Below are 55,760 nucleotides of genomic sequence, written 5' to 3' on the forward strand. Positions count from 1 at the left end.
ATTCGCGCTGGGGCATGGGTGTTCACCCGCGACTCGTGCACACGCGTTTTGGCCTGCACATCATTGAAGTGCTGGGCCGCAAGAAGGGCCGTTTGCCTGAGTTTTCCGAGTTGCGCGAGCAAATCTCGTCGAGGCTGCAGTTGCAATCGCGCACGACTGCCCTGCGGCAGTACATGCTGTTGCTGGTGGGTGAATCCAAAGTCGAGGGCCTTGAGTTGGAAGGGACTGATTCGCCGCTGGTGCAATGACCCACCCCCGCCGCGCTGCGCGCGACCCCCTCAAGGGGGCGATGCTGGCGGCCCGGCAAAGCCGGTTCCGCGGCATCCTGGGTTGGGGTCGTCGCTGTCCTGACTTGCCTTGGACAGACCGGAGGATTTCGATATGAAGACACTTCCCGAACAAGACGATCTCTTGCTGCGCCTGCGGGATTTCCATTCGGACTATTTCCCGCGCAACCAGCAGCGCTTTCAGGATTTGGTGGCCCATGGGCAGCACCCCAAGACGCTGTTCATTGGCTGTTCCGATTCGCGGCTGGTGCCGCACTTGTTGACGGGTGCGGGGCCAGGGGAGTTGTTTCAGGTGCGCAATGTGGGGGCGTTTGTGCCGCCCTATGACGGCTCCTATGGCCTGCATGGCACCACGGCGGCGATCGAGTTTGCTGTGCTGAGCTTGAAGGTGGAGCGCATCATCATTTGTGGCCACAGCCATTGCGGCGCGATCAAAGCAGCGTACGAGGGGGCACCCGCCGAAGCGGTGGCGCTCACCGCGTGGCTCAAACTGGTAGATGACGCCTTGCTGCCGATGCAGCCCGGGGCGGAGGTGTTGCGCCGGACCGAGCAGCGTGCGGTGGTCTTGCAGCTGGAGCGGCTGATGGAATACCCCTTTGTGCGTCGCTCGGTCGAGGCCGGGCAACTCAGCCTGCACGGCTGGCACTGTGTGCTGGAAGACGGGGAGGTGCATGTTTTTGATGCAGAACAAGGCGCGTTCGTGCCGTCGTCGGTCGCCTCCCACAGCGGAACGGGCCCCTACCAGCCTTATGTAGAGCAAGAAGACCAATTGATTGAAGGGGTTTGAGCGGCCGGCGTATTTAACCCGGATAAAAAGTGTGGCAAAAGACCTTTTTTGTGACCCGATTGAACCCGACGATGGCGCTGTTTGGCCACTTCTTGCGTTAGGCTATTGGTCTCCGCCGGTCCATTTCGTTGCCGATTTCTGACCCGCGTACACCCCTCTATTGCCCCCTCAGGAAACTTCACCCGATGAAACGCGATTCCAGCCTGCGTCCGCAGGATTTGACCCAGACCCAGCCCATCAGCCAGGACGTCCTGGCCGAGAAATACCTGAAGCCCGGCGAGACCGGTGTGGAAGACCTCTACCGCCGTGTGGCGCGAGCGCTCGCTTCCGTTGAGAGCGAGGCGGACCGGGCCAAGTGGGAACAGGTGTTCCTGGACAACCTGCACGCCGGCGCCATTGGCGCGGGCCGCATCATGAGCGCTGCGGGCACCGATATCCAGGCCACGCTGATCAACTGCTTTGTGCAACCCGTGGGCGATTGCATCCAGGGCATGGACGACGAAGGCTTCCCGGGCATTTACGAAGCCCTGCGCGAAGCGGCCGAGACCATGCGACGGGGTGGCGGTGTGGGTTACGACTTTTCGCGCATCCGCCCCAAGGGCGCCGAGGTCAAGGGCACGCACTCCATGGCGTCGGGTCCGTGCAGCTATATCAATGTGTTTGACCAGTCTTGCTCCACGGTGGAGAGCGCAGGCGCACGTCGCGGCGCCCAGATGGGCGTGCTGCGCATCGACCACCCCGACGTGATGGAGTTCATCACCGCCAAGCGCACGCCTGGCCGCTGGAACAACTTCAACGTGTCCGTGGGCGTGAGCGATGCCTTCATGGAGGCGGTGGGCCAAGACCAGCCCTGGGAACTGGTGCACAAGGCCAAGCCCAGCGCCAAGCTGATCGAAAAGGGCGCTTACCAGCGCACCGACGGCCAGTGGGTCTACCAGACGCTGGCTGTGCGCGAGTTGTGGGACACCATCATGAAGTCGGCCTACGACTTCGCCGAGCCGGGCATCCTGTTCCTGGACCAGATCGGCACCGACAACAACCTGAATTATTGCGAAACGATCTCGGCCACCAACCCCTGCGGTGAGCAGCCGCTGCCGCCCTACGGTTGCTGCGACCTGGGCCCGGTCATCCTGACGCGTTTTGTGCGCAACCCCTTTGGTTTCGGCGGTGTGCCTTCGTTCGATTTTGAATCGTTTGAACAAGTGGTCGCCACGCAGGTGCGTGCGCTCGACAACGTGCTCGACGTGACCTTCTGGCCGCTGGAGCAGCAACGCGCCGAATCCGCCGCCAAGCGCCGCATTGGTGTGGGCTTCACCGGCATGGGCAATGCGCTGGCCATGCTGTGCCAGCGCTACGACCGTGACGAAGGCCGCGTGACCGCTGCCAAGATCGCCGAACGCATGCGCGACGCTGCCTACACCGCTTCGGTGGCGCTGGCCCAGGAAAAGGGCAAGTTTCCGATGTTCGACGCCAAGGGTTATCTGGCCAAAGGCACCTTTGCCAGCCGCCTGCCCGAGGCGATCAAGGCCCTGATCCGCAAGCACGGCATCCGCAACAGCCACCTGCTGTCCATCGCCCCCACCGGCACGGTGAGCCTGGCCTTTGCCGACAACGCTTCCAATGGCATCGAACCACCGTTCTCCTGGATGTACCGCCGCAAAAAGCGCGAGTCCGACGGCAGCACCAGCGAATACGCGGTGGAAGACCACGCCTGGCGCCTGTACCGCGAGCTGGGCGGTGATGTGAACAACCTGCCCGAGTATTTTGTGAACGCGCTGGGCATGACGGCCACCGAGCACATCGGCATGATGGAAGCTGTGCAACCCTTTGTGGACACGGCCATTTCCAAAACGGTCAACGTGGCGGCCGACTACCCGTTCGACGATTTCAAGAACCTTTACCAGCAAGCCTGGCGCGCCCACCTGAAGGGCATGGCCACCTACCGCCCCAACAGCATCCTGGGTTCGGTTCTGGACACCGGCAGCGCAGCCGCCGATGCGGCCGCTGCGGTGGCTGCCAGCGCGCCCGCAGCGTCGGCAATGCTCGCAGACCCGATGCGCACCGTGATCGAGAGCCGCCCCAAGGGTGCGCTGTCGGCCGTGGCCGACAAGATCGAGTACTGGACGCAAGAAGGCCACAACACGCTTTACATCGTGGTGTCTTTCCTGCCCGTGCCCACGGGCGAAGGCGACGACACGGTGGACCGCGCCATCGAGTTCTTCATGCCGGTGGGCCAAAACGGCGAGTCGCAGCAATGGATCACCTCCACCATGCGCATCTTGTCCTTGGCCGCGCGTGGGGGCTTCCTCGAGCGCGCACTGGGCGACATGCGCAAGGTCGCCTGGGACCGGGGCCCGGTGCGCCTGGGCACCTACGAAAAAGCCGACGGAACCCACATTCCCATGTGGCACGACTCCGAAGTGGCGGCCATTGCGTTTGCGCTGCAAAACATCATTTCGCGCCGCACCGACAAAGCCAAAGCACCCCAGGCTGAAGTGAGCCACGGCGCTGCCGCCCCAGAGTTGCCGGGCATTCCGTCGACCGTGATGGCCGGCAAAAAATGCCCTGAGTGCGGTGCACACGCCATGATCCGCAAGGACGGCTGCGACTACTGCACCCAGTGTGGCCACCTGGGCAGCTGTGGATGACCTCGCCGGGTGCCAAACCGTTGCCTCCGTTGCGCGCAACCGCGCAGCGAGCAGCGGGTCAGCGCCCGACTGACGTTGTGGCGGCGCCGGCTTCCTGGCGCCTGAACCACCTCTTGCTCGCGCCCCACCGGTTGGGCTTCTTTCTGGCCATGTGCCTGCTGCTGGCTTCGGGCGTGTGGTGGGCGCTGGTGCAGCTCGACCGCGCCACCGGTTGGCTGGGCTTGGGCTACGCCCTTTCGCCCACGCTCACCCACGCAGCGCTGATGAGCCTGGGCTTCATCCCCCTGTTTTTTGCGGGCTTTCTGTTCACCGCCGGCCCGAAGTGGCTGGGTGTGCCGGGCCCCGGGGCGCGCGATCTGCTGCCCAGCTCGCTTTTGCAAGCTCTGGGCTGGTTGCTCTGGCTGGCCGGGGGGCACACGCAGGGCGCGCTGGCTGTGGTGGGCGTATCGCTGGCTGCGTTGGGCCTGGGTTTGCAGACCTGGCGCTTTTGGGGGCTGGTGCGCGCGAGCACCCAGAGCGACCGCGTGCACGCGAAGGTGGTTGCGGTGGCCGCTGGGGTGGGCGTGCTCAGCGTGGCGGGCATCGCTGTCGCCACCGCGCTGGGGGCGGTGGACCTGGCGCTGGCCTGCGTGCTCAGTGGGTTGTGGGGCTTTGTGGTCCCGACCTACCTGGCCGTGGCCCACCGCATGATTCCGTTTTTTACCTCCAGCGCCGTGCCCATGGTCCATAGCTGGCGCCCGTTCTGGGTGTTGTGGGTGATGCTGGCTGCGGCGGTGCTGGAGTGGGTGTCGGTCTGGATGCTCACCTTGCCCGTACCGCTGCCGCGCGCCTGGATGTTGTTTCAAGGTCTGTCCGAGTTGGCGGCTGGCGGTGTGCTGATCTGGCTGGGGGTGGCCTGGGGCTTGGTGCAAAGCCTCAAGGTGCGCCTGCTGGCCATGTTGCACCTGGGTTTTGTCTGGCTGGGCTTGAGCTTTGTGCTCGCCGGTGCCTCTCAATTGCTGGGCTTGCAGGCCGGGGTGCCGGCCTTGGGCCTGGGGGCGTTGCACGCGCTCACCATGGGCTGCCTGGGTTCCCTGCTGCTGGCCATGGTCACGCGCGTGGCCTGTGGGCACAGCGGGCGACCGTTGGTGGCCGACAACCTGATGTGGGTGCTGTTCTGGGCCTTGCAGTTCGCCGTGTTGCTGCGCATCGCGGGCGCCTTGCCCCAGGCGCCCGCCGTTGTGCTGGTGGCGGCCGCCGCGTTGTGGGCCGGGGTGGTGGTGGTGTGGAGCCTGCGGCTCATGGGCTGGTTCGGTCGGCTTCGCGCCGATGGTCGGCCGGGATGAGCCTGTGTTGACCACCCCCATGACCGGCGACCCGTTCCCCACCGCTCCCGATGACGCCACCCTGACCGGGGCGTTGATCCATGCCCGCCGCACCGTCTTGCCCAAGCGCCTGGCAGCACCGGGGCCCGACGCCGATGAATTCGAAGCCATTCTGGGTGCCGCTGCGGCCGCGCCCGATCATGGCCAGCTGATGCCGTGGCGGTTTGTGCTGGTGCCCTTGGAGCAGCGCGCCACGCTGGCCGAGCTGTTTGCCCAGGCGCTGCTGGAACGAGATCCCGGCGCCTCCGATGAGCAGCAGGCGCAGGCGCGGGAGAAGGCTTTTCGCGCGCCCTTGCTGTTGCTGCTGATCGTGGATGTGGCGTGTGGCGATCCCGAGATCGACGCCAACGAACGCTTCATTTCCGCTGGCTGCGCGGTGCAGAATGTTTTGCTCATGGCCACAGCCTTGGGGTTTGGTTCGTCGCTCACCAGCGGCAAAGCCCTCAAGTCACAGGCCCTGCGCTCGCATTTGCGGCTGGATTCCAATGAACACGCCGTGTGCTTCATCAGCATGGGCCGTGCGGCTTCGTTGCGCGCTCCGCGACCCCGCCCTGCGGTGGCCGACTACCTGAGTGTGTTCGGAGCGGGCGCAACGGGTGAATCTGGTCTGGGTACCTGACCCACCCGTGGCGATGAATATTTAAGATACTTGAACAGGAAACCCCATGACCATCGCTACTTTTGACGATCTTTTGAATGCCGCGCGCGCGCAGCAGCAACCCCAACGCCTGCTGTTTGTTTTTGCTGCGGTTGAGTTGCCCGACGACGCCACCGCTGACCAGCGCGCCAGTTTTGAGCGCGGCCAAGGCGGGGCGCTTGTGCCGCAGATGTGTGTCGACAAGGCGCCCGATGAATTGGCCACTTTTGCCGATCTGGTCGCAGAAGCGGCGCTGTTTGGCAAACCTTGGGGTATGGTGTTTGCTGCGGCCATGTCGGGCGCGCCCGGCAAAGCACTGACCAGTGCCGATGCTGACCAACCTTTGGAACGCATGATTGAATCGATCAAACAAGGGCAGATCGCTGCCTTTATCCCGTTTGACCCACAAGGGCAGGCGGTTAACCTGGGTTGATCATGGCCACTTCCGTCTCTCTCATGCAAATTTCCCAGCCCGGTCAATCCGCGCCAGCCGTGGGATTTGAGGCCCCGTTTGAGATGCTGAGTGCCTGCCATGAGCGCGTGGAGCGCATGCTGCTGCTCATCTTGCGCCTGCAGGCGCGCTTGCAGGAACAGGGGCTGGACGACCCGGTTCGCCAGGCCGCGCGTGATGTGATGCGCTACTTTGATCTCGCGGCGCCCTTGCACCACGAAGACGAAGAGCGCCACGTATTTCCGCCGCTGATGTGCGGTGCGGATGCGGCGGTCAAGGCGCTGGTTCTGCGCCTGATCCAGGACCACCGCCAGATGGAAGTCGCCTGGCAAGGGGCTCGGGCCGTGCTCACCGCCTTGGCCGAACACGACGGAACGCAGCCGTTCGAGGACTTGTCCGTATGGCAAAAGGTGGCGCTCAACGATTTCGCCCGCCTGTACCGTCAACACCTGGACGACGAAGACAAGGTCGCCTATCCCGCAGCCCGGGAATTGCTCTCGCCGGGCGCGCTGGCGGACATGAGCCAGGACATGATGAAGCGCCGGGGCGTCAAGTAAGCCCCGTTGAACCGATACTTTGGACAGGCCTTCGAGGAGGCGGCAAGGAGAAGGCCGGTGGTTTTGCAAGTGTTTGTGTGGAGTCCGCATTTTGAAACGGGCGTGGAGCTGATCGACAGTCAGCACCGGGTGCTGGTGGAATTGACCAATGCTTTGGGCGACGCGGTGGTACACGACGAACGGGCGCAGTGCCTGCAGGTGCTGGAACAGCTCAAGGCCTACGCCGACTACCACTTCAAGGCCGAAGAGGCCTGGTCCATCGAGGCCGGACAACCGCCACAGGCCTTGGCAGCCCACCACAAGGGGCACGCTGGTTTTGTTCATCAACTGGCGCAATTCACCGAAGGCTGGTGCGGCGACGGGCAGAAAGCGCAGGCACTGCACCGCTTTTTGACGGCCTGGCTGATCACCCACATCCTGGGTGAAGACCGCAATATGGTCATGCGCCTGAGCCAGCAATCGGGCTCATTGATCGACACACCCGTGGCGTTGGGCGTGGGCGAGCAGGTGTTGCTGGAAGCCGCCCACAACCTGCATGCCGCCCTCAGCGGCAAGTCCCTGGAGCTGGAGCAGCGTGTGCAGGCGCGCACGGCCGAGCTGGCCGAATCGAACCAGCAGCTCAAAGCCAATTTGCTGACCGGCGTTCGAACCTTCACCAGTCTGATCGAGTTGCGGGGCGGCATGCTGGCCGGCCATTCGCGCCGGGTCGCCGACTTGGCGCGCCAGCTTGCAATGGGCCTGAAGCTTGACGCCGAGACTGTCCAGCAGGTGTTCCTGGGGGCCTTGCTGCACGACATCGGCAAGATCGGTCTGCCCGATGATTTGCTGGGCAAGCCGGTGGCTCGCATGACCGCCCAGGAGTTGAAAGGGTATCGCGCCCACCCCGTGAATGGCGAGGGCGCGCTGATCGCCATGGCCGAACTGCATGGGGCGTCGCAGGCCGTGCGCAGCCACCACGAGCGCTGGGATGGGCAGGGCTATCCCGATGGCCTGGCGGGCGAGGGCATCCCTTTGCCGGCCCGCATTGTGGCGGTGGCCAACGATTTCGATAACTTGCAGCACGGCATCACCACGGCCCGGCGGCTCTCCATGGACGAGGCACTGCGGATCATCCAGGCGAGCCGCAATGAGCGCTACGATCCGACGGTGGTGGATGCCCTGACGGTGATGCTGGGCCGCTCTGCCGATGCAGATGAACCCGAGGTGGCCACGTCCTGCACTGCGTTGCTGCCCGGCATGATGCTGACCCGCGACCTGGTGACACCCGAAGGGGTGCTGCTGCTGACGGCCCACACCGCTCTCGAGGCACAAACCGTTGCCCGTGTTCGCCATTTCATGGCGGCTGGCGGTTTGACCGCGTTTCCTGTGTACGTTCGATCGACTAAAGGCCATGAAGGCTGAATGAATGATCGGCCGGTTGGGGGGTCTCTCGCCGTTGATGCGCCTTGACACAATTTTCCGGTTGCCGAGGTGATACAAATGAAGGGTGCCTCTGTTGCTCACAGGGGCATCGAATGCGCCGCGGTGCCAGGGGGGGCGCGAAGGGCCTGCCCGGGTTGGCAGGCCAGGCGCCGGGAGAGCGGGAGAAATCATGCCGATGTTGTTGCAGTGTGTTTGTGGCGCGCCAGCGCCTTTGTGGCCGGCAGAGCTGTTGCCGGGGTTGCCGGTGCAGGCTTGTGAGACTTGCCATGGGAGTCTGGTGTCGCTGGACGATTACCGGCAGTGGCTAGAAGGGCGCCCCGAGTCCCCCCAGCCCGAGCCGAGCGATCGGCCGGTGACGACCCACAGCACCCCGGCCCGTGCCTGCCCCCGATGTACCCGATTGATGGAGCGGCTGCGTGTCAGCCACGAGCCCGATTTCCGCCTGGATCGCTGCGTGGGCTGCCAATGTGTCTGGCTGGACGCGGGCGAATGGCCGGCGTTGGTGGATGCTGGTTTGGCCTTGCGTCTGAATGAGGTGCTGGCGGACGGCTGGCAGCGCCGCGTGCGCGAGGAGGTGGTGCACCACCGGCGGGAGGACGAGCTGCGCGCGCGCCACGGCGATGCCTGTGTTGACGATCTGATCCGCATCCGGGCCTGGTTGCACAGCCAGCCGGCGGCGCAACGGGAAACCTTGTTGCTTTTGTTGCGCAGCGGCTGGTAGCCTGCCTCAGTCAGGTGGAGCCGTGTCGCCGGTGGGGCCCAGACCTCTGCAGGAACCACTGGGAGCATCACTTCGGCTTCCCCGCAAGACCCGCCAAAAGCAAGATTTCCCTTCCATGAAATCAGGGAAAACCCTTGTTTGCAGAGACAATGGCGGCTTGTCTAACCTTGGGGGCTCCGGTCCCACCCTGACCCGTGATCGTTCGCCCGAGGCCACACTGGATTCGCATGCTTTTCGTGCGGCGCGGCTCCATCGTCCACCGCATCGTTGGACAGCAGCTGTTCATTTTTGCCCTGTCTTGCGGCGTCGTGCTGGCGCATGGGCAATTGTTTGCCTGGAAGGTCACGCTCAATGCCGGCCCTTTCTCCTTGATGGGCGTGTCTTTTGCCATTTTCCTCGGCTTTCGCATCAATGCCAGCTACGACCGCTTTTGGGAAGCGCGCAAACACTGGGGCAGTCTCCTGGTCGAAGCGCGAAACCTCACGCGCCATGCCCTGAGCTTCATCGCTCCTGAACGCGATGTGCGCCCCTTTGTGCTGGGACTGATCGGATTCGCGGCCACCATGCGCAACGGGTTGCGAGGCCACTCGCCGACGCACGGGACGCAAGGGCTGCTGCCCGAAACACTGCAAGTCCAGCTCGCCTCCGCGCGTTCTGCACCCTCGCTGGTGTTGCTGTGGCTCGGGCAATGGCTGGGCACCCATCGCCGCGAACAGGGCCTCGATCCCATGCTGGCCTACAAGATGGAGGACTCACTGGACAAACTATCGCTCGCCCTCGGCAGCTGTGAACGCATCGCCAATACGCCATTGCCGTTCACCTATTCCGTCATCTTGCACCGCAGCGTTTACTTCTATTGCGCGTTGTTGCCCTTTGGTCTGGTGGACACCATTGGCTGGACGACCCCGCTGGTGGTGTCTTTTGTGTCGTACACCTTTTTCGCGCTCGAAGCCCTGAGCGACGAAATCGAAAACCCCTTTGGGACAGACACCAACGACCTGGCCCTCAACGCCATGGTCGCCGGCATCGACGCCAGTTTGCGTGAGATGCTCGGCGAAACGCCGCCCCCTGCGCCGAGGCCGGACGCGAACTTTGTGTTGAATTGAGGTAGCGGGGGCCGCGTTGGGGTTGTGCCGGTTGGGGCGCGCGGTTTCGCCGGCCTGCCGGGGCTACCGGTCCAGCGCTCGAAACCATGACGGGCATCTGCCCCGGATGGGTGTCAGGCAGGGACAACCTGGGCCCTGGTTGACGGCTTCAACCCCATCTCCTTTTTGCTCATTCGCCCGCGCCGATGGTCAGGGCCACGTCTGTCACGCCCGCCACGCGGCCGGTGATCCTGTCGCCCGCCACCACGGGCCCGACCCCTTCAGGGGTGCCGGTGTAGACCAGATCACCCGGTTGCAGGTGATAAAAAAGAGAGAGGTCGGCGATGATCTCGCGCACGTTCCAGATCAGTTTGTTCACATCCGAGGACTGCCGGGTGTCGCCGTTCACCTCGAGTGCGATCGCACCGCTGTCAAGGATTTGCCCCTCCATGGGCACGATGGCGCTGCACACCGAACCTTGTTCGATGTCTTTGCCCAGATCCCAGGGGCGGCCTTTGTCGCGCGCGACCAGCTGCAGATCGCGGCGCGTCATGTCCAGCCCGGCGGCGTAACCGTAGATCACGGTATGGGCGTCTTCAGCCTTCACGCGAAAGCCCGCCTTGCCGATGGCCACGACCATTTCCATTTCGAAATGGTAGTTGCGGGTTTCAGGCGGGTAGGGCACGGTCGAGCCGCTCAGCACCAGTGATTGGGGGGACTTGGTGAAGTAAAACGGCCGTTCCACCGACTTGTCTACCGGCTTGCCCATCTCCACCGCATGTGCATGGTAGTTGCGACCCACGCAGAAAATGCGGTTGATCGGGAACTGCTCGGTCTTTCCCTGGATGGGCAGGGACTGGATCGCGGGTGGGGCAAAAAGGTATTGGGCCATTGGCGCCTTTCATGGGGAAAAAAGTGGATCGAGGGATGGGTTGCATTTCTCCCAGAACACCGCGGAACTGCCCTTCGACAGGCTCAGGACAGGCCGCAGGTGTTGCGCCGTCAATGGGCGTGACGGAAGAAGCCCGGCGGGAGGTGGGCTATCTCACCTCGTACACACCCAGCTTCTGGTGCAGCGGCGTTTCATCCGCCATGAACAGAAACGCGGGTTGGGTGGCAGACGTGTTTTTGAGCGTGATCGCGGTGTAGCCGGGCGCGCAGCAGGTGTCGGCTTCGGCCAGCGTGAAGGCTTGCGCTTCGATGTGCACGCTGGCGCTGCCTTCGATCTGGTGCAGCACCGTGGCGGGTGAGCGAGCGGGCAGATTCAGCGTCTGGCCTGGGCGCAGCATGAGCGCATAAAAACCCAGAATGTTCTCGCAGTGGCCCCCGGTTTCGGGGTTGCTGTAAGTCACCTGAACGGCGTCCAGATCGGGCTGCTCGGTGGCGAGCGATTCCAGCGCGGCCCGTGCGTCGGCCCAGGGGTAGCGCAGCATCGGATACGGTTTCGCCGAGCGTTCAAACACCGGGCTGGGCACCACGCCACCGCGCGCATAGGTGCGCTCCCCATGCTCGGGTTTGATCGTTTGCCGGCCACCGTTGACGTGGTAGCTGGTCTCCATGTAGTACACCAGCGGCAGGTCCAGCACGTCGAGCCACACCACCGGTTCCGTGCCATCGTGGCCGTGTTCGTGCCAGAGCCCGGTGGGCGTGAGGATCAAATCGCCGCGCAGCATCTCGCACTTTTCTCCGTCCACGTTGGACCATGCGCCCGTGCCCTCCACCACCATGCGCACGGCGTTGGGCGTGTGCCGGTGTGCGGGCGCCCATTCACCGGGCAGCAGCAGTTGCATGCCCAGGTACATGGCCGCGCTGGCCTGCATCTTCTCCAGCCCGTGGCCCGGATTCGCCAGCACCAGCACCCGGCGCTCGGCCTTCTCGATGGGCGTCAACTCGCCGGCCTTGAGCAGCAGGGGCTTGAGGGTGGCGTAAGGCCAATGCGTGGCCCGCGTCTGCCGCGTCGGTACGCCGGGCGGCAACACACCGCGCAGGCTCGGCCACAGGGGCACCAGGTTGTGCGCGGTCAGCTCATCGCGGTAGTCCTGGGGCAAGTCTTCCAATCGACCGAGTTCGTTCATGATGAGTCTCCAAAGATGGTCGGGGCAGTTGGGGTGAAGTGACCGCCGCCCGGAACGTCGCGGCGGAGGTGGGTCAAGTGTTCAGGCAGTTTTCAACGTTCCACCCATACAACCACTCCATCGCATCGTAAAAACGTTCGGGTGTACGGCCTTTCCAGAGGTCGTTGCGCACCAGGCGCTCCACGCCATGGGCATGGTAAATCCGGCCCATTTCTCGGGAGCTCAACACCACGCGCGCGGTGCGTGCCACCCGGGATCGTTCGTAGTGCGCAAAGGCCAGGGGGATGTTGTTGTGGTGCACCCGCATGGCTTCGCCCAGTGTCACGCCGTCTTCCATGGCGGTGCAAGCGCCTTGCGCGAGGTATTGCAGCGTGGCGTGGGCGGCGTCGCCCAGCAAGGTGACGCGGCCAAAGGTCCATTGTGCGATCGGGTCGCGGTCAGCGGTGGCCCAGCGCTTCCAGTCTTTGGGCAATTCGATCAGCTGGCGCGCCTTGGGGCAGATGCCCTCGAAATAGCTCAGCACTTCTTCGCGGCTGCCTTCGGTGACGCTCCATTCTTCTTTGTCGCGGCTGTGGAAAGTCACCACCACGTTGTATTGCTCGCCGCCCCGCAGCGGGTAGTGCACCAGGTGGCAGTTGGGCCCGACCCAGATCGCCGCGGCATTCCATCGCAGGTCCTCGGGAAAGTCGGCTTTGTCGACCACCGCGCGGTACACCACATGGCCCGACACCCGGGCTTCGTCGCCCACCAACTGCTGGCGCACGGCCGATTTCACGCCGTCGGCCCCCACCAGCGCCATGCCCACGTGGCGCCCGCCTTGGGTGTCGATCGCGGTGACGCTCAGTGCGTCTTGTTCCAGGCGCGCCACCTTGGTGGAGGTCACGCATTCGATCAAGCCGCTGGCCATCGCACCCCGCAGCAGGGCGCCGTGCATGTCGGCCCGGTGGATCACGGCATAGGGGTTCTTGAAGCGGGCGCGAAACGCTTCACCCACCGGAATGCGGCCCACAAGCGTTTCGTCCAGCGCGTCGTGCATCACCATCTCGTCGGTGTACACCGCCAGGGCACGGGCCTGGTCGCCAATGCCCAACGCGTCAAAAGCAGCAAAGCCGTTGGGCCCCAGCTGGATACCGGCGCCGATCTCGCCCAGCTCGGTGGCCTGCTCCAGCACCTTGACGTGCAAGCCTTGCCGCGCCAGCGCCAGCGCCGCCGATAGGCCACCAATACCCCCGCCAGCGATCAGCACGGGCAGTTCGGTTGCGGTTGAGTGGGTGTTCATCGGGGTCTCCAGACAGGGCGATTGGCAGGGCGGGCATGCAATTGGTAAGCATACTGATGGTTAGTATAGGGTTCTTCGGCCCATTTGTGAAATGGGGAAAATGCATGGGTCCCTGTGCGGGCCGGTTCGCTTGCGTTTGGCCATGATGGGCCGACGCCCTTAGGATGGACCCCATGCACGTTGCGCGTTCCGACTCCTTGGGGATTCACCCCGTTCTTTACTCCTTCCGGCGCTGTCCTTATGCGATCCGCGCGCGCATGGCTGTGCTGGCGGCGGGCGTGGTGGTGGAACTGCGCGAAGTGGTGTTGCGGAACAAGCCACAGGCCTTGCTGGACGTGTCGCCCAAGGCGACCGTGCCGGTGTTGGTCAACACGCTGGGTGGGGCTGTTCAGGTGATCGAACAAAGTCTGGATGTGATGCGCTGGGCGCTAACCCAACAAGACCCCCAGGGGTGGCTCAATGGGGCCGATGCTGCGCCGCAGCAAGCCTGGATCGTTTTGAACGACGGCGCTTTCAAGGGCGCACTCGATGCCTACAAATACCCCGAGCGCCACCCGGAACGCAGCGTGGTCGAGCACCGGGCCGAAGGCGAGCGTCTGATGCTGGTGCCGATGAATCACACCCTGGCCAGTCAGCCGTTCCTCGCGGGCGAGCGGCCGGGGTTGAGCGATGTGGCGTTGTTCCCGTTTGTGCGCCAGTGGGCGGGGGTGGACCCGGTTGGCTTCGCAGGCAGACCATTGCCGCATCTGCAGCGCTGGTTGAACCATTGGTTGACCAGCGCGGCCTTCGAGCAGGTGATGGCCAGGTGGCCGGCCTGGGAGCCCGGTCAGGCGCCGGCTTTGTTTCCTGCGTTAAAGGGGCTTGGGCTCGAATGCGATGTGTAGGCCTGTGTCTGTGATGCGGATCTTGCCGGGCCGCAGACCCAGGGCGTCGAGCATGGTCAGGTCTCGCGCCTCCAGCTGGTGCAAGACCACTTCCTGCAACGCGGCTTCGGTCAGGGCTGGCCCGTACACTTGAATCAGCGCGCTGGCCTCGGGACGCAGCCCCGGAAACTGCAGGCTGTTGAAGCGCAGCTGGTGGGCGCGTACCGTGCGGTCGCTGGCCTCATAACGCAGGCCAAAGCCGACATTGAGCTGGCCTGTCTGCGGCCGGTTCAGCGCAGGGCCCTCGGCCACCACGTCCATGTCCGCATTCATGCGGTTGTCCTGGGACAGCAGATCGAGCCGGGGTTGTTGCACCCTCAGGGTGAGAAACCCGGCCACCTGGTAGCCCACCGGAAAATGGGGCTTGAGCATCTCCAGCAACTGCGGCTTGGACACCGCGCGGCCAGGCCCGTCGCCGTTGTCGTCAGCGGCATCGCTCGCCCAGCTGTTGGGCAGGCCAGCGCCCATCGCCAGCGCCCACCCACAGCGGCGCAACCAGTTTCGTCGTGTTGAGGTATCGGAGTCCATCGGCCCATTGTGCCCCGCGTTGCAGGCGGTCGGGCGCGCAGGGGTCATGTGCCTGAGCCCGGTGTCTCTGCCTGGGGCTTCGGCCCAGCGAAGGGATGCAGCGTGTCGCCCACCCTGATGCAGCCACCCCGCAGCAGCATCGCCGTGAGGCCGCCATGGCCCCGCATGGCGTTGTAGCCGCCAGGCCCCAGCAGCGCCTCCATGCGGGAACACGGGTCACAAGGCCCGGTGATCTGCAGCAACACCTCGTCGCCCAATTGCCAGACCAGCCTGGCATCGGGGAACGGTGAGCGAAGACCCAACAGGTTGATCCCGCTGATGACCAGGTTGCGGCGCAGCAGGCCGGCTTCCACTGTCTCCAGTCCCGTCCATTGCGCCACCAGCGGCAAGTGCTCTGCCTGGATCAGCGTGATCTCCCGGCTGCGTTGGGCCTGATCTTCCCGAAACCGGCTCGCCCGGTGGTCCCCCAGCAAACCCCGTCCGACCTCGGCCTGTGCCGTGTCCAGCCGTTGCATCTGGCCCCGCCGTTGCGTCCGCACCCAGATGGCCTCCAGCCGGCCCGGAAAGGGGAATTGCGCGGTCAAATCGCGCAGGCCTTGGGCGGGCTCGTTGGGCGGGGGAGAGGCGGACAGGGGCATGCGGTCGTGAACTTCGCCAGTGAAGGGCGTGGGTGAAAGGCGGTCTCAACACAGCGATCGTGTCACAGCAAGGCGAGCCGCGCCAGGCAACCGGTTGTCGCCCGCGACAACCCCACGGCCGACCCGGCCCCGCGTTTTGCGCGATCATGAGCGCTCTGTTCTTGCGTTTGAAAGCCACCATGTCTGTTTCCGCCGATCCCCGCCCAGCCAGCTTGCCGCGAGTGGATGCCGCTCAGCTCGGCATGGTGCTGGACAACAGCTACGCCAATGAGCTCACGGGCCTGCATGCGCCCTGGAACCCCAGCCCGGCACCGCAGCCCAGCTGGCTCGCTTTGAACACCGAACTCGCTCAGGCATTGGGGTTGAACGCCGATGCCATCGCTGGGGCAGACGGTCTGGCCGTTTTCTCGGGCCAGGCTTTGCCCACCGGAGCAAGCCCTGTCGCGCAGGCCTACGCGGGCCACCAGTTTGGCCATTTTTCGCCGCAGCTGGGCGACGGCCGCGCGCTGTTGCTGGGCGAGGTGGTCGACCCCCAGGGGCAGCGGCGCGACATCGCTTTCAAGGGCTCGGGCCGCACGCCGTTTTCGCGCGGCGGCGATGGCAAAGCCGCCGTGGGGCCGGTGCTTCGGGAGTACCTGATGGGCGAGGCCATGCAGGCGCTGGGCATTCCCACCACGCGAGCGCTCGCTGCCATTGCCACCGGTGAGCAGGTCGCTCGCGAGCGGCCGCTGCCGGGTGCCGTGTTGGTGCGCGTGGCAGCCAGCCACCTGCGTGTGGGTACCTTCCAGTTTTTTGCGGCCCGCGAAGACCAGGAAAAGCTCAAGCGCCTGGCCGACTACGCCATCAACCGCCACGACCCCGATCTGGCCGGTCAGCCCGATCAATACCTGGGCCTCTTGCGCCGCGTGGCCGAGCGGCAGGCCACGTTGATCGCCCAGTGGATGGGCGTGGGCTTCATCCACGGGGTGATGAACACCGACAACATGACGATCTCGGGCGAAACCATCGACTACGGCCCCTGCGCCTTCATGGAAGCGCATGCGCCCGACACGGTGTTCAGCTCCATCGACCGCGATGGCCGCTATGCCTACGCCAACCAGCCCCTGATCGCCCGCTGGAATCTGGCGCGGCTGGCCGAAGCCTTGTTGTCGCTGGTGCACGAAGACAGCGACCAGGCCATCGCCCTGGTGTCCGACGTGATCGATGCATTTCCGGCCTTGTACCAGGCGCAATGGCTGGCCGTGTTCCGCCGCAAGCTGGGTTTGGTGTCGAGTGGCAACGACGCAGAAGACACAGCACTGATCGAAGACTTTCTGGCATTGCTGCACACGCAAGGCATGGACCACACGCTCGCTTTTCGCCACCTCGCCGATGCCGTCGAAGCAACCGACGGCCAGGCGCCCGAGATGATGGCGCTGGCAGCGCCGCCTGGCCGTGAGCCGCTCCTGGCCTGGTTGCAGCGCTGGCAACAACGGCTGGTGAGCAGCGGGAAGTCGCCGCCGCAGCTGGCGGTCGCGTTGCGCGCGGCCAACCCGCTGTACATCCCCCGCAACCACCGGGTGGAAGAAGCGCTGCAGGCCGCCACCGAGCGCGGTGATCTTGTGCCTTTCGAACGCTTGCTGACGGTGCTGAAAGCGCCCTTCGACGTGCAACCGGGTTCCGAGGCCTATGCCCTGCCCGCATCGGTCGAGCAGCAGGCGGGTTACCAGACCTTCTGTGGCACTTGATGCGGTTGGCCTTGCCGCGCGACAGCACGGTCGGCGGCGCCCACCTTGTTCTGCGCTCGAAGGCAAAACCGCCGGAATCCCGGGCTCGATGGTGTGCCTGGCGCTGGGCGTAAAGGGTACAGTGGTGCCACGCAAAATCTCTTTGCCCAACCGCGCCTGAGAGCGCCCACCGAGCCGTGAAGCCCATCCCCGCATCGACCGACGTCGACATCAATCTCCAGCCCGGCCACGCCATCCGCCGCCTGCACCAGATCTCGGTCGGGATCTTTCTGCAAGAGGTGGGAGACCTGGGCGTGACGCCGGTGCAGTACGCCGCCTTGCAGCGCGTCCACAACCAGCCGGGCCTTGACCAGCGCACGCTGGCGCGCGGCATTGCCCTCGACACGTCCACCACCGGTGGCGTGGTGGACCGGCTGGAAGTCCGTGGCTGGATGGAGCGGCGCACATCGGCTGAAGACCGGCGCGCCCGGCAGCTCTTTTTGACCGCCGAAGGCGAAGCCACCTTGACGGCCACTCTGCCGGCCATGCTGCGCACCCAGGATCAGATCCTCGCGCCACTGGCACCCGAACAGCGCAAAACTTTCATGCGCCTGCTCAGCTTGCTGGTTGAAGAGAACAACACGCTGAGCCGCGCGCCCAGCCAGCCGGCCAAGCCCTGAGCGCCTGGCGTTGCCGGGGCCAAGTTCGGCCTGTGCCTCAGGCCAGTTCGATCAGGTGTTTCAAATCCCAGTCTTGGCGTGGGTCTGCCATGGCGCTGCGTTCGTCGTGTTCGTTGCGCTTGAGCGCCACATACAAGTCCATCAGCGCATCGCCCATCAGGGTGCGTGTGGCGCTGCTGCGCTCCAGAGCGTCCAGCGCTTCGGGCAGCGATCGCGGCAGCCGCAGCGCCTCGGGCTTGCCCGCCAGGGGCAAACGCGCTTCCTGCAACCCCGCCAGGCCCATGGCCATGGTCGCGGCCACGGCCAGGTAGGGGCTGGCGTCGCCGCCGGGCAAGCGGTTCTCCACCCGCACCGCGGCCGCCGAGTGGGCCGCCGGGATGCGGAAAGCCGCCAGTCGGTCATCAAAGCCCCAATCGGCATGGGTGGGCGATGAATCGCTGAGGGCGATGCGGTCAAACGACATGTCGTAGGGGGCAAACAGGGCCATGGCTGCTGGCGTGTAGGTCTGCAGACCGGCGATGAAGTGCATCAACTCGGGCGAAGCCTGGCCATCGGGCGCGGCGAACACATGGGGCCAGTCGGCGTCGGGGCGTTGCAGGCTGAAATGCCAGTGCATGCCGGTGCCGGGCTGGTCGAGAAACGGCTTGGCCGCAAAGCTGGCCAGAAAGCCCTGGCGGGCAGCGATCTCGCGCGCCAGCCGTTTGAAGCGGAACACCGCGTCGGCCTGTTCCAGTGCGGGGCCTGGGCGAAAGTTCACCTCGTACTGCGAACGGGCGGCCTCGTGCAAATGGCCCGACAGCGGGATGCCCAGCGTGTCGCAGCCGGCATACAGCGCATCAAAAAACGGTTCGAAGTGGGCCATGCGCTCCAGGGAGTACTGGTCGCAAGACCTTTCCTGCACCGGTGCATCGGGCCGGGCCCGCGCGCAGTCGACCCCATCACCTTCGCGGCGGAGCAAAAACAGCTCCAGCTCGGGCGCCACGGTGGCTTGCAGACCCAGCCCGGCGTATTGCGCCACCACCTTTTTGAGGAGCGCGCGCGGTGATAGCTCACTGGCGTCGAGCTCGCGCCCCAGCGACTGGGCCTGCCAGCGCCCCGACGGCTCGCACAAGACCGTGGCTTCGCCAGGCCGCCCGGGGCGGGCGCGCAGAGTGCTCAGATCGGGCACCAGCTGCATATCGCCATAGCCCTTGGGCATGAGGTCGCCAAACAGGTGCTCGGGCCAGCCGCCCGTGACCGTCATGCCAAACAACACATTGGGCAGGCGGCAGCCCGCCTGGCCGACCCATTCGTCCGTGGACAGCAATTTGCCCCGGGCCAATGAGCTGAAATCGGCCAGGGCGCATTCGATAAAGCGGGCGCCGAGGGCGTGGGCGGCGGTCTGGAAATCCTGGTTTGGGTTCATGGGTGGCAAGGCAAAGAATCAGAGGGCGCCGAACACGGCGCGGGGTGGACCGTTCGATGGTCTCATGCGCCGCGCCCACACGGGGCGGGCGTGCCCTACACCAACGGCGTGCGCCCTGCAGGGGTATGGGCAGGGGTGACGGCTTGAGTGCGGTTAATTGCCGGGGCGCTCAGCGCGCCAGGCCATCAAGCCATACGATGTACAGGTCCGCGGCCGCCACAGGGCGCCTTTCTGTTCCTGCTCTACTTCAGCCGCCAGGCTTGACACCATGACCGACAAAACCACCCCCTACACCCCGCCCAAAGTCTGGACCTGGGATCAGGCCAACGGCGGCCAGTTTGCCAACATCAACCGCCCCATCGCCGGCGCCACCAGCGAGAAGGCACTGCCCGTGGGCAAACACCCCTTGCAGCTGTACTCCATGGCCACGCCCAACGGGGTGAAGGTCACGGTCATGCTGGAAGAGCTGCTGGCCCTGGGCCACACCGGTGCCGAATACGACGCCTGGCTGATCAAAATTGGCGATGGCGACCAGTTCACCAGCGGCTTTGTGGACATCAACCCGAATTCCAAGATCCCCGCCTTGCTCGACCGCAGCACCGAAACGCCCACCCGCGTGTTCGAGTCGGGTTCGATCCTGCTCTACCTGGCCGACAAGTTTGACGCCTTCCTGCCCAAAGAGCCCGCCGCGCGCGCCGAAGTCATGAACTGGCTGTTTTGGCAAATGGGCTCAGCGCCCTACCTGGGTGGTGGTTTTGGCCACTTCTACGCTTATGCGCCCGAGAAGTTCGAATACCCGATCAACCGCTTTGCCATGGAAGTCAAGCGCCAGCTCGACGTGCTCGACCGCGCACTGGCTGAACGCGCCTACATCGCCGGCAGCGAATACACCATCGCCGACATCGCCATCTACGCCTGGTACGGTGCGTTGGTGGAAGGCCTGCTGTACAGCGCGGCCGAGTTCCTGTCGGTGCAGGAATACACCCACGTGCAGCGCTGGGCCGCATCGATCAAAGCCCGCCCTGCAGTCGCACGAGGCCGCAAGATCAACCGCGTGTGGGGCGATGAGGCCGATCAGGTGCCTGAGCGCCATTGATGGATGGCACACCTCTGGACGCGGACCCTCGGCCTGCCAATCGGCGCTGTTGAGTTCCGTCCGGACCGATGCCAGAATGGTTGACCCGCTTGAGCCTTCAAGCGGTATCCAAGGACCACCCCATGAAGTCAAAAACGATCGCGCTGTCTGCGTTTCTTGTGGTGTCGGGCATCGGCTCGGCTTTGGCAGCCCCCGGCCCTGAAGCCGCCTGCCAAGCGTTGTCAGAGCAGACCCGCGAAGCCGTCGCCTTGAAGAAGCAGGGCCTTGCGGTGGACAAGGCGGTTGCCCAGCTGTCGGCCCAGCCTGTGCCGGGCAACATCCCTTCCGCGCAACACGACTTCTACAAGACCAAACTGCCGGGTGCCACGCGTTTCGCCTACATGGGTCGCATGTCGGGGGATGGCATGGCGCAGTTCTACCTGAAGCAGTGTTTGCAGGGTTCCTGATTGAAAAGAACCTGCTTGAAGTGAACGGGTTGCCATGGTTCATGGCGCCGGCCCAATGGCAGCGTGCAAGTCGATCGGCATGGCGGGCGCCTCGCCGTTGGCCCGAATCCATTCCCAGCGGGTTCTGCTCAGCACTCAATGGGCCCGCGCACCGACCGACCGCGTAGGACAGCGGCTACGCCGCGTCACGACGATGTCCGACGGGCCAATGACGGCCCATCTTGCACACTCCCATGATTGCAAGAGTGCTGCCGTTCATTTTGAGCCTCAGTGTTGCCTGCTCCTCACCGGAGACTTTCATGAACAGAATCTCAAGAATGGCGTTCCTTGTGGCCGCGCTGGCGATGGCCGGCCACGCCGCAGCACAAGTCACTTTGTACGAACGCGATGGATTTCAAGGCCGTTCATTCACCACCAACGAGGACGTCAAGAATCTGGGCCGCGAGGGCTTCAACGACCGCTCCTCGTCGGTCGCTGTGCGGGGAGACCGGTCGGACCGCTGGGAGGTCTGTGAGGACAGGCGTTTTCGTGGCCGCTGCGTCGTCTTGCGACGGGGTGACTATCCGTCACTGACCGCCATGGGGCTGAACGATCGCGTCTCGTCGGTGCGGGCCGTCAGCCGAAATGCACGCGTCGACGACGATCGCTACGCGCCGATGCCCCCGCCGGTTGAAACGAGCCAGGCTGTGTTCTATGAAAAAGAGGGCTTCAAAGGCAAAAGCTTTACAGCCGATGAACCCCTGGGCGACCTGCGCCGCAGCGGATTCAATGACCGCGCCTCGTCGGTCGTGGTCACCGGCGAGCGCTGGGAGGTTTGCCAAGACACAAGGTTCAAAGGCCGCTGCGCCGTTTTGCGTCCGGGCCAGTATGCTTCGCTGGCCGCGATAGGCTTGGGCGACCGCATCTCGTCGGTTCGCTCCTTGAGCGATGCCGTGCGCATCGATGACGACCGTTACGCACCGATGCCGCGCCCGGCGCAGGTCAGCCAGATCGTCTTTTATGAGTTCGAGGGCTTCCAGGGCCGCAGCTTCACCACCGATGAACCGGTTGGCGACTTCCGCCGCAGCGGCTTCAACAACCGCGCCTCATCCGCGGTGGTTCGCGGCGAGCGTTGGGAAGTCTGCGACCAGGCGGGCTACTTCGGCCGCTGCGCCGTGTTGCGCCCGGGGCAATATGGGTCGCTGGCCGCCATGGGTCTGAATGACCGTGTTTCATCGGTGCGGACGGTGAACGGATCGGCACGCGTCAACGACGATCGCTATGCGCCTCCGCCGGTCGCAGTCACCGATTACGGCCGTCGCCCAAACGAGCGGGTCTTTGAGGGCACCATCACCTCGGTCCGCGCGGTGCTCGAAGACAGCGGTCAACGCTGCTGGGTCGAGCGTGAGCAGGTGGTGCAGGAGCGCAACGCGCCCAATGTCCCAGGCGCGTTGATTGGCGCCTTGATCGGTGGCGTGCTCGGCCACCAGGTCGGTGGCGGCAGAGGCAAGGATGTGGCCACAGGGGTCGGCGCCATCACCGGCGCTGTCATCGGGGCCCACGCCGGAGGCTCGACTGGCGACCCGCAAGCGTCCACGCAGAATGTGCAACGCTGCTCATCGTCGCCTGGCCAGGCTCGGCCCGCCTACTGGGATGTCACCTATGTGTTCCGTGGTATCGAGCATCGGGTACAGATGGCGACGCCTCCCGGCGCCTCGGTCCCTGTCAACGAGCAGGGTGAGCCGCGGGTTTGAGCAGAAGCGCAACGCGCTGTGTCTTGCGGCCCTTCGGGGCCGCCTTTCATGGCGTGGCGCAACTTCGGGAGCCCATGTCCAGGCGCAGCAGCGAGCCGTTCGAGCAGCCCATCTGGGGCATTAAAAAGGTGAACAAGCCAAGCGACCCATGGGCACCCGAACCCAACGCGAGGCTGTTCAAAAAAGGACACCACAGCGGGGTGCGTCCCTGAATCGCCAGCAACGGGTGCGCGCGGTCGCACTTCGGCGGGCGCTGAGTCCTTTGCCGATGGCCATCGCAATGGCCCCGATCAGGGCGCAGGCGATGCCCACTGCTGCCTCCCGTCCTACATCGATATAGGGCACGGCTGACAGACCATTCGCACGGGGCAGCACAGACTGGGGTTGCCCACTACTCAGAGCACCATCCAAAGCAGTGACCCCGAGTGTCGGGCCGTTTCCAACCCATGTCCCGGGTGCTTGACAGCGCCCACGGTCAGGGGCAATTCAACTTATCAGGAGTCCTGTTCATGAACCCTTCCATCGTACTGGCCGCCCTTCTGGCCACCTTGAGCCTTGCCGCTTGCGACCGCCCCGCCGTGATCGCTGTCCCTGTTGCCGTGCCTGGTCCGGCGGGTCCGCAAGGCGCCACAGGTGAAACAGGCAATACCGGCAACACGGGCTACACCGGCAGCAAGGGCAACACTGGCGAAACCGGCAGCACCGGGGCGACCGGGGATACCGGCAATACCGGCAATACGGGCGATACCGGCGCCACGGGTGAGACAGGCTACACCGGCAGCAAAGGCAACACGGGGGCAACAGGCGCAACAGGCGACGGCACGACCGTGATCGTGGTCGAGCCCGCTCCAGCGAAATGATTTTGACAACCCCAACTGCGAGGAGAACGCCATGAGCCTGGGAACGATTCTGTTGATTGTCCTGATCCTGATGTTGGTCGGTGTGATTCCGGCCTGGGGCCACAGCAAAAGCTGGGGCTATGGGCCGAGCGGTGGCCTCGGGCTGGTGCTCATCATCGTCATTGTGCTGCTGCTCACGGGACGAATTTGATCGGAGCAAGCCAGCTGCGCTGGCTGATCAAGGGGCTGAATGAAGCGCCGGTTCCCGGGTGTCCATCGGCAGGTGGCGTGCACCCAGGAATTCCAGCGCAGCGATGTGGCGCGAAAATTGTGACCCACACAGAGCCGATGTGCCAGGCGCTGCAGGCCACTGGTACCGTTACGTAGGCTATTAATCCATTGAGGCAATACCATGATGTTACGCAAACTCTCCATTCTCGGTTCCATTTCTGTGCTGGTGATGCTCACCGCCTGCTCGTCGAACCCGCCGCGCAACGAAGCGGGTTACTACACGCCGGCGGCCACCAGCCAAGGCGTGACGTTCGGTAACGTCAGCCGCATCGAGACCGTGTCGAAAGCCGCCTCAACTTCGGGTGGTGGTGCCATCCTGGGCGCCGTGATCGGCGGCGTGCTCGGCCACCAGGTCGGCGGTGGCAGTGGTCGCGATGCGGCCACGGCGGTCGGCGTTGTCGGCGGCGCCCTGATCGGCAACGAAGTCGAAAAACGCAACAAAAACGATGGTGAGATCTACCGCATCAGCGTGCGCCTGGACAACGGCGGCACGGTGCAGTTCGAATACCAGCGCATTGACGATCTGCGCGAGGGAGACCGCGTCAAGATCCAGGATGGCCAGCTGTACCGCATTTGAGGTTGGCCACTTGCCCATCCGCGCACCCCAGCCCTGGCTGTAGGGCCAGGCGGCAGCCCAAGGGCACTGACAGGGCGCTCGGGTGTGCCCGGGCATCTGGTCTTGGGGTCACAAAGGCAGCAGTCCTGCCGTGCAGCAGCAACGAGACCCTACCAAGGGGGGCCGCCGACCACGTGGGCGTCGGTGGGCCCCCTCCGCGCGAGGCACAAACGTTCGCTTGATGGCTTCAGACGCGCAACAGGGGCATCGGATGGCCCCATCGATCGAGGGCCGCTGCTCGCCGCACAACCAGGAGCCTGCGCGGCAAAAGGAACATCGGCTGCAAGTCACCCAGCAGAGCGCCCGCCACGGAGCATTGAACCGCATTGATCACCCACCCGGCAGGACAGCGGCGGTGACAGCCTGGACCAACATTGCGCGGTGGCGGCGCATGGTGATTTCTTGGGAGATCAAGCACCCCGGCAGGGACGGGGTGTCGGCATCGATGGGATTACTTTGAGTTGCCCCGGCCATCGTGCTTCTTGTACTTCTTCTTGTCCTTGTTCTTGTTCTTGTCCTTCTTTTGACCATTGCGGTTGTCGTGTTCGCGGTGGTACTCCTCCTGCACCCAGGCTTCACGCACGAAATACACCGGCTGCCCGCAGGCGCTGTAAGCGCTGCAATAGCGGCCCCAATTGGCCTGATGGCGTTGCGGCACATAGAGGTAGATCGGGCGCCGATGCACGGCGATCGGCGTGGGCGCAAAGATGATCGGCTGCTCGTACACAAGCACTGGCTGGGGGTAGTTGTTGATGTCGATGCGCCCGTATTGGCCAGGTGCATTGATGCCGATCGAAATGCCGATGTTGGTGCCGGCGTGGGCCGGCATCATGATCGCGCCGGTAAGGGTCAGCATGGCCAAAATTTTCATGGATTTCTCTCGCTTGTGTGGTGTGTCGCAGGGGTCGAAAACGGGGTGCCGCGCAGCCTCATATGAGAGCCATTGTGCCCCTCTGATCGGATCCTGGCCATCAGAGAGGGCAGCAAGAAAAAGTAGGACAACAGGCCGTCACCGGGGACCCGAGCCACCCCGAAACGTGCCGCCCGACTTGAATTGCAATCCGGGCAATCACTTGGTGCCTCAACGGTCATCTGCATTACGCTACCGCATGCCCGACACACCACCCATTGCGCCTGGAGATCCTGCCGCCGCGCTTGCAGCGCAGCTGCAGGCCGATCTCCCGATATCCGCTCCGACGCCAGAGGCGCTGCGCCGGCCACTGGACAATCGCGGTGTATGGCTGGCACTTCTGGGGGTGCTTGGCTCGGTCTTCATGCTGCACTGGGCCAGCGCGGTGTTCATCCCGCTGATGCTGAGCCTGCTCTTCAGCTATGCCTTGGCACCGGCGGTGACCCGGCTGCAGCGACTGCACATTCCGCGTGCCATTGCCGCTGCGCTGCTGATGATTGCGCTGGTCGGCGGCGCCGGATGGACCGCCTATGCCTTGAGCGATGACGCAACGCAGTTCGTTGAGTCGCTGCCCCGCGCCGCACAAAAGATCCGGCAGGCGGCACGCGCTGCCCGCGATCAACCCGCGACGGCGATCGACAAGGTGCAGATGGCGGCCACCCAGCTCGAAGCGGCTGCCAAGGAGGGCGCCGGGCCAACCCCGGCAGTGCGTGGCGTCACCCGGGTGCAAATCGAACGCGCGCAATTCAACTTGAAGGACTTCCTTTGGGCTCAGATGCCCGGCATGGCGGCGTCGATCGGGCAGGCCACGGTGGTGCTCTTTCTGACCTTCTTTCTGCTGGCATCTGGCGACATCTTTCGCCGCAAGCTGGTCAGACTCGCCGGCCCGACCCTGACGCGCAGGAAGATCACGGTACACGCGCTCGACCAGATTACCGGTCAGATTCGGCGCTACTTGATCGTGCAGGTCCTGATCAGCGCCATTGTGGGGGTGGCGACCTGGCTCGCCTATTGGGCCATCGGCGTCGAGCACGCGGCGGTCTGGGGCCTGTTGGCCTTCGTGCTCAATTTCGTTCCTTACATTGGGTCGCTGGTGGTGACGGGAGGATCCGCACTGGTCGGCTTCGTCCAGTTCGGCAGTGTCGAGATGGCACTGCTGGTGGCCGGCGTTTCTCTGCTGGTCCACACCATCTCGGGCAATTTGCTCACGCCCTGGTTGACGGGCCGTGCCAGCCGCATGAACGCCGTGGCGGTGTTCGTCGCCGTGCTCGCCTTTGGCTGGCTGTGGGGGGTTTGGGGCCTGGTGCTCGGCGTTCCCATCTTGCTCATGGTCAAGGCGGTGTGCGACCATGTCGATGACCTCAAGCCGCTGGGCGAAATCCTGGGGGCATGAGCGGCCAACGCCGCTGGTGACAGCTGCGCACTGCCCGCCAGCGGTCTGACAGGGTGGCGTCCAGGGCGCCCGCCCACACCCCGTTTGCATGGGGAAGAAGGTGCGAGCCGAGCCTATGAGGCTGCGCGGCAGAAGGATCGTCGGCTGCAAATCTGGCGAAAACTGCCCTCGCTGGGGCCACTTTTCGCTTCGACCCCTTCTGCCGCGCAGGCGCCTAGCTTCGCTTGCCGCCGAAAAGCAGCAGCGCGCCGCCGATCAGGATGGCGCCGACACCCGCCCAGGCTGGGATGTTGACGCTCTGCTGCTCCTTGACCGAGAGCGTGAGGGGCCCCAACTTGGTCTCATGGGTTTCTTTTGTGAAGCTGAAGCCGCCGTAAGCGAGGCCGAGCGCGCCGGCCACGACCAGTGCGATACCCGCCATTTTGATGGAGTTCATGTCCATTGTTCCTGTTGTCTGTGCATTGAAATTTGATCGCGCCGCAGAATGGCGCAGGGTGAGGTTACAGGCTTCGACCTTGAATGACGCGCAGCAGGATCACAATCACCGCGACAACCAGCAAGATGTGAATGAAGCCACCCATGGTGTAGGCGCTGACCATCCCCAGCAGCCAGAGCACGACGAGGACGATGGCAATGGTTTGCAGCATTTGATTTCTCCTGATGCAGTTGAATGGCGATACCCAGGGCTCCCAGCAAGACGGCCACCGGGTCGCGAGCTGAGCGGACGCTGCATGGGACATGCAATATCCGAGGGCTGCCCTGAGCTTGCGCCCAACCACGCAAGCTGAACAGCAGACGGCGCCGCGCGACGGAGTAGTCGAAGTCCTACGCCGTTGCTGCACGGCGCACCGTGCTCATCCCATGGCGCCGGCCGCAGGTAGGCGTTGTCCTACAGGATGCCGTGGCTTCGACCGACTGCCTGTGCGCCATGCGGGGGTTATGCTTGACCGGACATGTCCGCAGGCAACCAGGCAACGTTTGTACCGCTCGACATGGCTTCTTCCGCTGATTCAAACGTTCACCTTGGCACTGGCGGGGATTGCGCGCCGCAACGCAACCACGCCTTCAATCCACTTGCTTAACATCTACCTCGTCGAAGACAGCCCGGTGATCCGAGAAAATCTGATCGCCACGCTGGAAGAGCTGGTATCGGCCAAGGTCGTGGGCACCGCTGTGGACGAAGCGACGGCTGTGCGCTGGCTCAGCGATCTCGACCATCCCGTCGACCTGGTGATCGTCGACATTTTTCTTAAAAGCGGCTCCGGTTTGGGCGTGTTGAGGGCGGCACAGGCTCTGCCACAGCGCTACCGCCTGGTGGTACTGAGCAACTACGCAACACCCGTCATGCGCCGCAACTGCCTGGCGCTGGGCGCGGACCGGGTGTTTGACAAATCCAACGACATCGAGGTGCTGATCGAGTACTGCGCTGCGCTCGCTGCCGGTGCATCCCCTGATGGCAGCCCTGTCGCGCTGGCCTGATGGGCCTGCTCAAAGCTGGTTTGGGCGCGATCGTCAGGTGCCGCCCGTGCGGGCTGCGCGCTGCTCCGCCTTGGCGCGCGCTGGGGCAGCGCCGTCGACCATTGCGCGCAGGCGCTGGCTGTGGGACATTGCATCCCTTTCATCTTAGGGGCTGGGCATGAATCGGGTTTTGCTCCTCAAAAGCAGGCGGATTGTCTTGCCGCTGGCCGTGGCTGCGGCGGTGGCCATGGTGATCATCAGCGAAGGCGCGTACTGGCAGTCTGTGAAGGCGTTGAGCGATCTGGCCGCGATCGGCGATGCCCGCAGCGACGTTCAACAGCTCCAGCAAAGCGTCTTGGCCGCCGAGGCGGGGCAGCGCGGCTACCTGTTGACCGCCCGCAAGGAGTATCTGGCGCCCTATGAAGCGGCGCTCAAGGGTATTGACGAATCGTTCAAGCGGCTGGACCGGTACTACGCCGCAGACGCGAGCGAATTCGATGGGCTCAACGCCTTGCATACCTTGACCGATATCAAACTTGCAGAACTGGCGGCAGCGATCCGCCTGTACGACGAGGGCAAGAACGCCGCCAGCACCGACATCGTGTTGAGCGCACTCAACAAGAAGCAGATGGAGGCCATTCGCGCGCTCGGCACCGAATTGATGGATGCCCAGACGCTGAAAGCCGAAGCTGGCCGCGAAACGCTTTACGCCACCTTGTTGGGTCGGCGCCTTGGCATGGCGCTGCTGACCGCCATCAGCCTGCTGGCGCTGTACTTGTTTTTGCGGCGGACCGACGAGCTCAAGCGGCAGGAGCTGCGGTTGAAAGACGTCGTTCGGGCGGAACGCGATCGGCTGGAAATTGAAGTCGATCAGCGCACAGCGCAGCTCACCAAGCTGGCACGCTACCTGCAGACCGCCCGCGAGGACGAGCGCAACCGGCTGGCGCGCAACCTGCATGACGAACTCGGTTCGCTGCTGACGTCGGCCAAGCTGGACGCGGCGCGCATCAAATCCCGACTGGCTGGCAAGGCGCCCGAGGCGCTGGAGCGGTTGGAGCACCTGGTACACACACTGAACCAGAGCATTGCCCTGGGTCGCAGCATCATCGAAGACCTGCGTCCTTCGACGCTGGGCAATCTGGGGTTGGTGGCGACACTGGAAATTCTGGCGCGGGAATTCGCCGATCAGTCGGGCATCGCCGTCGACTGCGCGCTGTCTCCCGTCAAGCTGGACGCCAATGCCGAGCTGATGGTCTATCGCCTGGTGCAGGAAGCCATCACCAATATCAGCAAGTACGCGCGCGCGCGCCAGGTCTGGGTGAGCCTGGCCGCACGCGACGGTCAGGTGGAGGTCGCCGTGCGCGATGACGGTGTCGGTTTCGACTTGACCGTTTCGGCAAAGTCGGCAAAGTCGGCCTTCGGCCTGTTGGGCATGCGCTTTCGTGTCGAGGCCGAGGGCGGCAAGATGACCCTTTTCTCCACGCCCGGACACGGTACACGGGTGTTGGTGACCTTGCCGGAATCCAGCGGAACGTCGTCGGCATAGATCACCTGATCTGGCGGGCCAAGCCACCGACAGCGAGGCCTTGTCCTACGCGCAGAGGCGGCTTGCGCCGAGGTACGAAACGGATGGGTGTTCTTACAGTCGGTTCATCGGTGTGAAGGATCCGCTTGACGGAACTTCAGCTGAACCGGGGGCCGCACCACAAGGCGTTCGCCGGCTTCGCGCCACGGTGTGGGACACAAGACCCACCCGCAGCCACGGATCCCTTCTTTTCAACCTGACTGGAGCATCAACATGATCACCCGCAACACACTCGCCGCTATCGCCGCCACGGTCGCCCTGCTGTCCACCGCCGGCTGTGCCGTCACCCGCGACCAGGAGTCCGTCGGTGCTTACATAGACGACACCGCGATCACCACCGCAGTGAAGGCGCGTTTCGTCAAAGACAAAGAAGTTGACGCTTCGGCTATCAGTGTCGAGACGCTGAAAGGCACGGTCATGCTGTCGGGCTTCGCCAAGAGCGCAAGAGAGCAAGCCCTCGCCACGGAGCTGACCTGGAAGGTCAAGGGCGTGCAGGCGGTCAAGAACGAGACCGCCATTCGCCAATGATTTTGTGCCGCGTGAAGCGCTGCTGAGCTCGGGAAGACACACCTGTCCAGGGAGAAAACCATGAACTGGGATCGCATTCAAGGCAACTGGAAACAGGTCACTGGCCAAGCCCGGGAGCAGTGGGGCAAGCTGACCGACGATGACTTCGATGTCGTCGCGGGTCGGCGGGACCAGTTGGCTGGCAAGATCCAGGCGCGCTACGGCGTGGGCAAGGAAGACGCCGAAAAACAGATCGGTGAATGGGAACGCACGGCCACCGATTCGTGGTTCGACAAGAGGTAAGCGAGCACCAGGCGCCCGGATGACCGGCGCCTGGTCGATACACCTGCGGCATTCCACAGGCGTTGGGGTTCGGCTCAAACGGTGTTGTCGAGCCGACGACACCCTTGCCTGTTATTCGGGTTGGGGGCCGTCATAACCTTCGACGATCACCAGGTCGCTGCTGGAGACGGGCTGCCGGATCTGGATGGCGGCCTGGTAGGCCTGTGACCGGTAACAATCCTGCGCGGCCTGGTAGCTGGGGAATTCGATGACCACATTCCGGCTTCGGTTCGAACCCTCTGGCGCTTCGAATGCCCCGGCCCTGACCAGGAACCTGCCTCCGAATGCGGCAAGGGGTTTGGCGTTGGCCGCCACATACTGCTTGTACTGATCCAGGTCAGCGACATCGATTCGTGCGATCCAGTAGCCTTTGGGCATGGGTGTCTTTCTGGTTCAAGGGGTTGGGTTTGGGCGGTTTTCTTGCGGCTGGCATCTGAATGCAATCGGCGCACAAGGGGGCGAGCAGGCGAATATCCACCATGCGGCATCTCGAAGCCAACAGCATAGCGGCGCGCGGGCTTCGATGATTCGATACTGACATGGACCCCAACAGAGTCCCTGTAGAGGCCAGACAGTCAACTGAAGGCGTTCCCCCAGCAGCCAAAACATCCATCAGTTTCTTGCCCTTGTGGGGGAGTCCGTATACGACGGGTTAGGCGGCTTCTTCGCGGAGCGCGCTTTCATACACCGCAAGATCGCTGGCGGAGAAGCAGCAGAAGACAACCTGCTCCACGATGGGAAACTTTGCCAATGTGGCGCGGACTGTGGCGACGGCGACCTTTGCCGCGAGCTCGATTGGATATCCGTAGATGCCAGTGCTGATGCTGGGAAATGCCAGGGATGAGACGCCTTTCGCGGCTGCTACCTCGATTGAGCGCCGGTAGCAGGATGCCAAGAGTTCCGGCTCACCACTTGTTCCGCCGCGCCATACTGGGCCGACTGTGTGAATGATGTATTTGGCAGGCAAGCGGTAGCCCTTCGTGAGCTTGGCATCGCCAGTCTTGCAGCCGGCCAAAAGGCGGCACTCGTGAACGAGTTCTGGCCCTGCTGCACGATGGATCGCACCGTCGACGCCGCCGCCTCCGAGCAATGACGAATTTGCGGCGTTCACAACGGCTTCCACCTGGAGTGCAGTGATGTTTCCGAGTGAGGCGCGAATTGAGGGTGGCATTCGTGAGCGTTCTAGCGTGATGTATCCCGCAGATCCCGCGGGATATTTTTGGCACCAGTTTCCCGTGAACTTATTTAAAGATCATACGGTTGCGCGTGTGTTTCGGGTATCTGGGCAAGGATAAAAATACCGACAAACTTGGCACCGGGCTTTTGCGCTGCGCCGGAGCGGAAGCCTGGAGCCGGGCGGAAGGGTGCCCACGCTGGGTCTGCTGGCGTCCCGACAACACCCCACCAGAGTGGTCCACTGCGGATGGCGCTTGTCTGCCTGCACGGGTTCAAGCCCGATACGCGGATTCAGTTTGAAGTGGGCGCTGACACCTGAGCCACAAAGGCCTGCAACGCGGGCGTCGGGAGTTTCTGGCGATGCACCACCAGATAACACTGGCGCATGAGCCTGGGCAGTGTGGTCTCGATGCGCCGGAGTCTTCCCGCCGCGATGGCGTCTTCGACCACCCAGGACGAGAGGCAGGCCACGCCCAGGCCGGCGGCGGCGGCATTCTTGATGGCTTCGGAGCTGCCCAGGTCGATGCTGCGGCGGTAAGAGCGCAGGTGCGGCAAGAGGCCTTGATCGGTGGCCTCGCGTGTGCCTGAACCGGCTTCCCGCACCAGCCAGACCTGCTCTCGCAGCGTGCGCAAAGGGATGCGCTCGCCCTGTGTGTTGCTATGGACCAAGGGACTGTCCGGTGACGCAACCACGACGAGCTCGTCTTGCAGCCACGGGGTGACGTTCAGCGTGGGCTGGTGGCAAGGGCCTTCGATCAGGCCGATGTCGAGCTCAAACGCGGCCACCGCGTCGCAGATAACCGCAGTGTTCGCGATCACCACCCGCGACCGCCAGGCGCTGGATTGGCCTATTTGCTGCGCCATGGCGTAGCCAGCCAGCAGCCTGGGCAGCACGTAGTTGCCAATCGTGGTGCTGGCGCCAACGCGAAGCGACTGTGCCTGAGCGCTGCCGTCGTGGGACATGTTTTCAATCGACGCCGCGCCATCCAGTATGGCCAGCGCCTGCGGCAGCAGCGCGCGGCCGTTGTCGTTGAGCACCAGGCGCTTGCCGACGCGGTCGAACAGATCCAGTGACAGCAGCCGCTCGAGTTCGTTGATCGCCGAGCTGGTGGCCGATTGCGACAGCGCAATGGCCTGGCTGGCCGCCGTGGTGCTGCCGGTGCGCGCGACGGCCACAAAAATCTGCAACTGGCGCAGCGTGAGTCGCAACACATTCATGGGGTCCCCCTGGTTTCATGGTTGATCGGATATTGCTTCGCCTGAGCGCAGCGCGACGCCCAGGTGGGGTGTTGTCAAGGGCACTCACGCCGATCATTCGAATAGATCTATAGCTTTCAGATAGGTTGATGATAGCCAAACAAGCTGTTGGACCGATATCAAAAGCAGCCCTACAGTGGGCCTTGAAACCAATGCGCCCCCTATCCCCAAGAACAAGTTCCCCCATGCACAAGGCCCTTGGCTGTCCCCCTCCCCGAACTTCCGGCCCAAAGCTATTCGGCCTGTTCCTCACCAAGCTCGCGGCCCTGCTGCCCGGTCTGTTGCTCAGCGGTGGGCTGGCGGCGGTCGGGATGGCGTTGGGCCGCATCGCCTGGCTGCAAGACCACGGGTTCAGCGCGCTGACGCTGGCGATCGTGTTGGGCATGTTGGTGGGCAATACGGTGTATCCGCGCTTCGCGGCCACCTGTGGCATGGGGGTCAATTTTTCCAAACAACACCTTCTGCGCCTGGGTGTGGTGCTCTATGGTCTGCGATTGACGGTGCAAGACATTGGCCATGTCGGCATCGCCGGTGTGGTGGTCGATGCGCTGGTGCTGGGATCAACTTTCGCACTGGCTTGTTTCATCGGCACGCGCTGGTTGGGGCTGGACCGCAAGACCGCCATGCTGATCGGCGCGGGCAGCGCCATCTGCGGCGCCGCTGCTGTGATGGCGACCGAGCCGGTGGTCAAGGCGCGCGCTGAGCAGGTCACAGTGGCGGTCGCCACCGTGGTGGTGTTCGGCACCTTGGCGATCTTCCTGTACCCGGTGCTGTTTGAGTTGAACCGCCACTGGGCGTTGATGCCGGGTGGTGCCACCGCCTTTGGCATCTATGCCGGCTCCACCATCCACGAGGTGGCCCAGGTGGTGGCCGCCGCACAGTCGGTGGGCCCGGAAGCGGCCAACTCGGCGGTGATTGCCAAGATGGTGCGGGTGATGATGCTGGCGCCTTTTCTGATGCTGCTGTCGGCCTGGCTGGCCCGCGATGACGCCCGGCAGGCCCGTGCAACACCGGAGGCAGGCGGTGGCAAGGGCGAAGCCAAAGGCAGGCTCACGGTGCCCTGGTTTGCCTTTGGTTTCGTTGCGGTCGTGTTGTTCAACTCGCTGCAGTGGCTGCCCGTTTCGGGGGTGGATGCCGTGACGGCGATCGACACCGCGCTGCTGGCGACGGCGATGGCTGCGCTGGGCTTGTCGACCCACATCGGCGCGGTGCGCAAAGCCGGTGTCAAGCCGCTGCTGCTGGCGCTGATGCTGTTTGGCTGGTTGGTGATCGGTGGCGCGGCCATCAACCACTGGGTGCCCGCGCTGCTGGGATGAACACGGGTCAGCCCTCGAGATCAGCGAGTTGGGTGTCGTGCGATGTACGAGAAACGAAAGCACGGCGGCGAGCGTTGGCATGCCCAGGTGTTGACCAGGGATGGCGATGCCAAGCGCGTTCGCTGCAGCCAGGGTTGCCGAGCCAAAATCCACGACCCCTGCATTGCGAAGGACACCCTCTTGCGCTCGGCGCACAGGGCGTCTCTTTGCTTCTGACGACGGCGGCTGTTGCCGTGCGCACAGCCCTTTGTCGCCATAGCGTCGACCTCGGTTCAAACGGCGCTGGCGGGTGCGGGTGGCCTGGCCTGCGTTGACCTGACCATGGCTTGAGGCGAGGAGGGTCGCCGCGACGGTGGCGGCCCCAGCAAGGTTGCGCGACGCAAATCCTCCAGGGCCGTCAGGCTTTGCTGAACCCCTTCGCCGCGCCGCATCGTTTCCTGGCCGAGGTCTGGGTCAGATCGCCCTGCCCGTTTCCGTTTTTTCCTCAGCGGTTCCCGCCTTCAGGTGGCTGGGCCTGCGGTTCCGAACCCACTTCGGCGCCTGCCTGGCAGCGGGCGCATCGCCCGCAAAGCCACGCGCTGCGGGGGTTCAGGTTCAGGACGGGCAGCGGGGGGATGATGCAAAGTTTTCCTAGGGTAAATCGGGAGATCACAAAAAATTGCCTCAACCGATCACTATTTCTCGCTGGACTCGGCGGCGCGAATGTAGGACATTGAAGTCGCTCAGCTACCGCCATTGACCGTCCCGAGACGGTTGGCCTACCCACCTCCGACAAGGACCATCCAATGAAACTCCAGTTGATTGCCGCCTCCATTGCCGCGCTCTTGTGCACCACCACTGTTCATGCAGAAACATGGAACATGTCGGCAGAGCAGCCCGATGCGAACTACCTGACCCAGAACGTGCGCCAGTTTGCCGCCGATGTAAAAACCGCGACCGACGGCAAACTTGATTTCAACGTGCAGAGCAACAGCGTGTTGTTGAAGCGCCCCGAAGTCAAGCGCGGTGTGCAGCAGGGCATCGTGCCCATCGGCGAGTTCCTGATGTCCGCCTTGGGCAACGAAGATGCGATCTTTGAAGTCGATAGCGTGCCCTTTCTGGCCTCTTCGTTCGATGCATCCGAAAAACTGTGGAAGGCTTCGCGCGAACAGATCGCTCAGCGCCTCGACAAGCAAGGCGTTGTGCTGGTGTATGGCTCGCCATGGCCCCCACAAGGCATCTACACCAAGACGCCAGTCACGTCGATGGAAGGCTTCAAAGGCGCCAAGTTCCGCGCCTACAGCGCATCGACAAGCCGCATGGTGACCTTGATGGGTGCTGTGCCGGCAACGATCCAGACCGCTGAAGTGCCCCAGGCCTTCGCCACCAGCGTGATCGACATGATGATCACATCGCCGGCCACCGGTGTTGACACCCAGGCTTGGGACTACGTCAAGTACTACTACGACGCGCAGGCTTTCATTCCGCAGGCGATCGTGGTCGCCAACAAGCGGGCACTCGCCAAGCTGCCTGCAGACCAGCGCCAGGCTGTGATGGACGCGGGCAAGCGCGCCGAAGCCCGTGGCTGGGCCAGCGCCCGTGACCTCACCGCGAAGCTGACCCAGACGCTGGCCTCCAAGGGCATCTCGGTGCAGCCACTGCCAGCGCCCGTTGCGGCTGAACTCGCCAAGATTGGCAACACCATGACCGACGAGTGGAGCAAGAAAGCCGGCCCTGACGGCGTCAAAGTGCTCGAAGCTTTCCGCCGCTGATCGCCCGCCATGGACGCCTTTACCGTTTTGCTCGATCGACTGGCCCGTGCTTCAGGGGCCGCTGCGGCGGCCTCGCTGGCTGCGATCGCCGTCATCATCGCCGCTCAAATTGTTGCGCGCCTGATCGGCCAACAAATTCCTGCGGCGGATGATTTCGCCGGTTGGGCGATGGCGGCATCGGCGTTCCTGGCGTTGCCCTATGCCCTGCGCAACGGAGATCACATCCGTGTGACGCTGATTGCGCAGATGTTGCCGAAATCGTGGCAACACGGGCTCGACGTGCTTTCTACCGCAGTGGGGGTTGCTCTGGCTGGTTGGGCCGCCTGGTACACCGTGAACTTCGTGCTGGATTCGTGGCACTACGACGAGGTGGCGCAGGGCATGTTGGCGGTGCCGCTCTGGATACCGCAGCTGTCGATGGCGGTTGGCATGGTGCTGTTCGCGTTGATGATGTTTGATCGATTGCTGCGCGTTGCCCTGGGTCTGCCTCTGAGCGAGCGGGCAGACGGCGAAGCTTCGCGCTCCGAATGACCCCCTGTGATCGATTGGAACCACGATGAGTGAACTTGCCCAAGCCGGCGCGCTGATGGCGCTGCTGTTTCTGTTGCTCGGCTTAGGGGTCTGGGTCGCGTTGGCCCTGATCGCCTGCGGCATTGCCGGGCTGGTGTTCTTCACCTCGGCTCCTGCCGGGCTGCTGTTTTCAACCACCATCTGGAGCTCCACCGCCAGTTGGGCGCTGACCGCTTTGCCCTTGTTCATCTGGATGGGCGAAATTTTGTTTCGAACCAGTCTGGCCAAGGACATGTTCGCCGGGCTTGGCCCGTGGGTCAACAAACTGCCGGGGCGCCTGGTGCACGTCAACGTGCTGGGTTGCGGCATCTTCGCCGCCGTCAGCGGCTCATCGGCGGCCACCGCCGCCACCATTGGGAAAATTTCGCTTCCCGAGTTGAAGGAGCGGGGCTACGACGAAAGCATCGCCATCGGTTCTCTGGCCGGGGCGGGCACGCTGGGCCTGCTGATTCCGCCCTCGATTGTCATGATCGTCTACGGTGTTGCCGCGCAGGTGTCCATCGTCAAACTGTTCACGGCGGGCATCCTGCCGGGCCTGTTGCTGATGACCTTGTTTTCGGGCTACATCGCCATCTGGTCCATGAAAAACCCCAAAAAGGTGCCCCAGGATCTCGAAGATGTTTCATGGGTGGAGCGCTTCAAGCGGTTGCGCCTGCTGGCCCCCGTGGTTGCGCTGATCGCTGGCGTGATCGGCTCCATTTACACCGGGGTTGCCACCGCGACCGAAGCGGCGACGATCGGGGTCTTCGGCTCGCTGTTGATCGCCGCCCTGGGCGGCTCGCTCAACAAGGCGTCATTCATTGCCAGCCTGACCGGTGCAGCCCGCACGTCTTGCATGATCACCTTCATCCTGATGGGCGCGGCCTATCTCACCAGTGCCATGAGCTTCACCGGCTTGCCCGGCAATGTGGCCACCTGGATCACGTCTCTGGGCCTGTCCGCCTACGGCTTGCTGGCTGTGCTGACGGTCTTCTTTATTCTGCTCGGGTGCTTTCTGGATGGTATTTCCATTGTCGTTCTGACCAGCGCCGTTCTGTTGCCGGCGGTGCAGGCCGCAGGTATCGATCCGCTGTGGTTCGGCATCTACCTGATCCTGGTCGTTGAGATGGCACAAATCACGCCGCCGGTGGGTTTCAACCTGTTCGTGATCCAGGGCATCACCGGGAAAAACCTGATGGAACTCAGCCGCATGGCGTTGCCCTTCTTCCTGTTGATGGTGTTGGCCACGGTGTTGATCACGCTCTTCCCGCAAATCGTGCTGGTCCTTCCTCAATCGATGAAATGAACATGAAACGAATTCTGATTGCCAACCGTGGCGAAATCGCCTGCCGCATCATTCGCGCCTGCAAGGCCTTGGGTCTGACCAGTATCGCGGTGTACTCAGAAGCTGATGCCGACGCGATGTTTGTTCAAATGGCCGATGTGGCCGAACCCATTGGACCAGCGCCTGCTGCGCAGAGTTACCTGAACGGTGCCCGCATCCTCGATGCAGCCAAAAAGCACAGCGCCGATGCGGTGCACCCAGGCTACGGATTTTTGTCTGAGAACACCGCCTTTGCGCGTGCCGCCGAAGCCGCTGGCGTGCGCTGGGTTGGCCCAACGCCCGACAGCATCGATGCCATGGGCGACAAACAACGCGCCCGTGCCATCGCCACTTCTGCTGGCGTGCCCACCTTGCCAGGCAGCCCCCGTTTCGCAGCCGGTGAACTCGACGGCATTGAAGCGGCGGCGCTTGCGGTGGGCTATCCGCTGCTGGTCAAGGCGACGGGCGGCGGCGGCGGCATTGGCATGCGCCGGGTCGACAGCCCAGAGCAATTGCTGGCCTCCGTGGGGGCCACCCAGCAGCTCGCAGCCAAGGCCTTCGGCGATGGAACCATTTATCTGGAGCGGCTGGTTGCGCGGGCACGTCACATCGAAATTCAGGTGTTTGGCCATGGTGACGGCACAGCGGTGCACCTGTTCGAGCGCGAATGCTCGGTGCAACGCCGTTTTCAGAAGATCATTGAAGAGAGCCCGGCCCCCAACCTGCCGCAAGCGCTGCGCGAGCAAATGACCCACGCTGCGGTGGCACTGGCCGCCCACCAGTCTTACCGCGGCCCTGGCACGGTTGAATTCATCGTTGATGCCGACTCCATGGAGTTTTTTTTCCTGGAGATGAACACGCGCATTCAAGTGGAGCACCCGGTCACCGAAATGGTCACCGGTCTGGATCTGGTGCAAGCGCAGATCCAGCTCGCCGCGGGCAACTACCAGCGTGTCGAGCAAGCCGATGTCAAGACACGAGGTGCGGCCATGGAGTGCCGGATTTACGCAGAAAACCCGGCCAAGAGCTTCATGCCTTCACCCGGCCCACTCAACACGTTCCGGCTGCCGCTGGATATGCCCCATGTGCGGATCGATACCGGTGTTCGCGAAGGCGACCGGATCACGCCGTACTACGATCCCATGATTGCGAAACTCATTGTGTGGGGCGAAGACCGCAGCGCCGCGCTGGAACGCATGCGCACGGCCCTGGCGGCGAGCCAGATCGAAGGCGTGCGCAACAACCTGAGCTTTCTCTCCTCTGTGGTCGCCCACCCTGACTTCCAGGCAGGGCAGGTTGACACCACCTGGATCGAACGCGAGCGTGAACCGCTGTTGGCGGCCATGCCATGACGGGGCATGACCAGACCCTCCCATCGCCGCGCATAGACGCTGTCGGCGACCGGTGCATGCTGATCGGTCTCGGCGAAACCGTTGATCCTGAAACCAGTCTGCGGGTTTTTGCCTTTGTCCGTCGCCTCAAAGAGCAACCCATTCCTGGCGTGCGCGACATCGTTCCCGCCTTCACCACGGTGGCCCTGCATTACCAGCCCGAATTGCTCGGCGACTCGCCGTTTGAATCGTTGCGCGCATCGGTTCTTGAGCGGCTGGCACAGCCATTCGAAACACAGGCGCTGGCAGCTCGCACCATCGAGGTTCCGGTTTGTTACGGTGGCGAATGGGGTCCCGATCTCGAAGACGTTGCAGCGCAACGCGGGCTCTCAGTCGAGCAAGTCATCGCCTTGCATTTGCAATCGCCTCACCGCGTGTACATGCTGGGGTTTGCTCCGGGTTTTCCATTCATCGGAGGCCTTGATCCGGCGCTGGTGATGCCACGCCGTGCGTCACCGCGCACCCGCATCCCGCCGGGCTCGGTGGGCATCGCGCGCGATCAGACCTGCATTTACCCCCTTGAAACCCCTGGCGGCTGGAACCTGATCGGTCGAACGCCGGTGCGCCTGTTCGATCCCAGTGCCAACCCGCCCTGCCTGCTGGCGCCAGGCGACAGCGTTCGCTTCGTGCGCATTGACGAACCCCGCTACCACGCCATGCTGGAGGGGCGGTCATGAGCCAACACATCAACGTCATCAAACCCGGCGTTCAATCACAACTGCAGGATTTGGGGCGCTTCGGCTTTCAGGATCTGGGCGTGCCCGTGTGCGGGGTGATGGACGAATGGTCGCACCGCGTCGCCAACCTGTTGGCGGGCAATGCGCGGGACGAGGCCACCCTGGAGATCGTGCTGATGGGTCCCAGTCTTGTGTTTGAGGCCGCGACACAGATCGCGATCTGTGGTGCCGACCTGTCACCACGCCTCAACGGTGAGCCTGTGCCCATGCGGCAACGCATCGAGGTCCCGGCCGGCGGCCAGCTCGATTTTGGACGAAGGGTGAGTGGGCTTCGGACCTACCTCGCCGTTCGCGGAGGCTTTGATGTCGAGCCCGTGATGGGCAGTCGGAGCACCTATGTGCGCGGTGGTTTTGGGGGCTTTCAGGGGCGTGCCTTGCGCAAGGGCGATGTGCTCGCCTTCGCCGACACACCCGCTGCGCCAACGGCGCCCGTGGTCGAAATGGCTGACCAGCTGCCGTCGAGTGAGCTCAACGCGGTGACCCCGGTTCGTGTCATCGCTGGCGAACACTGGGCCAGCTATTCCAGCGAAACACAAGCGTTGTTCGAGACGGCAACCTACAAGATCAACCCCCAGTCAGACCGCATGGGCTACCGCCTCGATGGCCCGGCCTTGCAACGCCGCGAGGCCGTGGAGCTGATCTCGGAGGCGATGAGCTTCGGCACCATTCAGGTGCCTTCCGACGGGCAGCCCATCGTGTTGATGGCCGAACGCCACAGCGCGGGCGGTTACCCCAAGATGGCGCATGTGATCAGCGTCGATCTGCCCATCCTGGCCCAGCTCGCGCCGCAGCAGCAGTTGCGGTTCGAGCTGGTCAGCCTGGAGGCGGCTCAATCCCTGTACCTGCAACGCGAAAAGACGCTTTCGGCATTGCGTCAAACACTTGGAGTCCATGAATGAACACCACCACACTCGACCTGAATTGCGACATGGGTGAGGGTTTCGGGGCCTACAAGATGGGCAACGACATCGAGATCCTCGACCACGTGACTTCTGCCAACATCGCCTGTGGGTTTCACGCGGGCGACCCGCCCACCATGCGGCGCATCGTTGCCGCAGCCCTCGCCAAGGGCGTGGCCATCGGCGCCCACCCTGGGTTGCCGGATCTGCAAGGCTTTGGGCGCCGGGAGATGAAAATTTCACCTGCTGAGGCCTATGCCATGGTGGTGTATCAAGTGGGCGCGTTGGCCGGGTTCGCCCAGGCCGCGGGTGGCGGGCTGAACCATGTCAAACCGCATGGGGCGCTGTACAACATGGCCGCCAAAGACCGCGCACTCGCCGATGCCATTGCCCAGGCGGTGTTTGACTTTGACCCAGGGTTGGTTTTTTTCGGATTGGCCGGCAGCGAAATGATCAATGCCGCTCATGCGCTCGGCCTGCGCAGTGCATGTGAAGTCTTTGCCGATCGCAGCTACCAGGACGACGGCAGCCTGTCTCCGCGGGGTCAGGCCGGTGCTTTGATCGAAGACGCCGATCAGTCGCTCGCTCAAGTCAGACAGATGCTGACAGGTTCGGTGCGTGCGGTCAGTGGGCTCCAGGTACCGGTTCGCGCCGATACGCTGTGTTTGCACGGTGATCAACCGGGCGCCCTGGATTTCGCGCGCCATATTCGCGGCGCATTGACCACCGATGGCGTCTCGCTGCAAGCCCCCGTTCGTCAATAATTTTCAGGAGAAAACGCCATGTCAAATATCCATGAAGTCAAATCAGAAGTTGGGGGCAGCATCTGGAAGATCGAGGTCACCGTCGGCCAAACGGTGGCCGAAGGCGATACGCTGTTGATCGTCGAGTCCATGAAGATGGAAATCCCCCTGTTCTCGCCAGTGGCCGGCACCGTGCAAGAGATCCGGGTGGCGGAGAGCGACATGGTCGAGGAAGATCAGGTGCTGGTGGTTATTGGCTGAGCTTCGATATCCACCGTTCAGTCAGGGTCCTGCTCCAGAGAGCGGGCCCAGGCCTGGCCAGACTGTTCGCAATAGTTCGCAGCAACCTCGCGCACCAATTGAAGCGTGGCATCGACCGCGGCGTTTGATGGCCGGGTATGGATCGCCGTGATGGTCATGAAGGGCAACGCTGGCCCTTCGATTTGTCTGAGCAAACCTTGTTCAAGCTGCTTGCGCACAAAGATCGGAGGGATCGCCGCGATGCCGTAGCCGTCGCACACCAGCTGGATGATGGACTCCACCGACGGCACACTGCACACGCGCGGCTCGACTTCCCGACCAATGAACAGGGCGCGCACATGGGCACGCGGGCTGGAGGTCCTGGAAAACGTCAACAGGGGTTTCAGCTCAAGGTCTTCAAGCGCCAGGGGTCGGTCCGCCGGCAACAAATCGGGGCGGGCAACCCAGCACACGGGGAACTCACACAGCGGTAACTCGTGGTAGTCCAGGTTGCCGGCTGCTTCAGCAAACGGATCGTTTTGAATCAACAGATCGAGCTTGCGCTGGCGCAGCAAATCTTGCAGGTCTTGTGCCGGCGCAACGGTGATGTCGGGCTGCACCAGGGGATGGCGCTCATCCAGCTGGCGAATCAGCGGTGATAACCAGGTCCTCACAATCGACTCGATCGTGCCGATGCGCACACGCCCGGCCACAGGCGCTCCAGGCTGGGCACATTCGCGAAGCTCTTGCTCGATGGAGAGCATCCGTTCGGCCTGGTGCACCACTTGCTCGCCAACCGGCGTCATGGTGATGCCCCGCACGCTGCGGACCACCAGGGCCGTACCGAGCTCTGATTCGAGCGAAGCAATGCGCTGTGAAATGGCGGCCTGTGTTGTAAACATCAACTGGGCAGTTTCACGAAAGCTGCCTGCTTTCGACAGCACCACCAGTGTTTCCAGGAATTTGGTATTCAAACCGATCAGCCTTTTCTGCCAGCCGCGGCAGGCGGCGGCTCAGGCCTGAGTGTATCGAGATCCCCAGGGTAAGGACCTGTGGTTCAAGGAGCCTGTCCGTGAGCGAGTCGCCGGAAACCTTCGCACCCGGCGGGTCAGCGACTCGCTACCCGCTTGCCTTTCAGGCTGGGCCCTTCGTGTGGACTACAAATTTGGCTGTGCTCATGCCGCGAAGTGGCAATGAGGTTTGAGCACTATCCCCAACACCAGTGGCTCCGGAAATCGATCTTTGATGTGTTCAGGGGTCCGAACCCCGACCCACCTGAAACCGCAAAACACCAAGCACCCAAGGGCGCTGCGCCGGCCCGGGATGACCCAGTCTCAACGAGTCGCCACAGGGGCCTTGACCAATGCCAGGGCGGATTGCCGGATCTGGTCAAGGCTGTATCCCGGCTTGTAGAGCCATCCACCCACACCAACACCGGCCGCGCCAGCGGCTTTGAAGACGGCGGTGTTGCTGGCCTCGATGCCACCCACGGCGTAAATCTGCGTACCGACGGGCATCACGCTGAGCCAGGCTTTCAGGGTGGCCGCTCCCAGCACATCGGCGGGAAAGAGCTTGAGCGCATGAGCCCCAGCTTGCAGCGCGCTGAAGGCTTCGGTGGCGGTGGCCACACCGGGGATGGACTTCAACCCCAGCGCGCAGGTGCGCTGAATCACCGCAGTGTCCATGTTGGGCGAGAGCACGAGCTGGGCGCCGGCTTGTGCCACGGCCTCGACCTGCGCCACGCTCAGCACCGTTCCGGCACCAATCACCGCCCGACCGTCAAAAGCCGTTTGCAGCAGGCGGATGCTCTCCAGCGCGTTGGGGGAGTTCAGGGGCACTTCGATGGTCTTGATGCCGCTTTGCAAGAGGCATTCGGCCACTTCAATCACGGTGTCGGGTGTGACCCCACGGAGGATGGCAACGATGTCCATGGTTCTGCTTTCAAAAAAGGAATGGGGTCAGGTCGCCACTGTGGCACGGTTCAGAAGACCGGCCGCGCGGGCGATCCGGAGCAAGCCATTGAACACGGCGTCTCCCGGCATTTCAACCACCGCTTGCCCGAATTGGGCGAATGCTGAGGCGTAGCGTTGCGTGAGTTCTGGCGACCCCAGCAACGGTATCGGCGTGTGCTTGTCGGGCGGTGAAAATCGGCTCAGGCCGGCCTTGATTTCAGCGCCAATCAACAATCCCGAGAGGTAGTCGGGCAGCTCGTGCGATTGAAATCGCCCCATGAGGCCGGCGGTACGGACCCTGAACAACAGGTTTTCCAGCCCCTTGGCGCAGGCTTCGGCCACGCCTTGCTGAAACGCCTTGGGCGACGCCGGGCCAGCGCTCATCACCCGGGAAAGGCTGCTGTGGTTGCGCAGCAGCTCAAACAGCTCGCCGGTCATGTAGGTCTGGAAAGTTTCAATCTGTCCACCGCCACTTCGCTTCATCCACTTCGAGTGGGTACCGGGCAAGACAAAGAGCCTGGCCGCCCCATCGGGCAACCCGAACAGTTGCGTTTCTTCGCCCCGCAAGACGTCCCAGCCCGCAGCGTGAGACCCGGTGTTGAGGCCGGCCACGATGTGCAGCTGCACGGCTTGCCCGGGAGTCAATCCATCCACGGGCGGCAACTCGACCTGGCCCAGCCGCTCGGCGAGATCGTTCGCACTGGCGGGGCAGGTGACGTAGGGCACGTCCGAGATGCCCTGGCGCGAGCCGATCATGCCGCAGGCCAGCAACGGCACCTGGTGTTGAACAAGCCAATCAGCGCACAGAGGCAACAAGGCCTCGGCAAAATGGCCTTCTTGCACCGCGAACACACCGACAGGGCTCTCCCGGCGATCCATCAGGCCACCGTGCTCATCGACCAGGGCCACACGCAAATTGCTGCTGCCCCAATCGATGCCAATGAGCACGGGTTTGTCTGCGCAAGCCTGAGTCGCACCGGCATCGCGCATTGGGGGATCGGCCCGCTGGCCAGATTTCGTCATGTGCCTGTCTCCATTTGCTTTCGGCCAGAATCCGCCACCCGTCATTCGCGACCGGCTGCTGCCCAGCCTGTCGATCTGATCCAACGACGTGATCCTACTGCCGCCTGCGTTGATGGCGTGGGCTGACGGGCGCTCAAAGCCAGCCGGCTGCCCGCAAGATCAGTCCCAGCCCAAGCGTTGCAAGCACGATCAACACCGCCGTTCGGAACGCCTGCGGCGCCAGATGGCGGCTGACGCGTTGTCCGATGTGCACCCCGATCGCCACCAGCACCAGACCGCAGGCGGACACGGCCACAACCTGCACGGTCATGAGACCAGCGACACCCAGGCCGACGAACATCGCGGCACTCGACAGCGTGAAGGACTGGTTGCTGGCCTGAAGAAAGCGCTCGCGGGGTATATCGAGCGAGAGCAGGTAAGGGATCACCGGCATGACCTGCGACCCAGTCAATCCGTTGATGAAACCCGTTGCGGCGCCGATCACCGGTTCGAATTTCCGGGAGCGGTTCTCGGTTAGCCGGAAGCGCGCGTTGGCCAGAGCGAATCCGACATAGATCAGCAGCACGATGCCGAGCACAGCGGCGGCACTTTCGCTCCTCATGCGCGTCAGCGCCCAGAGCCCGGCGAAGACCGAAACAGCGGCTGAAACAACCATGGGCCAGAAACGTTGCATGCTGGCGCGGAAGCCGCCGGTGTTCACCATGACGACCAGGTTCGACGCAACCGACGGGATCAGCACCAGCGGCAGCGCCTCCTTCAAGCCGAAAGCCAGCGTCAGGATCGGCAGGCAAGTCGAGGAATAGCCCAGGCCGGTCACGCCCTTGACCAGTGCCGCAACGAAATACGCAGCGGCGATGGTGGCCAGTTGCGTGGGTGAGAAGGCATCCAGTAGAAACATCGCTTTGATCTCGTGCAAAGTTCGCGCTCCGCGGTGATCGCGACGGGCGGCGCGCCCTTCGCGTCGAGCCATAGTAGCGGCAACCCCATCCCAAGCTTGCCCGCATCACCGGCTTGTTTGATTGGGCTGGGCCCGAAGGCCCAGGCCTCTGTGCCAGATCAACTTCGGTTACACGCCCAGCGTTTCAACAATTTCACCGCGTACCTGGGGCACCCCTCCGTGGGTCAGTGCACTCGGGCCCAGCAGGCGTCAGTTGAAACGGGTGACGTTCAGATTGGCCTGCTCAAAATGCCCGGCTGATGATCAAACCGGTGAATCTGGGCTGCACGATGGGTGTCAGGATGCAGGTGTCTGTGGCCCAGGCACCCAGCGCTGCGCCGATGGCGCTTGAAGCGAAATCCAGCAGGGAGCCTGATTTGCTTGAGCTGTGTGCGGCCTGGTAAGCCTGGTGCAAGGCCGACGCGCCCGTGGCGACCGCAAATCCGATCCAGGCACGGTTCTCCAAATCTCGGTTCGCATGGGTCACCGCGCCGGCCAGCACCGCACTGAAGGCGGTGTGGCTGAGTTCGCTGCTCGCACCGTCATAGGCGTGCGCAAAGCCCGTGAGAGCCACCGCCCACAGGCAAATCAATTTCTTCATCTTGATGCCATTCTTTGGGCGGCAAAGCCGATCTGGTTCTGTCCTGCCTGGCGTTCATCGCTGGGGGTATTCGGCGCCAGTCTAGCCAGCGCGGCCGCCCCCAAATGCGCTGGCTGATGTTTGCCTGTGCCCACCCCGAAGACACGCCAATGCCATCAATCGTCCGCCACAATCCCGAACTCGTGCAGCAGCACACCGATCTGGGTTTTGTCGAGCTTCTTCATCAGCAGGTTGCGCAGGAATGCAGGCCCCGGGATGTTGATCTCCTTGCCGTCGCGCAGGCGGCCGGTCGCAGAAAGCAGTACCCGAATGTCGTAGGTGGAGCCGAATACTTCCGGCACGCCGCGCTCGACGTTGAGCAGCGTGTAGACGGCCTCCATCGGCGTGCGCACGGAGTACTCGGTGGTGAAGATGCAGTCGCGCTCCTTCGATTCCGCGAACTGGCCGATGAAGGCGAAGTTGACCGCGCCCTCGGGCACCACGTCTGGCCGGTCACCGCCTTGGCGGGGCATGAAAAATGCCGTCACGTAAGGCATCATCACCGGCACGGCCATCGCGCCGGTTGCGGCCAGTTCAGGGATGTCCTCGACCGGAACACCCATGTGGTAGAGCCATTCCTGGGTGATTTCCTCACCGGTGCAGTCCTGCATGTGCTTCTTCACGTAGTCACCGGGCTTCTCGGCGAACAGCCCGTAGACCCAAACCACGATCTGGTCTTTGGGTTGTGATTTGAAGTGCGGCTGCCGGTTGACCGTCCAACTGAGCAGCCAGGATGAGTCTTTCGCGGTCACGATACCGCCTGTCACCACCTTGCCGCTGAACGGATCGCGCTTGGCGATTTTCTGGATGTATTTCGGGATGCGTTCATCGAGCGTGGTGACGGTCGCCGACTCCCACTTGGTCTCAGGGATGTGCGCGCCGAACACGTCCGGGCGGCCGAACGCCGGATCCTTCGCGGCGATGCGCCGCCACAGATCCCATGCCGGCGCAGGTCCCTCATTGAGCTTGGCCGGCGTGTGGTGGTCGCCGTTGTCAGCGTTCTCGGTGAGCGAGCCGATGGTCATGAACACCAGGTCATCGGCGCCGAGATCGACGCCTGCTTCGACACCGTCACGGCGCCAATGGATGCGGGTGGCCTGCTTGTGTCCGGAGGCAAAAGTGAAGTCGACATCGGTGACTTCGGTACCGTACTGGAACACCACGCCATGGTCCCGCAGCCATTTGACCAGCGGCAGCACCAGGGATTCGTACTGGTTGTACTTGGTGAACTTCAGCGTGGAGAAGTCCGGGAGACCCGAAATCTGGTGGATGAAGCGGTGCAGATACAGCTTCATCTCCAGCGCTGAGTGCCACGACTCGAAAGCGAACATCGTGCGCCAATACAGCCAGAAATTGCTGTCCAGGAATGCTTGGCCGAACACCTCGTTGATGCGCTTGTTCTCCATCTCCTGGCGGGTCGCCAGGAAGAGATGGACGATTTCCTTCTGCGCTTGCTCGCTGAGTGTGAACAGGCCGTCGGTGTGCGCGTCCTCGCCGCAGTGCACTGTGGCGCGCTGCAAAGAGGCGTTCGGATCGTCCTTGTTGAGCCAGTAGAACTCGTCGAGCACGCTGGCGCCGTCAATTTCCAGCGACGGAATCGAGCGGTACAGGTCCCACAGACACTCAAAGTTGCTTTCCATCTCTCGCCCGCCGCGGATCACGAAGCCCTTGTTGGGTTCCTTGATGCCGTCCAGCGCGCCGCCGGGCAACTGCTGTTGCTCCAGGAGGGTGATCCGGTTGCCAGGCATCTGGCCGTCACGGATCAAGAAGGCCGCGCCGGCCAGTGCGGCCAGACCTGAGCCGACAAACCACGCAGTCTTTTTGTCCACGCCCTCGGGTTTGCGTGGACGGGCGAAAGCTTCATAGTTGCCGCTGCTGTAGTACATAGGATCTCCGTTGATGGATGTGGAACCCAACACCGGGCGGTGACGGGTTTGAAATGGGGGTATCTCGACGCAGCCGTGATTGCTCGGGCCCCGGCGGGTACACCATGGTCGCCTTACGCCACGGACCCCAGCACGACACGTGCCACCGCATCAGCAATGACCGACTCTTCATTGGTGGGGATCACCCAGACTGAAACTGGCGAGCCGGCGGCGGTGATGCAGGGCCCGTGTTGCGCATTGGCTTGTGGGTCCAGCTCGATACCCAGCCACCGGCTTTGCTCACAGATGCGTTGGCGTACCTCAGCCGAATGTTCACCAATGCCCGCGGTGAAGACCAGGGCGTCCAGTCCGCCAAGCGCGGCCGCCAATGAACCCAGCTCGCGAACAGCGCGGTACACAAACAGTTCGATCGCTTCTTGTGCGGCACCGGTGTCGCTGCCCAGCAGCTCCCGGAGATCCGACGACAAACCCGACACACCCAACAGGCCGCTTTGCTTGTACAGCAGCTCGCTCACCTGAGCGGGCGACAGGCCCTTCTGATCGATCAGATGGAGCACCACACCAGGGTCGAGGTTGCCGCAGCGCGTGCCCATGACGAGGCCATCGAGCGCGGTGAAGCCCATGGTCGTGGCCATGCTGCGCTGTCCCTGCATCCCACACATGCTGGCGCCGTTTCCCAGATGGGCCACCACCACTTTTCCACTCGCCTTTTCGCCCAGGAATTGGGGCAAGGTTTGTGAGATGTACTGATAGGACAAACCGTGGAAGCCGTAGCGCCGAATGCCCTCATCGCTGAGCGATCGGGGCAGGGCGTAGGCTTGAGCCACTTCGGGCTGTGTTCGATGAAATGCCGTGTCAAAGCATGCCACCTGGGGCAGTTCGGGGAGCTTGGCCTGGAGCGCGCGGATGGCGCGCAATGCGGGGGGTTGGTGCAAGGGGGCCAGGGAACTCAGGGTGTCCAGTTGGAGTAGCACTTCGCCGTCGATGCGCACGGGTGACGCGAACAACATGCCCCCGTGCACCACACGGTGCCCCGCGGCCACCAGCCGGTGCGTGCCATCGCGGTGGGCCTGTAACCATGCCAGCACGGTTCCCATGGCCTGTTCATGCGGATTGGCCGAACCATCGACGGGCAGGAGGGAGTCGTCGAGCCGGTGTCCTTCTGCATTGAACGCGGTGAAGTGGGGGTGTGCACCCAGCCCCTCGACCTGGCCATGGGCCAGCCGAGAAAGCGGAGCAGACCCAACCGCCATTTCGTAGACGGCGAACTTCAAACTCGACGAGCCTGAGTCGAGAACCAGAATCACGTCGTGCATGTCAGGCCCCCATGGCATGGTGGTGCGCAAGCAAGGCCACGGCACACGATGCCACTCGCGAATGTGCCGAGTCCGCACGGCTGGTGAGCACGATCGGGACCTTGGCGCCCAGCACCACCCCGGCGGCCTGGGCATCGGCCAGGTATTCGAGCTGCTTGGCCAGCATGTTGCCGGCCTCGAGGTTGGGCACGACCAGGATGTCGGCGTCGCCCGCCACCTCTGAGTGGATGCCCTTGATGCCAGCGGCAAAGACCGACACCGCATTGTCGAAAGCCAGGGGGCCATCGAGCACGCCGCCCACGATCTGGCCACGATCGACCATCTTGCACAGGGCCGCAGCGTCCATGGAAGAACGCATCTTCGGGGTCACCGTTTCGACAGCAGACAGGATGGCCACCTTGGGTCGGGCGATGCCCAGGGCGTGTGCCAGGTCGATTGCGTTGCGCACGATGTCGGCTTTGGCTTCGAAGTCGGGCTCGATGTTGATCGCTGCGTCGGTGACCAGCAAGGGCTTGCCGTACCGGGGCACATCGAGCACGAAGATGTGGCTGATGCGGCGCGCGGTGCGCAAGCCGTTGGCCGGTGTCACCACTTCGCTCATCAGCTCGTCGGTGTGCAGGCTGCCTTTCATCAGGGCGTGAACTTCACCAGTCTGCGCCATGGACACGGATTTCTGCGCAGCCGCATGGCTGTGTGGCACGTCGACGATCGGAAGCGCAGCAATATCGAGTTGGTTTTCCGCAGCCACAGCGCGAATTTTCTCCGCAGGGCCGACCAGGACAGGTTCGATCAAGCCCAGTTGTGCGGCCTGGATCGCGCCTTCCAGTGCTTCTCGGCTGCAAGGGTGCACCACCGCCATGCGAATGGGCTTGCATCGCTGGGCGGCGGCCAGCAGCTGGCCATAGCGCAGGTTCTTGTCAGCGACCAGCACGTCGGGCAGCTCGGTGCGTTGAATGCGCAGCTTCTCTTTGGGCGGCACCACTTCGGCCTGGCCGTCGATGACCACCTCGCCGTTCTGATCGACGCAGCGCGTGTCGAGCACTGCGCGGTGGTGCTCGGCATCGAGTGAGGCCACGGTGACGGTCACGGTCAGGTTGTCGCCGGGATGAACCGGGCGGAGAAAGCGCAGGGTCTGGCTGACATAGATGGTGCCTGGCCCTGGAAATTCCGTGCCCAGCACCATGGAGATCAACGCGCCGCCCAACATACCGTGGGCGATGATTTCGCCGAAGCGTGTCGTCTTGGCGTAGGCGGCATCGACATGGGCCGGGTTGACATCGCCCGAGACCTTGGCGAACAGCACGATATCGGCCTTGGTCAGCGTGCGCTGGATGGAAGCGCTGGCGCCCACGCGCAGTTCAGCGAACGGGTGATTCTCGATCCAGAGGTTTTCCTCTGGCACATCGTTGCGGTCGTCTGGCATGGGGGGTCTTCGAGGGTTGAAAGGGTGGATGGATGATCTGAGCTTCAGCCCATGATGTGGTAGCCGGCGTCGACGAATGCGACGTTGCCCGTCATGCCGCGAGCGGCGTCGGTGAACAGCATGGCGGTGACCGCACCGACCTCATCAATGCTCACCAGTTGGTGTTCTGGTGCGCGTTGCGCAGCCTGCTCCAGCAGGGCGTCGAAATGATCGATGCCCGATGCGGCGCGCGTCTTGATCGGGCCCGGGGATACCGCATGAACCCGAATGCGTTTGGGGCCCAGCTCGATGGCCAGATAGCGCACCGTGGATTCGAGAGCCGCTTTGACCGGGCCCATCATGCCGTAGCTGCCAATGACTTTCTGGGCACCGTAGTAGCTCATGGTGACCATGGCGCCGCCGTCGGTCATCAAAGGCTCAGCCAGCTGCGCCATGCGGATGAATGAGTGGCAGGAGACGTTCATGGCGCGTGCAAAGCCCTCGGCACTGCAGTCCACGACGCGGCCGTGCAGATCGTCTTTGGGCGCAAAGGCAATGGCATGCAGCAGGAAATCCAGCTTGCCCCATTGCTGGGTGATGCGCTCAAAAACAGCTTCGAGCTGACCCGGTTGCTCGACGTCGAGCGGCATGAAAATCTCGGCACCCAGCTCTTCGGCCAGCGGCTCGACATAGGGTTTTGCACGGTCGTTGAGGTAGGTGAGCGCGAGCGTTCCGCCCAGTTGGTGGATCGCACGGGCACAGCCGTAGGCGATGCTGTGCTCATTGGCCACACCGACCACAAGGCCCCTTTTTCCAGCCAGAGTGGCAAGCGAATTCGGGTGCAAGGGCAAGGCGGTATCGGAATTCAAGGTGATCTCCTCAAGGAATCAAAACGTATTGGCCGGGTGCATCGCCCAGCACGGGCAGGCCCGCCTGCGCCGCGCCCATGGCGGGAGGCGCCACGCGTTCCCCGGCATGGGCATCCAGCCATTCGGCCCAGCTCGGCCACCACGAGCCTTCAATGCTCGGCGTGTCGGCAAACCAGGTATCGGGATCCACATAGCGCTGGTCCGCCGCCCGCATGGCCACCTGGTGGCTGCGCCGCACACCAGGGCCGGGTGGATTGACCACGCCCACGTTGTGTCCGCCGGTGGTCAGGCAGAAGGTCACCTCGGTATCGGTGAGCATGTGAATCTTGTAGACCGAGGGCCAGGGCGCCACGGTATCGCGCTGTGCGGCCACGCTGAACACCGGGATGCGGATGTCGCTCAGAGCAATTGGACGGCCGTCGACCTGGTAGCGGCCTTCGGCGAGATCGTTGTTCAGGTACAGACTGCGCAGGTATTCGCTGTGTTGCCGGAAGGGCATGCGGGTGGCGTCAGCGTTCCATGCCCCCAGGTCGGTTATGGGCTGGCGGATACCAAACAGGTAGTCGCGCACCATGCGCGACCAGATCAGATCGCGGGAATTGAGCAGCGCGAAAGCGCCGGCCATTTGCTTGCCATCGAGGAAGCCGTGTTCCCACATGACGTCTTCAAGGTACGCGAGCTGGCTTTCGTCGATGAACAGAGACAATTCGCCCGGCTCGGTGAAATCCAGCTCGCTGGCCAGCAGGGTCATCGAACCCAGGCGGGTGTCGCCCTCGCGGGCCAGAGCGGCCGCCGCAATTCCCAGCAGCGTGCCGCCCAGGCAATACCCCATGGTGTTGAGCGAACGCTCGGGCACGATGGTGGTGGCCGCATCAATCGCGTCCAGAATGCCCTTTTTGAGGTAGTCGTCCATGCCCAGATCTCGGTCCTGGGCATCCGGGTTTTTCCACGACACCATGAACACGGTGTGCCCGCGCCCCACCAGATACCGCACCAGCGAATTGCCCGGCGAGAGATCCAGAATGTAGTATTTCAGGATCCACGAGGGCACGACCAGAACCGGATCGGCGAACACCGTTTCGGTCTGTGGGGTGTACTGGATCAGCTCGATCAATTCGTTGCGGTAGACCACCTTGCCAGGCGTGATCGCCACTTCATGGCCTGGGCGGAAATGCTCAGCCCCTTCTGGTGGTTGATCGGCTTTTTGGCGCAACCAGTCTTCCCACCAGTACCGAGCGCCCCGCAGCAGGTTGCCGCCGCCTTCTTTCAGGGTCGTTTGAATCAGCTCGGGGTTGGTGGCGAGAAAATTCGACGGTGAAAACGTGTCAAGCAACTGGCGCGTACCGAAGGTGGCGATCTGTTCGTGGTGGCGGCTCACGCCGTTCACTCCGGTGGTCGCGTTGTGCCACCACTGCTGGTTGAGCAGAAAGGATTCGTAGATCAGGTTGAACGGCCACTGCTGCCATTCCGGGGCGTGGAAACGCTTGTCCTGCGGCAAAGGCTCGATGCAGGGGGCGCAGTCACCTCCGGCTGCCTTTGTTCCGAACATCGCCAGACGGGCGGCCTTGCGCAGCGCCTTTTCGACCAGTTCCTTTTGCTTGCCGGGCGCCATCGCGAGATGAACCCACCAGTCGGCATACGAAGCCACCAGCGTCTCGGGGGAGAGCCCTTGGGTGAGCCGCGCCATGGCCGCATGAATCCTGCGATCGAGGTGGCGCCGCTCCGTCGCTTCGTCGTGAACCGCTGTTGGCGGTGCAGCGACTGCGCGAGCTGGCCGCGTGGGCAATGCCGGAACCTGTATCGAGGCAACAGCCTTTTTCCGCGCGGGGCGGGTGGCCGCTGGCTTGCGGCTGGAGGGGGGTGTTTTGGGTGGGGTCATCGCAGGGTCCAAGTGAGTCAAGCTGGCGCCGGAATCGCGGCAGGCCGCAACCGCTGTCGAGCACCGCAGTGCCCGGCAAAAGACGGCCGCGAAACATCCGGGCCGGCGTCTTTGAGCAAGATGCTGTGCTGGCGTCCATGTAGGCAGAGAACGGGGATACGAACATCATCGGCGCAATCACCCGGATGCCGAGCGGAACCGGCCCGCTTTTCTTGACAGATATCAACATTCCGTTCGATGTGGCTTGAAGCTCATCAGGCCCAGTGGCTCGAATGGGGTCAGATCAGTCAAATCCTATGTGATGAGGGGTTGTCGTGCTGCCCTTGGTCATACCGCTGCTGACGACTGGGATCGGTATCTGAGACTCGTCGGGCGACGCAAAGTTTCAGCAGGTAGCTTGGCCCTGTTCTGGTTTGAGGGCTTTGGACATGGCGTGGGCCTTCCAAGCCGACTCACTTCATGGCCCGCGAAGCGCCCGCGCGCTGGCTCGAGGCGCCCAATGGGGACACCGCTGGACAACGGGTTCCAGCTGTGGGATCACACATGGTTGGCCACCAGCGCCCAGCGGCGGTCAATCTCCTGTGCTCTCTGGTTTCATCTTGTTTCTTGACAAGGGGTCTGTGAAACCAGCCGTGAGCCAACGGCTTATCTATTTGTCCCAGCTTGGAATCCGGGTGCGAGCGGGGCACTGCCCACACCGTCCAGCTGCGTTGGGTCGGGCAGCCACAGCCTGAACGCTGGGCCCTTGAGGTGTGCATCACGGCTGCAGTCCACCTGCCACTGCCGCAGCACGTACCCTGCCATCGCGGCCCTGAGCGTGACATTCAGGCGACCGCGCTGCATGCCAAAGTCCCGTGCGATGACTTTGGGATGGAGGTGTGATGGGTGGGGCAGAAGGGTCAGGCTGACTTGGCGATGCCACTGTGCATCTGCGCTTGCCCGCTCTTCGGGGGCCAGTGCCCTGGCGGACTTCTTGGGGGCGACACGCTCCATGCGGGTGAGCACCAGGTCTCTGAAATGGCCCTTGGTGCGATCGAATGCGCGCACGTGCCAGCGCAGGCCTGAATCGACCAGCGAATGGGGGACGATTTCGCGTGGTTCAGGCCCGTTCTTCATGGATTGGTAGTTCAGCGCCAGGACCTGGCTGGCACAGATGGCGCGGGTCACAGTGGCCAAGGTCTCCAGCGAAGGAAGATTCAAGTGTGCGGGCACCGCATGCGACAGCAGCTCGCCGGTTGTGGCAGGCTCTCCCGCGCCAAGGCCCGTGGTCAGCGCGGCGAGCACCTGGCCCACGTCGTGCTGAAAAATGGGTCGAAAACCCGGGGCGTATCGGTAGGCCTTGCGTTCGTAACAGACGTTACCTGGGGCCAGCTCCTTGTAAAGTGACAGGTCGCGGGTGCCCGCAGCGGTCGCCAATTCAAAGCGTTCGAGTACATGCTTGCGGGCGATCTCGCCATGGAACCACACCTTGAACTCGATGTAGGCCAAGCGCTTTCGTTGCGCCGCAGACAGTTCGATAAGTGTGGAATGGGTCGGCATGGTCACCTGTTGCGATAATTTCGGGCAAATGAATTCTAGGTCGATCGAATCAAAATGACGTGATAATAAAATCAATCCAATTGATTTGTTTATTGGGTCGACTTGCAAGCTGTTGCTGAAATTTGCGCGGCAACCGGCCCTTTGAATGTTAGGAGCAATGCAATGGGTCTGGTTCAAACACTGCCTGATGGTCCGCTGGACATCGTGGGTGATATCCATGGCGAGTTTGAGGCGCTGTGTGCCTTGCTGGAGCACCTGGGTTACGACGAGAATGGCCAGCATGCGCAGGGGCGAACGCTGGTGTTTGTCGGCGACCTCTGTGACCGGGGACCGGACAGCCCCGCTGTCTTCAGCTTGGCAGAGCGGTTGATCCATGCCGGCAGGGCGGTTGCGGTGCTGGGCAACCATGAGGTCAACCTGCTGCGACAAGACCCCAAGGAGGGAGCGGGATGGTTCTTCGATGAGCGTGTCGATCGGGATCAGTCGAAGTACGCACCCTTTGCACGACCCACTGAGTCTGAGCGC

57 protein-coding genes (2 of these 57 cut by a window edge) are annotated in these 55,760 nt (G+C 63.4%); 34 read left to right on the plus strand and 23 right to left on the minus strand.

Annotated elements, in window-relative coordinates; all coding sequences use genetic code 11:
• The 10 genes from E5678_RS18565 to E5678_RS18610 form a co-directional block, all read left to right on the plus strand.
• Positions 1-248 carry the end of a peptidylprolyl isomerase gene (locus E5678_RS18565; RefSeq protein WP_136179906.1) on the plus strand. It extends 598 nt beyond the left edge of the window, so 248 of the gene's 846 nt are visible here — the last part of the coding sequence; its start codon lies off the left edge, out of view; it ends in the stop codon at positions 246-248.
• A 133-nt stretch (positions 249-381) separates the two neighbouring features.
• Positions 382-1,074 carry a carbonic anhydrase gene (locus tag E5678_RS18570; protein WP_136179907.1) on the plus strand — a complete coding sequence of 231 codons (693 nt, stop codon included), beginning with the start codon at positions 382-384 and terminating at the stop codon, positions 1,072-1,074.
• A 185-nt stretch (positions 1,075-1,259) separates the two neighbouring features.
• Positions 1,260-3,722, plus strand: a complete 2,463-nt coding sequence (locus E5678_RS18575; RefSeq protein ID WP_136179908.1) for an adenosylcobalamin-dependent ribonucleoside-diphosphate reductase — start codon at positions 1,260-1,262, stop codon at positions 3,720-3,722.
• Positions 3,719-5,047 carry an NnrS family protein gene (locus tag E5678_RS18580; RefSeq protein ID WP_136179909.1) on the plus strand — a complete coding sequence of 443 codons (1,329 nt, stop codon included), beginning with the start codon at positions 3,719-3,721 and terminating at the stop codon, positions 5,045-5,047. Before E5678_RS18575 ends, E5678_RS18580 begins: the two co-directional genes overlap by 4 nt.
• Positions 5,048-5,066: 19 nt before the next feature.
• On the plus strand, positions 5,067-5,705 hold the full coding sequence (locus E5678_RS18585; RefSeq protein WP_136180862.1) for a nitroreductase: 639 nt from the start codon (positions 5,067-5,069) through the stop codon (positions 5,703-5,705).
• Between the two features lie 46 nt (positions 5,706-5,751).
• Positions 5,752-6,156: a ribonucleotide reductase subunit alpha gene (locus E5678_RS18590; RefSeq protein ID WP_136179910.1), complete on the plus strand. Its 405-nt coding sequence runs from the start codon at positions 5,752-5,754 to the stop codon at positions 6,154-6,156.
• A gap of 2 nt (positions 6,157-6,158) precedes the next feature.
• Complete coding sequence (locus E5678_RS18595) at positions 6,159-6,731, plus strand: hemerythrin domain-containing protein (protein WP_136179911.1); 573 nt, start codon at positions 6,159-6,161, stop codon at positions 6,729-6,731.
• Positions 6,732-6,788: 57 nt separating this feature from the next.
• On the plus strand, positions 6,789-8,132 hold the full coding sequence (locus E5678_RS18600; protein WP_168708605.1) for a bacteriohemerythrin: 1,344 nt from the start codon (positions 6,789-6,791) through the stop codon (positions 8,130-8,132).
• A 424-nt stretch (positions 8,133-8,556) separates the two neighbouring features.
• Positions 8,557-8,874 carry a hypothetical protein gene (locus E5678_RS22370; RefSeq protein ID WP_168708606.1) on the plus strand — a complete coding sequence of 106 codons (318 nt, stop codon included), beginning with the start codon at positions 8,557-8,559 and terminating at the stop codon, positions 8,872-8,874.
• A gap of 227 nt (positions 8,875-9,101) precedes the next feature.
• A complete protein-coding gene (locus E5678_RS18610; RefSeq protein ID WP_247596825.1) occupies positions 9,102-9,980 on the plus strand; it encodes a bestrophin family ion channel in 879 nt (292 codons plus the stop codon).
• Between the two features lie 169 nt (positions 9,981-10,149).
• Here E5678_RS18610 and E5678_RS18615 read toward each other — a convergent pair whose 3' ends face one another.
• The 3 genes from E5678_RS18615 to E5678_RS18625 all read right to left on the minus strand — a co-directional run bounded on the left by E5678_RS18615 (position 10,150) and on the right by E5678_RS18625 (position 13,313).
• Entirely contained in the window at positions 10,150-10,851 is a 702-nt protein-coding gene (locus E5678_RS18615; RefSeq protein WP_136179915.1) for a fumarylacetoacetate hydrolase family protein, read from the minus strand.
• Between the two features lie 148 nt (positions 10,852-10,999).
• On the minus strand, positions 11,000-12,034 hold the full coding sequence (locus E5678_RS18620) for a cupin domain-containing protein (RefSeq protein WP_136179916.1): 1,035 nt from the start codon (positions 12,032-12,034) through the stop codon (positions 11,000-11,002).
• A 73-nt stretch (positions 12,035-12,107) separates the two neighbouring features.
• A complete protein-coding gene (locus E5678_RS18625) occupies positions 12,108-13,313 on the minus strand; it encodes a 3-hydroxybenzoate 6-monooxygenase (RefSeq protein ID WP_136179917.1) in 1,206 nt (401 codons plus the stop codon).
• 173 nt (positions 13,314-13,486) lie between these two features.
• Between E5678_RS18625 and E5678_RS18630 the strand changes: the two genes are divergently transcribed.
• Positions 13,487-14,197 (plus strand): glutathione S-transferase, encoded by a 711-nt coding sequence (locus tag E5678_RS18630; protein ID WP_136179918.1) that lies wholly within the window; start codon positions 13,487-13,489, stop codon positions 14,195-14,197.
• Here the strand turns inward: E5678_RS18630 and E5678_RS18635 are convergent.
• A complete protein-coding gene (locus tag E5678_RS18635) occupies positions 14,165-14,764 on the minus strand; it encodes a DUF1439 domain-containing protein (RefSeq protein WP_136179919.1) in 600 nt (199 codons plus the stop codon). The genes E5678_RS18630 and E5678_RS18635 overlap by 33 nt on opposite strands.
• Positions 14,765-14,808: 44 nt before the next feature.
• On the minus strand, positions 14,809-15,402 hold the full coding sequence (locus E5678_RS18640; RefSeq protein WP_136179920.1) for an MOSC domain-containing protein: 594 nt from the start codon (positions 15,400-15,402) through the stop codon (positions 14,809-14,811).
• Positions 15,403-15,548: 146 nt separating this feature from the next.
• Between E5678_RS18640 and E5678_RS18645 the strand changes: the two genes are divergently transcribed.
• Entirely contained in the window at positions 15,549-17,129 is a 1,581-nt protein-coding gene (locus tag E5678_RS18645) for a protein adenylyltransferase SelO (RefSeq protein WP_247596826.1), read from the plus strand.
• Positions 17,130-17,305: 176 nt separating this feature from the next.
• Complete coding sequence (locus E5678_RS18650) at positions 17,306-17,788, plus strand: MarR family transcriptional regulator (protein WP_210731947.1); 483 nt, start codon at positions 17,306-17,308, stop codon at positions 17,786-17,788.
• Positions 17,789-17,825: 37 nt separating this feature from the next.
• Here the strand turns inward: E5678_RS18650 and E5678_RS18655 are convergent, their stop codons facing one another.
• Positions 17,826-19,193, minus strand: a complete 1,368-nt coding sequence (locus E5678_RS18655) for a glutamine synthetase family protein (protein ID WP_136179921.1) — start codon at positions 19,191-19,193, stop codon at positions 17,826-17,828.
• A 268-nt stretch (positions 19,194-19,461) separates the two neighbouring features.
• Here E5678_RS18655 and yghU point away from each other — a divergent pair, with 268 nt between their 5' ends.
• The 6 genes from yghU to E5678_RS18685 all read left to right on the plus strand — a co-directional run bounded on the left by yghU (position 19,462) and on the right by E5678_RS18685 (position 24,175).
• Positions 19,462-20,289, plus strand: a complete 828-nt coding sequence (yghU, locus tag E5678_RS18660; protein ID WP_136179922.1) for a glutathione-dependent disulfide-bond oxidoreductase — start codon at positions 19,462-19,464, stop codon at positions 20,287-20,289.
• Between the two features lie 122 nt (positions 20,290-20,411).
• The gene (locus E5678_RS18665) at positions 20,412-20,735 is read left to right on the plus strand and encodes a hypothetical protein (protein ID WP_136179923.1); all 324 of its coding nucleotides are present in this window, start codon (positions 20,412-20,414) and stop codon (positions 20,733-20,735) included.
• Between the two features lie 299 nt (positions 20,736-21,034).
• Complete coding sequence (locus E5678_RS18670) at positions 21,035-22,468, plus strand: beta/gamma crystallin-related protein (RefSeq protein WP_210731948.1); 1,434 nt, start codon at positions 21,035-21,037, stop codon at positions 22,466-22,468.
• Positions 22,469-22,977: 509 nt separating this feature from the next.
• Positions 22,978-23,328 carry a collagen-like protein gene (locus tag E5678_RS22845; protein ID WP_136179924.1) on the plus strand — a complete coding sequence of 117 codons (351 nt, stop codon included), beginning with the start codon at positions 22,978-22,980 and terminating at the stop codon, positions 23,326-23,328.
• A 31-nt stretch (positions 23,329-23,359) separates the two neighbouring features.
• Positions 23,360-23,518: a DUF3309 family protein gene (locus E5678_RS18680; protein ID WP_136179925.1), complete on the plus strand. Its 159-nt coding sequence runs from the start codon at positions 23,360-23,362 to the stop codon at positions 23,516-23,518.
• A gap of 201 nt (positions 23,519-23,719) precedes the next feature.
• A complete protein-coding gene (locus E5678_RS18685; RefSeq protein ID WP_136179926.1) occupies positions 23,720-24,175 on the plus strand; it encodes a glycine zipper 2TM domain-containing protein in 456 nt (151 codons plus the stop codon).
• A 490-nt stretch (positions 24,176-24,665) separates the two neighbouring features.
• Here E5678_RS18685 and E5678_RS18690 read toward each other — a convergent pair whose 3' ends face one another.
• The gene (locus E5678_RS18690; protein ID WP_136179927.1) at positions 24,666-25,085 is read right to left on the minus strand and encodes a hypothetical protein; all 420 of its coding nucleotides are present in this window, start codon (positions 25,083-25,085) and stop codon (positions 24,666-24,668) included.
• Positions 25,086-25,323: 238 nt separating this feature from the next.
• Here E5678_RS18690 and E5678_RS18695 point away from each other — a divergent pair, with 238 nt between their 5' ends.
• Positions 25,324-26,517: an AI-2E family transporter gene (locus E5678_RS18695; protein WP_136179928.1), complete on the plus strand. Its 1,194-nt coding sequence runs from the start codon at positions 25,324-25,326 to the stop codon at positions 26,515-26,517.
• A 214-nt stretch (positions 26,518-26,731) separates the two neighbouring features.
• Here the strand turns inward: E5678_RS18695 and E5678_RS18700 are convergent, their stop codons facing one another.
• Positions 26,732-26,953: a hypothetical protein gene (locus tag E5678_RS18700; protein ID WP_136179929.1), complete on the minus strand. Its 222-nt coding sequence runs from the start codon at positions 26,951-26,953 to the stop codon at positions 26,732-26,734.
• A 64-nt stretch (positions 26,954-27,017) separates the two neighbouring features.
• Positions 27,018-27,164 (minus strand): lmo0937 family membrane protein, encoded by a 147-nt coding sequence (locus tag E5678_RS18705; RefSeq protein WP_136179930.1) that lies wholly within the window; start codon positions 27,162-27,164, stop codon positions 27,018-27,020.
• A gap of 421 nt (positions 27,165-27,585) precedes the next feature.
• Between E5678_RS18705 and E5678_RS18710 the strand changes: the two genes are divergently transcribed.
• The 4 genes from E5678_RS18710 (at position 27,586) to E5678_RS18725 (ending at position 30,370) form a co-directional block, all read left to right on the plus strand.
• Entirely contained in the window at positions 27,586-27,996 is a 411-nt protein-coding gene (locus E5678_RS18710; RefSeq protein WP_247597051.1) for a response regulator, read from the plus strand.
• 157 nt (positions 27,997-28,153) lie between these two features.
• Entirely contained in the window at positions 28,154-29,521 is a 1,368-nt protein-coding gene (locus E5678_RS18715) for a CHASE3 domain-containing protein (RefSeq protein WP_136179932.1), read from the plus strand.
• Between the two features lie 252 nt (positions 29,522-29,773).
• Positions 29,774-30,088: a BON domain-containing protein gene (locus tag E5678_RS18720; protein ID WP_136179933.1), complete on the plus strand. Its 315-nt coding sequence runs from the start codon at positions 29,774-29,776 to the stop codon at positions 30,086-30,088.
• A gap of 60 nt (positions 30,089-30,148) precedes the next feature.
• The gene (locus E5678_RS18725) at positions 30,149-30,370 is read left to right on the plus strand and encodes a CsbD family protein (protein WP_136179934.1); all 222 of its coding nucleotides are present in this window, start codon (positions 30,149-30,151) and stop codon (positions 30,368-30,370) included.
• Positions 30,371-30,481: 111 nt separating this feature from the next.
• Here E5678_RS18725 and E5678_RS18730 read toward each other — a convergent pair whose 3' ends face one another.
• The 3 genes from E5678_RS18730 to E5678_RS18740 all read right to left on the minus strand — a co-directional run bounded on the left by E5678_RS18730 (position 30,482) and on the right by E5678_RS18740 (position 32,803).
• Positions 30,482-30,787, minus strand: a complete 306-nt coding sequence (locus tag E5678_RS18730; protein WP_136179935.1) for a DUF1330 domain-containing protein — start codon at positions 30,785-30,787, stop codon at positions 30,482-30,484.
• Between the two features lie 274 nt (positions 30,788-31,061).
• Entirely contained in the window at positions 31,062-31,580 is a 519-nt protein-coding gene (locus E5678_RS18735) for an O-acetyl-ADP-ribose deacetylase (RefSeq protein ID WP_136179936.1), read from the minus strand.
• Between the two features lie 296 nt (positions 31,581-31,876).
• Positions 31,877-32,803: a LysR family transcriptional regulator gene (locus E5678_RS18740; protein ID WP_136179937.1), complete on the minus strand. Its 927-nt coding sequence runs from the start codon at positions 32,801-32,803 to the stop codon at positions 31,877-31,879.
• 224 nt (positions 32,804-33,027) lie between these two features.
• On the opposite strand from E5678_RS18740, the gene E5678_RS18745 reads away from it, so the two are divergent.
• The 9 genes from E5678_RS18745 to E5678_RS18785 all read left to right on the plus strand — a co-directional run bounded on the left by E5678_RS18745 (position 33,028) and on the right by E5678_RS18785 (position 41,813).
• On the plus strand, positions 33,028-34,158 hold the full coding sequence (locus tag E5678_RS18745; RefSeq protein WP_136179938.1) for a YeiH family protein: 1,131 nt from the start codon (positions 33,028-33,030) through the stop codon (positions 34,156-34,158).
• 785 nt (positions 34,159-34,943) lie between these two features.
• Positions 34,944-35,909, plus strand: a complete 966-nt coding sequence (locus E5678_RS18750; RefSeq protein ID WP_136179939.1) for a TRAP transporter substrate-binding protein — start codon at positions 34,944-34,946, stop codon at positions 35,907-35,909.
• A gap of 9 nt (positions 35,910-35,918) precedes the next feature.
• Positions 35,919-36,440 (plus strand): TRAP transporter small permease, encoded by a 522-nt coding sequence (locus E5678_RS18755; RefSeq protein ID WP_136179940.1) that lies wholly within the window; start codon positions 35,919-35,921, stop codon positions 36,438-36,440.
• A 25-nt stretch (positions 36,441-36,465) separates the two neighbouring features.
• The gene (locus tag E5678_RS18760) at positions 36,466-37,764 is read left to right on the plus strand and encodes a TRAP transporter large permease subunit (protein WP_136179941.1); all 1,299 of its coding nucleotides are present in this window, start codon (positions 36,466-36,468) and stop codon (positions 37,762-37,764) included.
• Positions 37,765-37,766: 2 nt separating this feature from the next.
• Positions 37,767-39,134, plus strand: a complete 1,368-nt coding sequence (locus E5678_RS18765; protein ID WP_136179942.1) for a biotin carboxylase N-terminal domain-containing protein — start codon at positions 37,767-37,769, stop codon at positions 39,132-39,134.
• A 56-nt stretch (positions 39,135-39,190) separates the two neighbouring features.
• A complete protein-coding gene (gene pxpB / locus E5678_RS18770; RefSeq protein WP_247596827.1) occupies positions 39,191-39,850 on the plus strand; it encodes a 5-oxoprolinase subunit PxpB in 660 nt (219 codons plus the stop codon).
• Positions 39,847-40,809 carry a biotin-dependent carboxyltransferase family protein gene (locus E5678_RS18775; RefSeq protein ID WP_136179944.1) on the plus strand — a complete coding sequence of 321 codons (963 nt, stop codon included), beginning with the start codon at positions 39,847-39,849 and terminating at the stop codon, positions 40,807-40,809. Before pxpB ends, E5678_RS18775 begins: the two co-directional genes overlap by 4 nt.
• Complete coding sequence (locus E5678_RS18780) at positions 40,806-41,573, plus strand: 5-oxoprolinase subunit PxpA (protein WP_136179945.1); 768 nt, start codon at positions 40,806-40,808, stop codon at positions 41,571-41,573. Before E5678_RS18775 ends, E5678_RS18780 begins: the two co-directional genes overlap by 4 nt.
• Positions 41,574-41,591: 18 nt before the next feature.
• On the plus strand, positions 41,592-41,813 hold the full coding sequence (locus tag E5678_RS18785) for an acetyl-CoA carboxylase biotin carboxyl carrier protein subunit (RefSeq protein WP_210731949.1): 222 nt from the start codon (positions 41,592-41,594) through the stop codon (positions 41,811-41,813).
• A 17-nt stretch (positions 41,814-41,830) separates the two neighbouring features.
• Here the strand turns inward: E5678_RS18785 and E5678_RS18790 are convergent, their stop codons facing one another.
• The 11 genes from E5678_RS18790 to E5678_RS18840 form a co-directional block, all read right to left on the minus strand.
• The gene (locus E5678_RS18790) at positions 41,831-42,766 is read right to left on the minus strand and encodes a LysR family transcriptional regulator (protein ID WP_136179946.1); all 936 of its coding nucleotides are present in this window, start codon (positions 42,764-42,766) and stop codon (positions 41,831-41,833) included.
• Positions 42,767-43,126: 360 nt separating this feature from the next.
• A complete protein-coding gene (locus tag E5678_RS18795) occupies positions 43,127-43,723 on the minus strand; it encodes a 2-dehydro-3-deoxy-6-phosphogalactonate aldolase (protein WP_136179947.1) in 597 nt (198 codons plus the stop codon).
• Between the two features lie 27 nt (positions 43,724-43,750).
• Positions 43,751-44,767, minus strand: a complete 1,017-nt coding sequence (locus E5678_RS18800; protein WP_168708607.1) for a 2-dehydro-3-deoxygalactonokinase — start codon at positions 44,765-44,767, stop codon at positions 43,751-43,753.
• A gap of 133 nt (positions 44,768-44,900) precedes the next feature.
• Positions 44,901-45,665, minus strand: coding sequence for a sulfite exporter TauE/SafE family protein (locus E5678_RS18805; protein ID WP_136179949.1), 765 nt, complete (start codon positions 45,663-45,665; stop codon positions 44,901-44,903).
• A gap of 283 nt (positions 45,666-45,948) precedes the next feature.
• Positions 45,949-46,305: a hypothetical protein gene (locus E5678_RS18810; RefSeq protein ID WP_136179950.1), complete on the minus strand. Its 357-nt coding sequence runs from the start codon at positions 46,303-46,305 to the stop codon at positions 45,949-45,951.
• A 155-nt stretch (positions 46,306-46,460) separates the two neighbouring features.
• Positions 46,461-48,230, minus strand: a complete 1,770-nt coding sequence (locus E5678_RS18815) for an oleate hydratase (RefSeq protein ID WP_136179951.1) — start codon at positions 48,228-48,230, stop codon at positions 46,461-46,463.
• A gap of 113 nt (positions 48,231-48,343) precedes the next feature.
• Complete coding sequence (locus E5678_RS18820) at positions 48,344-49,564, minus strand: acetate/propionate family kinase (protein ID WP_247596828.1); 1,221 nt, start codon at positions 49,562-49,564, stop codon at positions 48,344-48,346.
• A complete protein-coding gene (locus tag E5678_RS18825; protein WP_136179952.1) occupies positions 49,548-50,969 on the minus strand; it encodes a bifunctional enoyl-CoA hydratase/phosphate acetyltransferase in 1,422 nt (473 codons plus the stop codon). The genes E5678_RS18820 and E5678_RS18825 overlap by 17 nt, the downstream gene beginning before the upstream one ends.
• A 44-nt stretch (positions 50,970-51,013) precedes the next feature.
• Positions 51,014-51,817, minus strand: coding sequence for an enoyl-ACP reductase FabI (fabI, locus tag E5678_RS18830; RefSeq protein ID WP_247596829.1), 804 nt, complete (start codon positions 51,815-51,817; stop codon positions 51,014-51,016).
• Between the two features lie 10 nt (positions 51,818-51,827).
• On the minus strand, positions 51,828-53,696 hold the full coding sequence (locus tag E5678_RS18835; RefSeq protein WP_136179953.1) for an alpha/beta fold hydrolase: 1,869 nt from the start codon (positions 53,694-53,696) through the stop codon (positions 51,828-51,830).
• A 645-nt stretch (positions 53,697-54,341) separates the two neighbouring features.
• On the minus strand, positions 54,342-55,412 hold the full coding sequence (locus E5678_RS18840) for a WYL domain-containing protein (protein WP_247596830.1): 1,071 nt from the start codon (positions 55,410-55,412) through the stop codon (positions 54,342-54,344).
• Between E5678_RS18840 and E5678_RS18845 the strand changes: the two genes are divergently transcribed.
• Positions 55,398-55,760, plus strand: the start of a protein-coding gene (locus E5678_RS18845; protein WP_136179954.1) for a metallophosphoesterase. 717 nt of this gene lie beyond the right edge of the window; the window shows 363 of its 1,080 coding nt (coding positions 1-363); it begins with the start codon at positions 55,398-55,400; the stop codon falls past the right edge of the window. The genes E5678_RS18840 and E5678_RS18845 overlap by 15 nt on opposite strands.

The sequence above is a fragment of the Hydrogenophaga sp. PAMC20947 genome (genome assembly GCF_004795855.1).
Taxonomy (GTDB): Bacteria; Pseudomonadota; Gammaproteobacteria; order Burkholderiales; family Burkholderiaceae_C; genus Hydrogenophaga.

What these genes read in the sequence shown, in the direction of transcription:
- E5678_RS18570 (WP_136179907.1), top strand. Translation starts at nt 382, where the DNA reads ATGAAGACACTTCCCGAACAAGACGATCTCTTGCTGCGCCTGCGGGAT.
- E5678_RS18795 (WP_136179947.1), bottom strand. Translation starts at nt 43,723, where the DNA reads ATGGACATCGTTGCCATCCTCCGTGGGGTCACACCCGACACCGTGATT.
- E5678_RS18745 (WP_136179938.1), top strand. Translation starts at nt 33,028, where the DNA reads ATGCACAAGGCCCTTGGCTGTCCCCCTCCCCGAACTTCCGGCCCAAAG.
- E5678_RS18715 (WP_136179932.1), top strand. Translation starts at nt 28,154, where the DNA reads ATGAATCGGGTTTTGCTCCTCAAAAGCAGGCGGATTGTCTTGCCGCTG.
- E5678_RS18680 (WP_136179925.1), top strand. Translation starts at nt 23,360, where the DNA reads ATGAGCCTGGGAACGATTCTGTTGATTGTCCTGATCCTGATGTTGGTC.
- E5678_RS18805 (WP_136179949.1), bottom strand. Translation starts at nt 45,665, where the DNA reads ATGTTTCTACTGGATGCCTTCTCACCCACGCAACTGGCCACCATCGCC.
- E5678_RS18595 (WP_136179911.1), top strand. Translation starts at nt 6,159, where the DNA reads ATGGCCACTTCCGTCTCTCTCATGCAAATTTCCCAGCCCGGTCAATCC.
- E5678_RS18695 (WP_136179928.1), top strand. Translation starts at nt 25,324, where the DNA reads ATGCCCGACACACCACCCATTGCGCCTGGAGATCCTGCCGCCGCGCTT.
- E5678_RS18725 (WP_136179934.1), top strand. Translation starts at nt 30,149, where the DNA reads ATGAACTGGGATCGCATTCAAGGCAACTGGAAACAGGTCACTGGCCAA.
- E5678_RS18810 (WP_136179950.1), bottom strand. Translation starts at nt 46,305, where the DNA reads ATGAAGAAATTGATTTGCCTGTGGGCGGTGGCTCTCACGGGCTTTGCG.
- E5678_RS18740 (WP_136179937.1), bottom strand. Translation starts at nt 32,803, where the DNA reads ATGAATGTGTTGCGACTCACGCTGCGCCAGTTGCAGATTTTTGTGGCC.
- E5678_RS18690 (WP_136179927.1), bottom strand. Translation starts at nt 25,085, where the DNA reads ATGAAAATTTTGGCCATGCTGACCCTTACCGGCGCGATCATGATGCCG.
- E5678_RS18800 (WP_168708607.1), bottom strand. Translation starts at nt 44,767, where the DNA reads ATGACGAAATCTGGCCAGCGGGCCGATCCCCCAATGCGCGATGCCGGT.
- E5678_RS18820 (WP_247596828.1), bottom strand. Translation starts at nt 49,564, where the DNA reads ATGCCATGGGGGCCTGACATGCACGACGTGATTCTGGTTCTCGACTCA.
- E5678_RS18720 (WP_136179933.1), top strand. Translation starts at nt 29,774, where the DNA reads ATGATCACCCGCAACACACTCGCCGCTATCGCCGCCACGGTCGCCCTG.
- E5678_RS18735 (WP_136179936.1), bottom strand. Translation starts at nt 31,580, where the DNA reads ATGCCACCCTCAATTCGCGCCTCACTCGGAAACATCACTGCACTCCAG.
- E5678_RS18575 (WP_136179908.1), top strand. Translation starts at nt 1,260, where the DNA reads ATGAAACGCGATTCCAGCCTGCGTCCGCAGGATTTGACCCAGACCCAG.
- E5678_RS18625 (WP_136179917.1), bottom strand. Translation starts at nt 13,313, where the DNA reads ATGAACACCCACTCAACCGCAACCGAACTGCCCGTGCTGATCGCTGGC.
- E5678_RS18700 (WP_136179929.1), bottom strand. Translation starts at nt 26,953, where the DNA reads ATGAACTCCATCAAAATGGCGGGTATCGCACTGGTCGTGGCCGGCGCG.
- E5678_RS22370 (WP_168708606.1), top strand. Translation starts at nt 8,557, where the DNA reads ATGGAGCGGCTGCGTGTCAGCCACGAGCCCGATTTCCGCCTGGATCGC.
- E5678_RS18645 (WP_247596826.1), top strand. Translation starts at nt 15,549, where the DNA reads ATGAGCGCTCTGTTCTTGCGTTTGAAAGCCACCATGTCTGTTTCCGCC.
- E5678_RS18765 (WP_136179942.1), top strand. Translation starts at nt 37,767, where the DNA reads ATGAAACGAATTCTGATTGCCAACCGTGGCGAAATCGCCTGCCGCATC.
- E5678_RS18590 (WP_136179910.1), top strand. Translation starts at nt 5,752, where the DNA reads ATGACCATCGCTACTTTTGACGATCTTTTGAATGCCGCGCGCGCGCAG.
- E5678_RS18685 (WP_136179926.1), top strand. Translation starts at nt 23,720, where the DNA reads ATGATGTTACGCAAACTCTCCATTCTCGGTTCCATTTCTGTGCTGGTG.
- E5678_RS18780 (WP_136179945.1), top strand. Translation starts at nt 40,806, where the DNA reads ATGAACACCACCACACTCGACCTGAATTGCGACATGGGTGAGGGTTTC.
- E5678_RS18615 (WP_136179915.1), bottom strand. Translation starts at nt 10,851, where the DNA reads ATGGCCCAATACCTTTTTGCCCCACCCGCGATCCAGTCCCTGCCCATC.
- E5678_RS18610 (WP_247596825.1), top strand. Translation starts at nt 9,102, where the DNA reads ATGCTTTTCGTGCGGCGCGGCTCCATCGTCCACCGCATCGTTGGACAG.
- E5678_RS18755 (WP_136179940.1), top strand. Translation starts at nt 35,919, where the DNA reads ATGGACGCCTTTACCGTTTTGCTCGATCGACTGGCCCGTGCTTCAGGG.
- E5678_RS18705 (WP_136179930.1), bottom strand. Translation starts at nt 27,164, where the DNA reads ATGCTGCAAACCATTGCCATCGTCCTCGTCGTGCTCTGGCTGCTGGGG.
- E5678_RS18635 (WP_136179919.1), bottom strand. Translation starts at nt 14,764, where the DNA reads ATGGACTCCGATACCTCAACACGACGAAACTGGTTGCGCCGCTGTGGG.
- yghU (WP_136179922.1), top strand. Translation starts at nt 19,462, where the DNA reads ATGACCGACAAAACCACCCCCTACACCCCGCCCAAAGTCTGGACCTGG.
- E5678_RS18730 (WP_136179935.1), bottom strand. Translation starts at nt 30,787, where the DNA reads ATGCCCAAAGGCTACTGGATCGCACGAATCGATGTCGCTGACCTGGAT.
- E5678_RS18580 (WP_136179909.1), top strand. Translation starts at nt 3,719, where the DNA reads ATGACCTCGCCGGGTGCCAAACCGTTGCCTCCGTTGCGCGCAACCGCG.
- E5678_RS18655 (WP_136179921.1), bottom strand. Translation starts at nt 19,193, where the DNA reads ATGAACCCAAACCAGGATTTCCAGACCGCCGCCCACGCCCTCGGCGCC.
- E5678_RS18640 (WP_136179920.1), bottom strand. Translation starts at nt 15,402, where the DNA reads ATGCCCCTGTCCGCCTCTCCCCCGCCCAACGAGCCCGCCCAAGGCCTG.
- E5678_RS18630 (WP_136179918.1), top strand. Translation starts at nt 13,487, where the DNA reads ATGCACGTTGCGCGTTCCGACTCCTTGGGGATTCACCCCGTTCTTTAC.
- E5678_RS18785 (WP_210731949.1), top strand. Translation starts at nt 41,592, where the DNA reads ATGTCAAATATCCATGAAGTCAAATCAGAAGTTGGGGGCAGCATCTGG.
- E5678_RS18835 (WP_136179953.1), bottom strand. Translation starts at nt 53,696, where the DNA reads ATGACCCCACCCAAAACACCCCCCTCCAGCCGCAAGCCAGCGGCCACC.
- E5678_RS18760 (WP_136179941.1), top strand. Translation starts at nt 36,466, where the DNA reads ATGAGTGAACTTGCCCAAGCCGGCGCGCTGATGGCGCTGCTGTTTCTG.
- E5678_RS18670 (WP_210731948.1), top strand. Translation starts at nt 21,035, where the DNA reads ATGAACAGAATCTCAAGAATGGCGTTCCTTGTGGCCGCGCTGGCGATG.
- E5678_RS18815 (WP_136179951.1), bottom strand. Translation starts at nt 48,230, where the DNA reads ATGTACTACAGCAGCGGCAACTATGAAGCTTTCGCCCGTCCACGCAAA.
- E5678_RS18620 (WP_136179916.1), bottom strand. Translation starts at nt 12,034, where the DNA reads ATGAACGAACTCGGTCGATTGGAAGACTTGCCCCAGGACTACCGCGAT.
- E5678_RS18775 (WP_136179944.1), top strand. Translation starts at nt 39,847, where the DNA reads ATGAGCCAACACATCAACGTCATCAAACCCGGCGTTCAATCACAACTG.
- E5678_RS18825 (WP_136179952.1), bottom strand. Translation starts at nt 50,969, where the DNA reads ATGCCAGACGACCGCAACGATGTGCCAGAGGAAAACCTCTGGATCGAG.
- pxpB (WP_247596827.1), top strand. Translation starts at nt 39,191, where the DNA reads ATGCTGATCGGTCTCGGCGAAACCGTTGATCCTGAAACCAGTCTGCGG.
- E5678_RS22845 (WP_136179924.1), top strand. Translation starts at nt 22,978, where the DNA reads ATGAACCCTTCCATCGTACTGGCCGCCCTTCTGGCCACCTTGAGCCTT.
- E5678_RS18665 (WP_136179923.1), top strand. Translation starts at nt 20,412, where the DNA reads ATGAAGTCAAAAACGATCGCGCTGTCTGCGTTTCTTGTGGTGTCGGGC.
- E5678_RS18750 (WP_136179939.1), top strand. Translation starts at nt 34,944, where the DNA reads ATGAAACTCCAGTTGATTGCCGCCTCCATTGCCGCGCTCTTGTGCACC.
- E5678_RS18585 (WP_136180862.1), top strand. Translation starts at nt 5,067, where the DNA reads ATGACCGGCGACCCGTTCCCCACCGCTCCCGATGACGCCACCCTGACC.